At 62.6% G+C, this 57,671-nt stretch carries 47 protein-coding genes and 1 pseudogene; 23 read left to right on the top strand and 25 right to left on the bottom strand.

Annotated features, from left to right (window positions below):
• Positions 1-4: 4 nt before the first annotated feature.
• From glgB to PQQ96_RS03365, 4 genes are all read right to left on the bottom strand, one after another.
• On the bottom strand, positions 5-2,215 hold the full coding sequence (glgB, locus tag PQQ96_RS03380; protein WP_408288744.1) for a 1,4-alpha-glucan branching protein GlgB: 2,211 nt from the start codon (positions 2,213-2,215) through the stop codon (positions 5-7).
• Entirely contained in the window at positions 2,208-5,669 is a 3,462-nt protein-coding gene (gene treS / locus PQQ96_RS03375; RefSeq protein WP_408288741.1) for a maltose alpha-D-glucosyltransferase, read from the bottom strand. Before treS ends, glgB begins: the two co-directional genes overlap by 8 nt.
• Positions 5,666-9,109, bottom strand: a complete 3,444-nt coding sequence (locus PQQ96_RS03370; protein WP_408288738.1) for an alpha-1,4-glucan--maltose-1-phosphate maltosyltransferase — start codon at positions 9,107-9,109, stop codon at positions 5,666-5,668. The genes treS and PQQ96_RS03370 overlap by 4 nt, the downstream gene beginning before the upstream one ends.
• Positions 9,110-9,575: 466 nt before the next feature.
• Positions 9,576-10,238: a DUF1345 domain-containing protein gene (locus tag PQQ96_RS03365; protein ID WP_408288735.1), complete on the bottom strand. Its 663-nt coding sequence runs from the start codon at positions 10,236-10,238 to the stop codon at positions 9,576-9,578.
• Between the two features lie 399 nt (positions 10,239-10,637).
• Here PQQ96_RS03365 and PQQ96_RS03360 point away from each other — a divergent pair, with 399 nt between their 5' ends.
• From PQQ96_RS03360 to PQQ96_RS03345, 4 genes are all read left to right on the top strand, one after another.
• The gene (locus PQQ96_RS03360) at positions 10,638-11,291 is read left to right on the top strand and encodes a sugar dehydrogenase complex small subunit (protein ID WP_408288733.1); all 654 of its coding nucleotides are present in this window, start codon (positions 10,638-10,640) and stop codon (positions 11,289-11,291) included.
• A 119-nt stretch (positions 11,292-11,410) separates the two neighbouring features.
• Entirely contained in the window at positions 11,411-13,012 is a 1,602-nt protein-coding gene (locus tag PQQ96_RS03355; RefSeq protein ID WP_408288730.1) for a GMC family oxidoreductase, read from the top strand.
• Between the two features lie 20 nt (positions 13,013-13,032).
• On the top strand, positions 13,033-14,460 hold the full coding sequence (locus PQQ96_RS03350; RefSeq protein WP_408288728.1) for a c-type cytochrome: 1,428 nt from the start codon (positions 13,033-13,035) through the stop codon (positions 14,458-14,460).
• A gap of 148 nt (positions 14,461-14,608) precedes the next feature.
• The gene (locus PQQ96_RS03345; protein ID WP_408288725.1) at positions 14,609-15,346 is read left to right on the top strand and encodes a metallophosphoesterase; all 738 of its coding nucleotides are present in this window, start codon (positions 14,609-14,611) and stop codon (positions 15,344-15,346) included.
• 14 nt (positions 15,347-15,360) lie between these two features.
• On the opposite strand, the gene PQQ96_RS03340 is transcribed toward PQQ96_RS03345, so the two are convergent.
• Together PQQ96_RS03340 and PQQ96_RS03335 are read right to left on the bottom strand one after the other, a co-directional pair.
• Complete coding sequence (locus tag PQQ96_RS03340; protein WP_408288723.1) at positions 15,361-16,062, bottom strand: RES family NAD+ phosphorylase; 702 nt, start codon at positions 16,060-16,062, stop codon at positions 15,361-15,363.
• Positions 16,059-16,496 (bottom strand): MbcA/ParS/Xre antitoxin family protein, encoded by a 438-nt coding sequence (locus PQQ96_RS03335; RefSeq protein ID WP_408288720.1) that lies wholly within the window; start codon positions 16,494-16,496, stop codon positions 16,059-16,061. Before PQQ96_RS03335 ends, PQQ96_RS03340 begins: the two co-directional genes overlap by 4 nt.
• 112 nt (positions 16,497-16,608) lie before the next feature.
• On the opposite strand from PQQ96_RS03335, the gene PQQ96_RS03330 reads away from it, so the two are divergent.
• A complete protein-coding gene (locus PQQ96_RS03330) occupies positions 16,609-17,256 on the top strand; it encodes a hypothetical protein (protein ID WP_408288717.1) in 648 nt (215 codons plus the stop codon).
• Between the two features lie 8 nt (positions 17,257-17,264).
• Here the strand turns inward: PQQ96_RS03330 and PQQ96_RS03325 are convergent, their stop codons facing one another.
• Both PQQ96_RS03325 and PQQ96_RS03320 read right to left on the bottom strand, forming a co-directional pair.
• Positions 17,265-18,188 carry an HTH-type transcriptional regulator ArgP gene (locus PQQ96_RS03325; protein WP_408288714.1) on the bottom strand — a complete coding sequence of 308 codons (924 nt, stop codon included), beginning with the start codon at positions 18,186-18,188 and terminating at the stop codon, positions 17,265-17,267.
• Between the two features lie 91 nt (positions 18,189-18,279).
• Positions 18,280-19,131, bottom strand: coding sequence for a LysR family transcriptional regulator (locus PQQ96_RS03320; RefSeq protein WP_408288711.1), 852 nt, complete (start codon positions 19,129-19,131; stop codon positions 18,280-18,282).
• 100 nt (positions 19,132-19,231) lie between these two features.
• Between PQQ96_RS03320 and PQQ96_RS03315 the strand changes: the two genes are divergently transcribed.
• Positions 19,232-19,615 (top strand): tautomerase family protein, encoded by a 384-nt coding sequence (locus PQQ96_RS03315; RefSeq protein ID WP_408288708.1) that lies wholly within the window; start codon positions 19,232-19,234, stop codon positions 19,613-19,615.
• A 122-nt stretch (positions 19,616-19,737) separates the two neighbouring features.
• On the opposite strand, the gene PQQ96_RS03310 is transcribed toward PQQ96_RS03315, so the two are convergent.
• Entirely contained in the window at positions 19,738-20,532 is a 795-nt protein-coding gene (locus tag PQQ96_RS03310) for an SDR family NAD(P)-dependent oxidoreductase (RefSeq protein WP_408288705.1), read from the bottom strand.
• Between the two features lie 227 nt (positions 20,533-20,759).
• Between PQQ96_RS03310 and PQQ96_RS03305 the strand changes: the two genes are divergently transcribed.
• Entirely contained in the window at positions 20,760-21,596 is an 837-nt protein-coding gene (locus PQQ96_RS03305; protein WP_408288702.1) for a TOBE domain-containing protein, read from the top strand.
• Between the two features lie 34 nt (positions 21,597-21,630).
• On the opposite strand, the gene PQQ96_RS03300 is transcribed toward PQQ96_RS03305, so the two are convergent.
• The 4 genes from PQQ96_RS03300 to PQQ96_RS03285 form a co-directional block, all read right to left on the bottom strand.
• On the bottom strand, positions 21,631-22,332 hold the full coding sequence (locus PQQ96_RS03300) for a sulfate/molybdate ABC transporter ATP-binding protein (protein ID WP_408288699.1): 702 nt from the start codon (positions 22,330-22,332) through the stop codon (positions 21,631-21,633).
• Position 22,333: 1 nt separating this feature from the next.
• Positions 22,334-23,008, bottom strand: coding sequence for a molybdate ABC transporter permease subunit (modB, locus tag PQQ96_RS03295; RefSeq protein ID WP_408288696.1), 675 nt, complete (start codon positions 23,006-23,008; stop codon positions 22,334-22,336).
• An 18-nt stretch (positions 23,009-23,026) separates the two neighbouring features.
• Complete coding sequence (gene modA / locus PQQ96_RS03290; protein WP_408288693.1) at positions 23,027-23,800, bottom strand: molybdate ABC transporter substrate-binding protein; 774 nt, start codon at positions 23,798-23,800, stop codon at positions 23,027-23,029.
• 164 nt (positions 23,801-23,964) lie between these two features.
• Positions 23,965-24,666 carry a phosphatase PAP2 family protein gene (locus PQQ96_RS03285; protein ID WP_408288691.1) on the bottom strand — a complete coding sequence of 234 codons (702 nt, stop codon included), beginning with the start codon at positions 24,664-24,666 and terminating at the stop codon, positions 23,965-23,967.
• A 357-nt stretch (positions 24,667-25,023) separates the two neighbouring features.
• Here PQQ96_RS03285 and PQQ96_RS03280 point away from each other — a divergent pair, with 357 nt between their 5' ends.
• A complete protein-coding gene (locus PQQ96_RS03280; RefSeq protein ID WP_408288688.1) occupies positions 25,024-26,220 on the top strand; it encodes an extracellular catalytic domain type 1 short-chain-length polyhydroxyalkanoate depolymerase in 1,197 nt (398 codons plus the stop codon).
• 107 nt (positions 26,221-26,327) lie between these two features.
• Positions 26,328-26,504, top strand: coding sequence for a DUF3563 family protein (locus PQQ96_RS03275; protein ID WP_120306126.1), 177 nt, complete (start codon positions 26,328-26,330; stop codon positions 26,502-26,504).
• Positions 26,505-26,661: 157 nt separating this feature from the next.
• On the opposite strand, the gene PQQ96_RS03270 is transcribed toward PQQ96_RS03275, so the two are convergent.
• The 6 genes from PQQ96_RS03270 to PQQ96_RS03245 form a co-directional block, all read right to left on the bottom strand.
• On the bottom strand, positions 26,662-28,161 hold the full coding sequence (locus tag PQQ96_RS03270; protein ID WP_408288685.1) for a cryptochrome/photolyase family protein: 1,500 nt from the start codon (positions 28,159-28,161) through the stop codon (positions 26,662-26,664).
• Between the two features lie 122 nt (positions 28,162-28,283).
• The gene (locus PQQ96_RS03265; protein ID WP_201077894.1) at positions 28,284-28,703 is read right to left on the bottom strand and encodes an organic hydroperoxide resistance protein; all 420 of its coding nucleotides are present in this window, start codon (positions 28,701-28,703) and stop codon (positions 28,284-28,286) included.
• 169 nt (positions 28,704-28,872) lie between these two features.
• Positions 28,873-29,325, bottom strand: coding sequence for a MarR family winged helix-turn-helix transcriptional regulator (locus tag PQQ96_RS03260; protein WP_408288683.1), 453 nt, complete (start codon positions 29,323-29,325; stop codon positions 28,873-28,875).
• Between the two features lie 296 nt (positions 29,326-29,621).
• On the bottom strand, positions 29,622-30,428 hold the full coding sequence (locus PQQ96_RS03255) for a BPSS1780 family membrane protein (RefSeq protein ID WP_408288680.1): 807 nt from the start codon (positions 30,426-30,428) through the stop codon (positions 29,622-29,624).
• Positions 30,419-31,414, bottom strand: coding sequence for a homoserine kinase (locus PQQ96_RS03250; RefSeq protein WP_408288677.1), 996 nt, complete (start codon positions 31,412-31,414; stop codon positions 30,419-30,421). The genes PQQ96_RS03255 and PQQ96_RS03250 overlap by 10 nt, the downstream gene beginning before the upstream one ends.
• Before the next feature lie 290 nt (positions 31,415-31,704).
• On the bottom strand, positions 31,705-32,100 hold the full coding sequence (locus PQQ96_RS03245) for a hypothetical protein (RefSeq protein ID WP_408288674.1): 396 nt from the start codon (positions 32,098-32,100) through the stop codon (positions 31,705-31,707).
• 200 nt (positions 32,101-32,300) lie between these two features.
• Here PQQ96_RS03245 and PQQ96_RS03240 point away from each other — a divergent pair, with 200 nt between their 5' ends.
• Positions 32,301-33,827: an AMP nucleosidase gene (locus tag PQQ96_RS03240; protein WP_408288671.1), complete on the top strand. Its 1,527-nt coding sequence runs from the start codon at positions 32,301-32,303 to the stop codon at positions 33,825-33,827.
• A 65-nt stretch (positions 33,828-33,892) separates the two neighbouring features.
• Here the strand turns inward: PQQ96_RS03240 and PQQ96_RS03235 are convergent.
• Positions 33,893-34,422: pseudogene (locus tag PQQ96_RS03235) on the bottom strand (chromate transporter).
• Positions 34,419-34,988: a chromate transporter gene (locus PQQ96_RS03230; protein WP_408288668.1), complete on the bottom strand. Its 570-nt coding sequence runs from the start codon at positions 34,986-34,988 to the stop codon at positions 34,419-34,421. The pseudogene PQQ96_RS03235 and the gene PQQ96_RS03230 overlap by 4 nt, the downstream one beginning before the upstream one ends.
• 96 nt (positions 34,989-35,084) lie before the next feature.
• On the opposite strand from PQQ96_RS03230, the gene PQQ96_RS03225 reads away from it, so the two are divergent.
• Entirely contained in the window at positions 35,085-36,002 is a 918-nt protein-coding gene (locus PQQ96_RS03225) for a transcriptional regulator GcvA (protein WP_408288665.1), read from the top strand.
• A gap of 86 nt (positions 36,003-36,088) precedes the next feature.
• Here PQQ96_RS03225 and PQQ96_RS03220 read toward each other — a convergent pair whose 3' ends face one another.
• On the bottom strand, positions 36,089-36,832 hold the full coding sequence (locus PQQ96_RS03220) for an LOG family protein (protein WP_074288973.1): 744 nt from the start codon (positions 36,830-36,832) through the stop codon (positions 36,089-36,091).
• A 1-nt stretch (position 36,833) separates the two neighbouring features.
• Here PQQ96_RS03220 and polA point away from each other — a divergent pair, with 1 nt between their 5' ends.
• The 3 genes from polA (at position 36,834) to PQQ96_RS03205 (ending at position 42,068) form a co-directional block, all read left to right on the top strand.
• Positions 36,834-39,575, top strand: a complete 2,742-nt coding sequence (gene polA, locus PQQ96_RS03215; RefSeq protein ID WP_408288662.1) for a DNA polymerase I — start codon at positions 36,834-36,836, stop codon at positions 39,573-39,575.
• Between the two features lie 180 nt (positions 39,576-39,755).
• Positions 39,756-41,105 carry an NAD(P)/FAD-dependent oxidoreductase gene (locus tag PQQ96_RS03210; protein WP_408288660.1) on the top strand — a complete coding sequence of 450 codons (1,350 nt, stop codon included), beginning with the start codon at positions 39,756-39,758 and terminating at the stop codon, positions 41,103-41,105.
• A 90-nt stretch (positions 41,106-41,195) separates the two neighbouring features.
• Positions 41,196-42,068 (top strand): dienelactone hydrolase family protein, encoded by an 873-nt coding sequence (locus tag PQQ96_RS03205; protein ID WP_408288657.1) that lies wholly within the window; start codon positions 41,196-41,198, stop codon positions 42,066-42,068.
• A gap of 23 nt (positions 42,069-42,091) precedes the next feature.
• Here the strand turns inward: PQQ96_RS03205 and PQQ96_RS03200 are convergent, their stop codons facing one another.
• Both PQQ96_RS03200 and PQQ96_RS03195 read right to left on the bottom strand, forming a co-directional pair.
• On the bottom strand, positions 42,092-42,961 hold the full coding sequence (locus PQQ96_RS03200) for a sulfurtransferase (protein WP_408288654.1): 870 nt from the start codon (positions 42,959-42,961) through the stop codon (positions 42,092-42,094).
• Between the two features lie 210 nt (positions 42,962-43,171).
• Entirely contained in the window at positions 43,172-44,278 is a 1,107-nt protein-coding gene (locus tag PQQ96_RS03195) for an aromatic ring-hydroxylating oxygenase subunit alpha (protein ID WP_408288651.1), read from the bottom strand.
• 286 nt (positions 44,279-44,564) lie between these two features.
• On the opposite strand from PQQ96_RS03195, the gene PQQ96_RS03190 reads away from it, so the two are divergent.
• From PQQ96_RS03190 to folE2, 4 genes are all read left to right on the top strand, one after another.
• Positions 44,565-44,873: an exodeoxyribonuclease VII small subunit gene (locus PQQ96_RS03190; protein ID WP_054034828.1), complete on the top strand. Its 309-nt coding sequence runs from the start codon at positions 44,565-44,567 to the stop codon at positions 44,871-44,873.
• Positions 44,870-45,751 (top strand): polyprenyl synthetase family protein, encoded by an 882-nt coding sequence (locus PQQ96_RS03185; protein ID WP_408288648.1) that lies wholly within the window; start codon positions 44,870-44,872, stop codon positions 45,749-45,751. Before PQQ96_RS03190 ends, PQQ96_RS03185 begins: the two co-directional genes overlap by 4 nt.
• Before the next feature lie 84 nt (positions 45,752-45,835).
• Positions 45,836-47,743, top strand: coding sequence for a 1-deoxy-D-xylulose-5-phosphate synthase (gene dxs, locus PQQ96_RS03180; protein WP_408288645.1), 1,908 nt, complete (start codon positions 45,836-45,838; stop codon positions 47,741-47,743).
• A gap of 317 nt (positions 47,744-48,060) precedes the next feature.
• Complete coding sequence (gene folE2, locus PQQ96_RS03175; RefSeq protein WP_408288642.1) at positions 48,061-48,867, top strand: GTP cyclohydrolase FolE2; 807 nt, start codon at positions 48,061-48,063, stop codon at positions 48,865-48,867.
• A gap of 74 nt (positions 48,868-48,941) precedes the next feature.
• On the opposite strand, the gene tsaD is transcribed toward folE2, so the two are convergent.
• Entirely contained in the window at positions 48,942-49,970 is a 1,029-nt protein-coding gene (gene tsaD, locus PQQ96_RS03170; RefSeq protein ID WP_408288639.1) for a tRNA (adenosine(37)-N6)-threonylcarbamoyltransferase complex transferase subunit TsaD, read from the bottom strand.
• A 123-nt stretch (positions 49,971-50,093) separates the two neighbouring features.
• On the opposite strand from tsaD, the gene PQQ96_RS03165 reads away from it, so the two are divergent.
• From PQQ96_RS03165 to rpoD, 5 genes are all read left to right on the top strand, one after another.
• Positions 50,094-51,311, top strand: coding sequence for a BaiN/RdsA family NAD(P)/FAD-dependent oxidoreductase (locus PQQ96_RS03165; RefSeq protein WP_408288636.1), 1,218 nt, complete (start codon positions 50,094-50,096; stop codon positions 51,309-51,311).
• Positions 51,312-51,379: 68 nt separating this feature from the next.
• Positions 51,380-51,592: a 30S ribosomal protein S21 gene (gene rpsU / locus PQQ96_RS03160; protein WP_054034832.1), complete on the top strand. Its 213-nt coding sequence runs from the start codon at positions 51,380-51,382 to the stop codon at positions 51,590-51,592.
• A gap of 248 nt (positions 51,593-51,840) precedes the next feature.
• A complete protein-coding gene (locus tag PQQ96_RS03155) occupies positions 51,841-52,287 on the top strand; it encodes a GatB/YqeY domain-containing protein (protein WP_408288634.1) in 447 nt (148 codons plus the stop codon).
• Between the two features lie 78 nt (positions 52,288-52,365).
• Positions 52,366-54,231: a DNA primase gene (dnaG, locus tag PQQ96_RS03150; RefSeq protein WP_408288631.1), complete on the top strand. Its 1,866-nt coding sequence runs from the start codon at positions 52,366-52,368 to the stop codon at positions 54,229-54,231.
• Between the two features lie 93 nt (positions 54,232-54,324).
• The gene (gene rpoD, locus PQQ96_RS03145) at positions 54,325-56,715 is read left to right on the top strand and encodes an RNA polymerase sigma factor RpoD (RefSeq protein WP_408288628.1); all 2,391 of its coding nucleotides are present in this window, start codon (positions 54,325-54,327) and stop codon (positions 56,713-56,715) included.
• Positions 56,716-57,671: the final 956 nt, after the last annotated feature.

The following is a 57,671-nucleotide window of genomic DNA, read 5'->3' as shown; positions in this document are numbered from 1 at the left end:
TCCTTTAATCCGCCCGCAAAACGATCGTCGCCAACGGCGGTAACGTCAGCGCAGCGGAATGCGGCCAGCCGTGGCTCGAGAGGTGGTCGGCATGGATCAACCCGCCGTTGCCCATGTTCGAGCCGCCGTACACGCTGGCATCCGTATTCAGCACTTCCACCCAGCGGCCGCCGCGCGGCATGCCGATCCGGTACCCGACCCGCGGCACCGGCGTCATATTGCACGCGACGACGAGTTCACGGCCCTCGCCATCGCTGCGGCGGTAGGCGTACACGCTGTTGCCGCTGTCGTCGCCCACCAGCCATTGGAAGCCGCCCGGCTCGCTGTCGAGCCGGTGCAGCGCAGGTTCCTCGCTGTACAGATGGTTCAGGTCGCGCACGAGCTTCTGCACGCCGTGATGATTCTGATCGTCAAGCAGATGCCAGTGTGGCGACGTGTCGTGGTTGAATTCCGCCATCTGGCCGAATTCGCCGCCCATGAACAGCAGCTTCTTGCCCGGATGCGTCCACATGAAGCCGAAGTACGCGCGCAGGTTGGCGAACTTCTGCCATCTGTCGCCGGGCATTTTGCCTAGCAGCGAGCCTTTGCCGTGCACCACTTCGTCGTGTGAGAGCGGCAGCACGAAGCGCTCGGAATACGCGTACACCATGCCGAACGTCATCATGTGATGATGGTATTGGCGGTAGACCGGATCTTCTTCCATGTAGTGCAACGTGTCGTGCATCCAGCCCATATTCCACTTGAACTGGAAGCCGAGGCCGCCGTCTTCGACGCGAGCCGTCACGCCCGGCCACGCGGTCGATTCTTCGGCAATCGTGATCGCGCCCGGCACGCCCGGCACATAGCCGACTTCGTGATTCAGCCGCTTCAGAAACGCGATCGATTCGAGATTTTCGCGTCCACCGTAGATGTTCGGCACCCACTCGCCGGGCTCGCGCGAGTAGTCGCGATACAGCATCGAGGCGACTGCATCCACGCGCAGGCCGTCGACGTGATAGCGCTTTAACCACGCAAGACCCGATGCCACCAGGAACGCGCTCACCTCGTTGCGGCCGAGGTTGTAGATCATCGTATTCCAGTCCTGGTGAAAGCCTTCGCGCGGATCGGCGTGCTCGTAGAGCGGCGTGCCGTCGAAGTCGATCAGGCCATGCGCGTCGTTCGGAAAGTGCGCGGGCACCCAGTCGAGAATCACGCCGAGGCCGGCCTCGTGCGCCTTGTCGACGAACCGGGCGAACTGCTCGGGTTTGCCGAAGCGTGCCGACGGCGCGAACTGTCCGAGCGGCTGATAGCCCCAAGACCCGCCGAACGGATGCTCGGCAATCGGCATGAACTCCACGTGCGTGAAGCCCATGCTTTTCACGTAAGGAATCAGCCGCTCGGCGAGTTCTTCCCAGGTGAGGCCGCGCTGACCTTCTTCGGCGACGCGCAGCCACGATTCGGCATGCACCTCGTAGATCGAGACCGGCGCGCGCGGGGTCTGTCTGGCGGCGCGCGACTGAATCCAGTCGTGATCGGTCCATTCAAACTGTTCGATCTCGTCGACATGCGCGACCACCGACGCGGTGCCCGGCGGCTTTTCCGTTTGCATCGCGCATGGATCGGCTTTCAGCGGCAACGGATGACCGTCGCGCGACAGCAACTCGTATTTGTAGCGCGTGCCGGGGCCCACGCGCGGCACGAACAATTCCCATACACCGGCCTGATGACGCAGCCGCATCGGATGACGGCGGCCATCCCACGCATTGAAGTCGCCGACCACCGACACGCGCCGCGCGTTCGGCGCCCATACGGCAAAGCGCACGCCCGGCACGCCGTCGATTTCCATCGGGCGTGCGCCGAGGCATTCGAGCACCGCGTACGGGTCGCCGCCGGCGAGACGGCCCAACGGCTCGTCGCCGAGAACGGGACCGAACGAATACGTGTCCTCGATTTCCTGCACGGTGCCGCGCCAGTCGATGCGCAAGCGATAGGGCGCCGCCGACGTGACGCGACCGGCGAACAGCCCTGGCCTCAGTGGCTCGAGCTCGCCGAGCGTTGTGCCGTCGGCGCGCGAAATCACGCTAACGTGCGTGGCATGCGGCAGCAACGCGCGTACCACTGGACCCGCGTCGGTCTGATGCATACCGAGCTGCGAGAATGGATCAGGATGACGCGCTTCAACGAGCGCGTCGATATCGAGCGGTTGGAGGCCTGCGGCCGGGTCATGCTCACTCATAGTCGCCCTCGGCCGGATTAGGCGGTGTGGCGGCGCCTGGCGCCTGGGTTGATGGATCGTGCGGTGAATGGCCGGTATCGCCGAGCAACCGGCTGGCCAGCGCCGCGAGGCCGCGTACCGGCAAACTGAGCCACGTCGGACGGTTGGCCGCTTCGTAACGGATTTCGTACGCGGCTTTCTCGATCAGGAACAGATCGAGCAAGGCCTGTTCAGCTTCGGGCGCCACCAGCGGGATCGGCGAATCCGCGACGGCGGCGCGGTATTCCTTCAGGAACGTTTCAGTCGCGTGCGCGCGGAAGCGGTCGAACAGCACGCGTTTGCGATCGGCCGTTTGTTGAGGCGCGCTTTCCATTGTGGATTGCGCCGCTGCGCTCGCATACGACAGTGAGCGTATCAAGCCGGCCACGTCGCGCAGCGGATTCGACTTCTGGCGCCGCTCCTCTAAGGTGCGCGCGGGCTCGCCTTCGAAGTCGATCAGATAGGCGTCGCCCTGCGCGACCAGCACCTGACCCAGATGGAAGTCGCCGTGAATGCGTGTACGCAGCGCACCCACATCGCCCGACACCAGCTTGCTGACGGCGTCGACCAATGCCGCGCGGCGGTCGATCAGGCTTTGCGCCAATGCTTTGGTATCGGGATCGCTCATCTGCGCGATGCGCGGCGCGAGCAGATCGAGCGCGCTGGCGAGCATGGACTGCGTGCCGTCGATCCACGCCTTCACCTGTTCGGTGCTGGCGGGTTCCGGCGCGAACGCCGGGTCGTCGGAAGGCGATGCGAGCACCACATGCAATTCACCCAGCCGCTTGCCGATGATGCCGGCCAGTGCGCTGTAGCCGTCCACGAGAATCGCTTCGTTGTCGCGATCCGGCGATTGCCCGTCCGTATCGACGGCGATGGCAAGTTCGTCCACCGAGCGGCGCAGGTAGTCGAGCGACCAGTTCCAGGCGTCGCCCTGATTGTCGATATAGCCTTGCAAGATAGCGAGTGTATGCGGCACGCCTTCGGGATCGACGCGCACCACTTCACCATACAGCGGCGCGGTGTTCGCGTAGCCGAGCTGGGTCAAATAGCGGCTGATTTCCGCTTCTGGATGAATGCCGCTGACCAGACGCCGCACCAGTTTCAGCACCGCGGCATCGGCAATGATGAGCGAGCTGTTGCTTTGCTCGGCTGCCAGCCAGCGGATGTCGGGCCGCTCGCCGAGATGATCGAGTTCGGCGAAACGCTCGGACGGCAGAAACCTGATCTCGCTCTTTTGCACGGTGGGCACGACGGCGCGTTCGCGCAGCTTGCGCAGCACGCCATGGGCGAAAATCGGCAGTGCGAACGCGTCCGTCAGATGGCCGACGTTGCGGCCACGGCGCACGCGCGCGAGCGCCAGTTGCATGAACAGCGGCGTGGTGGTTTCGCCGCCCCACGTGATGGCGATTGGCACGACGTAGCGTTCGGTGTGATTGCCCACGTCCGCTTCGATCTCGGTGAAAGCGAAGCCGCCGTTGGGGATCGTGGTCAACGCGGCGAGGCGCACGGCGTGCATCTTCTGATCCTTCGAGGCAAACCAGCGGCGCCGGCTCAACCACGACGGCAGCACTTCGGATTCGAGCAGACGCACGTTCTCCGGCGTCGGGCCGACCTGGCCCTCGCGGATCACGATGGTGACGAATTCCGGTAGCGGCTCCGAATGCGCCTGCGCCCACGTCGGACGCTGGCTACCCGCGCACAGCATGAACCAGAGGAAACCGTACGGCGGGAAGGTCAGCAGATAAGTAAGCTGGCCGATCGCCGGAAACACGGAATCGGCGGTCATTTCGATCGGTACCGAGCCGTTGAATTCGGACAGATCGAGTTCGACGGCTTGCGGTGCGCGCGACAGATTCGCCACGCACAGAATCGGTGGCTCGCCCGGCATCTCGCGCAGATACGCGAGAATCTTGCGGTTTTCCGGCTTAAGGAAACGGATCGTGCCGCGTCCGAAAGTTTGCTTCGCGCGGCGCGTGGCGAGCATGCGCCGGGTCCAGTTCAGCAGCGAATGCGGATCGCGGCTTTGCGCTTCGACGTTGACGGCGTCGAAGCCGTACAACGCACCCATCACCGGTGGCAGCACCAGTTGTTCAGGATCGGCGCGCGAGAACCCGCCGTTGCGATCCGACGACCATTGCATCGGTGTGCGCACGCCGTCGCGGTCGCCGAGGTGAATGTTGTCGCCCATGCCGAGCTCGTCGCCGTAATAGATCACGGGCGTGCCAGGCATCGACAGCAGCAACGAATTGATCAGCTCGATGCGGCGGCGGTCGCGCTCCATGAGCGGCGCGAGGCGGCGTCGAATGCCGAGGTTCAGCCGCGCGCGGCGATCACTCGCGTAGGTGTTCCACAGGTAGTCGCGCTCGGAGTCCGTCACCATTTCGAGCGTGAGTTCATCGTGATTGCGCAGAAAAATCGCCCACTGGTTCGTTTCCGCGAGATCCGGCGTCTGCCGCATGATGTCGGTGATCGGGAAGCGGTCTTCGCTCGCAATCGACATATAGATGCGCGGCATCAGCGGGAAGTGAAACGCCATGTGACATTCGTCTTCGTCGCCGAAATATTCCTTCACGTCTTCCGGCCACTGGTTCGCTTCGGCGAGCAGCATGCGGTTCGAATATTCGGCGTCGATGGTCGCGCGGATCTTCTTCAGCACCGCGTGCGTTTCCGGCAGGTTCTCGTTGTTGGTGCCCTCGCGTTCAACCAGATACGGCACCGCGTCGAGCCGCAGCCCGTCGATACCCATGTCGAGCCAGAAGCGCATGACCTGCAGCACTTCCTTCAGCACGGCCGGATTGTCGAAGTTCAGATCGGGCTGGTGCGAAAAGAAGCGGTGCCAGAAGTAAGCGCCCGCGACCGGATCATGTGTCCAGTTCGACGGCTCCGAATCGATGAAGATGATCCGCGTTTCCTGGTACTTCTGATCGGTATCGGACCACACGTAGTAGTTGCGATGATTCGACCCCGGCTTCGCGCGACGGGCGCGCTGAAACCATGGGTGCTGATCCGATGTGTGGTTGATCACCAGCTCGGTAATCACGCGGATGCCGCGTGCGTGTGCTTCCTGAATGAAGCGCTTCACGTCCGATAGCTGGCCGTAATCGGGATGCACGTTGCGGTAATCGGCGATGTCATAGCCGTCGTCGCGGCGCGGCGACGGATAGAACGGCAGCAGCCAGATCGCATTCACACCGAGCTCGGCGATGTAATCGAGCTTCGCGATCAGGCCCGGAAAATCGCCCACGCCGTCGTTATTCGCATCGAAGAACGACTTGATGTGTACCTGATAAATGATCGCGTCTTTGTACCAGAGTGGATCGTCGCTCAGGGCATCGGGCTTGCCGCGCCGATGCGAACGCGCCTTGGCAGCGCTACCGGCGGCTGTGCTCGCATGGGCCTGCAACGTGCGTTGGGCTGGATCGTCACGCTTCATGTCGCACCTTCCGTAAAGGTTGGGTTGCCAGCGTCGTCTGCGTGATAGTCGCTGTCGGCATCATCTGGGCGTTCGGCGGGCAAGCCGCCGAGCGGCGCGATGCACCAGATCGAAAATGGCTGGTTCGAACCGAGCTGGATGTGCTGCCAGCGGCCGTGCCATTCGAAACGCGCGCCGGTCATCTGATCGGTCACTTCCAGCGCGCCATGGTCGTGCAGATTCCAGTGCTGGAAAGTGTCCCACGACAATTCGATATCCGCGCCCTGTTCGTTGAACGGGTCGAGATTGATCGCCACCAGGATGACGTTGTCGCGTGCCTCGGTCGCTTTCTCGAAGAACAGCACGTGGTCATTGTGCGCCGGCAGGAACGTTAAGCCGAGATGTGTTTGCAATGCCGGGTTCGCGCGGCGAATCCGGTTCAGCGCCCTGATCTCGCCGACAATGTTGCCGGGCCGGTTCCAGTCCCACGCGCGCAGTTGATACTTCTCGGAGTCGAGATATTCCTCGCTGTTCGGCAGTGCTGCGGCCTCGCACAATTCGAAACCGCTATACACGCCCCACAATCCGGCGAGCGTGGAGGCCAACGCGGCCCGAATCAGAAAGCCCGAACGTCCGGACGACTGCAAATGCCGCGGGTTGATGTCCGGCGTATTGACGAAGAAATTCGGCCGGTAGAAATCACGCGCACTGGTTTGCGTGAGTTCGGTCAGGTACTCGATAAAGTCACGCTTCGACTCGCGCCACGTGAAATAGGTGTACGACTGCGAGAAGCCGATCTTGCCGAGCCGGTTCATCATGCGTGGGCGTGTGAAGGCTTCGGCGAGGAAGATCGTGTCGGGATGGCGCGAGCGCACATCGTCGATCACCCATTCCCAGAATGGCAGCGGCTTGGTGTGCGGATTGTCGACGCGGAAAATGTGCACACCCGCCTCGATCCAGAACAGGAATACGTCGCGCAAGGCGAGCCACAAATCGGGCTTGGCGTCGTGCGCATAGAAGTCGGGATTGACGATGTCCTGATATTTCTTCGGTGGATTTTCCGCGTAACGCAGCGTGCCGTCGGGGCGCCAGGCGAACCACGTGGGATGCGCCTTCAGCCAGGGGTGATCCGGCGAGCACTGGATCGCGAAGTCGAGCGCGATTTCGAGGCCGTGCGCGTGCGCGGCGGCCAGCATCTGCTTGAAGTCGTCGAGCGTGCCGAGTTCAGGATGCACGGCGGTGTGGCCGCCTTCAGCCCCGCCGATCGCGTAGGGGCTGCCTACATCTCCCGGTTGCGCATTCAGCGTGTTGTTGCGGCCCTTGCGATTCGCGACGCCGATCGGGTGGATCGGCGGGAAATACAGCACGTCGAAACCCATGTCGCGGATGCGCGGCAGTTTCGTGATGACATCGGCGAAGGTGCCGTGACGCGACTCGTCGTCGCTCATCGAGCGCGGGAAGATCTCGTACCAGCTTGCAAAGCGCGCGGCGGTCCGATCGGCATCGATCTTGTAGACGATCGGGTCGCGGCTCAGAAACGGGCGATGGCGTGCGGCGGTCATCGCCTCCGCGGTGGCCGGCGCAAGGATCAACGCGAGCTTCGTTTCGGCGTCCGCCTTGGTGAAGACCTTGACGAGTTGTTCGAGCGGCTCGGTCACCGCACCTTCCACCGTTTCCACTTCGGCGAGCACGAGCGCGAACAGATGCGTGGCTTCGTCGAGTTCCAGTTCGACAGTTTGGCCTGCCTTCAGCTTCTTCTGGATATGCTCGACTAGCGACGCGAAGTCGTCGCGCCAGGCGATAACGGTGAATTCGTGCCGGCCGAGGCGCTCCAGCGGGATGCGCGCTTTCCAGTTATCGAGGCCGGCCGGCGGTGCCGGGCGCATGGGTACTTCGTGCCAGGCGGTTTCGTCGGCGGCGCGCCAGACGACGGCGGCAGCGATCTTGTCGTGACCTTCGGCGAAGATCGCGGCGGTGATTTCGGCACGCTCGCCCACGGTGCGCTTGGCCGGAAAGCGTCCGTTATCGACCGAGGGTGTCACGCTCTCGATCGCCACGCGCGGCGCGCTGATCGCTTCGAGCACGGTCTTGTGGCCGCTGCGCTTGCTGGTCGCCTTGTCGATGGGCGGCGCGAGACGGACCGGTTTATCGGCGACCCCACGGAACAGGCGGACTGCGCCAGGTGCGAGCGTGAACGGCGCCAATGCGGCGGGCGTGGCATGCCCGGGCGCGTCGAGCGGGACGAAGCGCGTGAAGTTGCCCGGTACGCCCGCGAGGAAGCGGGCCGGATCGACGCGCACAGGCGCACCGAGTTCGGGATTGATGGCGATCAGGATCGCTTCGCTGGCGTTGCGCAGATCGGGGGTGTCGCCACGCAGCAACACCGCCGCGGGCGCGCCGGGCCCGCTTAGCGGGCGCAATTCGCCGTTGGCGTGCAGCGTCTTCGTCGTGCGCACCACCTCGTTCGCATGGCTAATCCGTTCCGTGAGATCGAATGGCTTCGACCGGCAGGCGAGGGCGAACTGCGCAGCGTCGCCGCGTGTCTGCGACATCGGCTCGGTGATGCCGTATTCGAAGCCCATCGGCATCATCCAGCCGGTGCCGGTCGAGGCCGACGCGAACAGCGCGCGCCGGTAGGCCCGCTCGACGATGGCGGCGTCGTGCGCGTCGCTGAGATCGGCGGCGAGGCGGGTGCCGTAAGGCGCTTCGGGAAAGGCGATGGGGGCGGCGATGCGGGCGAGCGCGGCATGCTCTTCCACCATCCAGCTGGCGCGGAAGTCCCACCAGCGCACCGACGAGAACACGCTGTCGAAGCCTGCGCCTTCGAGGCCGAGCAGATCGCTGCGCGCGAGACCCGGCGTGGCGGCGAGGAAGCGCACCTCGGGATGCTTCGCGCGCACCGCGTCGCCGAGTTGCCGCCAAACCGCGGCCGGCACCCGATGTGGCGAATCAAACCGGAAGCCGCCGACCCCGGCATCGGCCAGCGCCAGCAATTGCTGGGTCCACCAGCCGACTAGCGCGGCACGGCTGGCGGCGTCGTTGAAGTTGGCATACGCGACGTTGTCTTCGTGATGCACGTGGCGCGGATCGAGACGCGCCTCGTCAGACTCGAATGCGTGGAACCAGCCGGCATGTTCGGCGTACAGCGCGCCATCGGCAGCCATCCGGTCGATCACCAGATCGATCTGCAAGGTCAAACCGTTCTGGCGGGCGGCGTGCGCGAGCGTGCGGATCGCCTCCGTGGCCGCTTGCTGAGTCTCGAACAGCGGATGCAGGCGGCCGTGATTGCCGACCACCTGGCCGTGGCCCGCCCGGCCGGGCTCGAAGAGTCCGCCGATCAGCGCGTGATCGAAGCCCAGTCCGGCTGCGTGAGCGAACTGCGCAGGCCATGCATCGAGCGGCCCGACGAGAAGTGAATGGAAAAAGTAGATCCGTGGCGCGTACCCGTTCGGAGATTCCATCGGTCGTTTCCAGATTCGTCCTGCTGCGGTGTGGATGCAATTGGCATGCGATCACAACGCTCATTGGGCTTCCAGAGCCGGATACCGCGCGATGCGTGAAGCGAGGGCGCGTACTGGTCAATGTAGTGCAAAGATCGTCACGCCGCTGGCCAGTAGCGGGTGCTTTGACGCCAGGCGTCAATGGCACGGGGCTGGCCAGCACTATTCGCAAGACGCAGCAAACGTTGTGCCAGTGTGCTTTGGAATGAAACGAAGGGGCGGGTGAGCGCGCGCCCTAGGGGAAGGCGCGACGGGTGGCCAGAAGAGGCGGGGGTGCGGCGGGGGACGCCCCCCGTGTAAAACGGACGGGCGTCGCCCGGGTTTTACACGGGGTGGAGCGAGGCGGGTGCCAGGGTCGCAAAAGGCGATGTGGCGCCCGGCGGGGCAAGCGTTATGAGGGGGAAAACGTTTGGAGAAACACGGCGGGTCAGGAGCCGACCAGGCCAGCGGCAATGTTCACGCACAAGCCGAGCACGGCCACGTTGAAGTAGAACGACAGGATCGATTGCGCGAGCGTTGCGCGGCGAATCGTGCGGGAGCGCAGCACCACGTCCGAGGTTTGCGAGGCCACGGCAATGGTGAACGAGAAATACATGAAGTCCCAGTAGTCCGGCTGTAGCTTGTGGTCGGGAAACAGCAGCGCGGTCTCTGTTGCATCGGTATCGTAGTAAAGCCGCGCGTAGTGCATGGTGAAAATGGTCGGAATCAGGAACCACGCGCCGATCATCGTCAAGCCGGTCAACAGGTAGTGCCACGCGGTCGAGGCGCCGCCCGCGCCCTTCGCCGAGGCCAGTTCAAGCACGATCGCGGCAATGCTGGCGATCGTCGCGACGCAGATCACCAGCAGCACGATGCCCGCATTTTCATCGTCGCGTCTTGCGAATTCCCGGACGCGACCTTCGTCGGCGGCGGCCATATGCACCCAGATCAGCAGGAGATAGCTCCATATGGCGGCGTCCCAACCCGCCAGCATGCGCATTAATGGACGCGTGTGCTCGGGCGCGGCCAGAGCAGCCACGACGCCGAGGGCGAGGCCGATCAGCATGCGGGGGCGATTGCGAAGAACCTGCGGATAATATTTCGTGAGCATGGGATCAAGAGTGGTGGGTCATCTGTGTCGCGAATTCTACTCGTGCCTCAGGCACCATTTGTCGAATGGGCGAATCACAGGCTATAGTCTTTTGCAACAGCCCTGCGCGCCGCTTTCAGTTGAAAGGCGCCTGGCAGGCGGCACGCTTTTGCCTTACGTGCCTTACGTGCCTTACGTGCCATGCGTGCCGTGCGCCATGCAGTGAAGCTGTTTCACAAGGCTGTCATCAGCACGACGCAATGCGGCTCGCATCCGCATCATGCGGCCACACAAGATCGCTTAGGCGGCGCTGGACCAGGTTTGGGGTAGAGAAATCGACGCAACGCGCGAGCGGCATTACCTCATCGCCGCGTTGCCAGTTGAGAATGACTCACGATCGACTCACCATCTGGAGTCCCCATGACAGATGTTCCTGAGAATAACGATGCGCACCACGAAGTGACGCGTTCTGCCGGGTTTTCGTCGTCAACATCGTCGTCGCTGCCTTCCTCGCTGAGATCTTCGCAGTCGCCCTCGCTTCAAGCCTCGCGTTCGTTTTCAGCCTCGCGCAGGGCGTGGGTGCTGGGCGCATGCGCCACGGCTGTCGCGCTCGCGTTTGCCGGCGCGGGCCGCTCGCTTTCGTGGATCGCCCCGGCGTTTGCCGATGCGCCCGCAGGTGGCGGACTCGATGCCTTCCTTGCGCTCTCACAACGTCTCACTGGCCACACGGGTTTCGACGCCGTGCTCGGTAAACGTGTCTACGACGCCCTCGCTAAATCCGACAGTCAGTTCTCCCAGAACGTCGCCGCGCTCAACACGTGGCTGCAAGCGCATGGCGGCGTGCCGTCCGATACCGTCACGCAGGCATTGCAGGCCGATCAGCCGGCGCTAGCGAAATCCGTGAGCGCGATCATGCGCGCGTGGTATCTCGGTCTCGTGGGCGACATGCCGCATGTGGATGTCGTCGCTTATGAAAAAGCGCTGATGTTCGAACCGGTCAAGGACGTGCTGACGATTCCGTCCTATTGCCGTGACGTGCCGTTCTACTGGACGCAGAAGCCGGTGAGCGCCTGAAAGACGTTCCTCTCGCGCGTGCCGTAGTGTCGTATCGCCTGATTGGGTCGTTCGACGAAACGGCGGCGCGCGAAGCCAGCAAGCAACGATAAGCCAGTAGAAGAGAGAAGAGGGCAACAATGGCAAACTCAAATTCCGCCGACATCGTCGTGGTCGGGTCGGGCGTGGCAGGTGGGCTGGTTGCGCATCAGATGGCGTTGGCCGGGGCATCGGTGATTCTGCTCGAAGCCGGGCCGCGTATTCCGCGCTGGCAGATCGTCGAGAACTTCCGCAATTCGCCGGTCAAGTCCGACTTCGCGACGCCGTATCCCTCCACGCCTTACGCGCCGCATCCCGAGTACGCACCCGCCAACAATTATCTGATCCAGAAGGGCGACTATCCGTACAACTCACAATATGTGCGGCTGGTCGGCGGCACGACATGGCACTGGGCGGCCGCCGCGTGGCGGCTCTTGCCGTCGGACTTCCAGTTGCACAAACTGTATGGCGTGGGACGTGATTGGCCTTATCCGTATGAAACACTGGAGCCGTGGTATCTGTCGGCTGAAGTGCAATTGGGCGTTTCCGGGCCGGACAGCACGATCGATCTCGGTTCGCCGCGCTCGAAGCCTTATCCAATGAGCGCGTTGCCGCTGTCGTACATGGATCAGCGCTTTAGCGACGTGCTCAACGCGCAGGGCTTCAAGGTGGTGCCCGAGCCGGTCGCGCGCAACAGCCGTCCGTACGATGCGCGACCCACCTGCTGCGGCAACAACAACTGCATGCCGATCTGCCCGATCGCCGCCATGTACAACGGCGTGGTGCATGCTGAGAAGGCCGAGCAGGCCGGCGCGAAGCTGATTGCCCAGGCGGTCGTGTACCGCGTCGAAGCGGACAACAAAGGGCTCATCACGGCAGTCCACTACAAGGACCCGAACGGCAACAGCACCCGCGTGACGGGCAAGCTGTTCGTGCTCGCCGCGAACGGCATTGAAACGCCGAAGCTGATGCTGATGTCGACCTCCGACAAATTCCCGCACGGCGTCGGCAATAGCTCCGACCAGGTGGGCCGCAATTTGATGGACCATCCGGGCACGGGGGTCACCTTCCTCGCCAATGAACCGCTGTGGCCCGGACGCGGGCCGATGGAGATGACCTCGATCGTCAATTTCCGCGACGGCGCGTTCCGCTCCGACTACGCGGCGAAAAAGCTGCATCTGTCGAACGGCGTGCCGACCATGAGCGTGACCGCCGATCTGCTGAAAAAAGGCCTCACCGGCGCCGAGCTCGACCGGCAGATTCGCGACCGTGCGGCGCGCACGCTGAACATCAACAGTTTTCACGAGCATCTCCCGGAGCCGCAGAACCGAGTGGTGCCTTCGGCGGATCACAAGGACGCGCTCGGCATCCCGCAGCCCGAGATCTACTACTCGATCAACGATTACGTGAAGAAGAGCGCGGCGAATACGCATGAACTGTATGCGCAGATCGCCTCGCTGTTCGGCGGCGCCGAGGTCTCGTTCGACGATACGTTCGCGCCGAACAATCACATCATGGGTACCACCATCATGGGCAGCGATCCTGGGGATTCGGTCGTCGACACGGACTGTCGCACGCACGATCACTCGAATCTGTTCATCGCCAGCAGCGGCGTGATGCCGACTGCTGCCTCCGTGAATTGCACGCTGACGATCGCGGCTTTGTCGCTGAAGCTGGCCGACAAGCTCAAGCGTGAAATCTGAGCCCTGAACGGAGAGCCACAATGACGAAGAACACCTCTCGCGTGCAGCCGGCCGATACGCTTGTTCAGCGCACGCATCGTCGCCGCTTCCGGGTGGCGACGCTGGCGGCCGCCTTTTCGCTGTTCGCGCTGTATGCCGCCTGGCACGAGGCGCATGGACCTGGCGCGCGACATCACGACGAGTTGCCGATCACGCAAGCCCGCGCGGACGATGCTGCACAACCCGCCGTCGCGGGCGCCGCGCCAACGGCAGTGGCCAGCAGCGATCTGGTGAAACGCGGTGAATATCTCGCACGCGCCGGCGACTGCGTCGCTTGCCACACCGCTGACAAAGCACGCCCGTTCGCGGGCGGCCTGCCGATCAACACGCCGTTCGGCACGATCGTGACACCCAACATCACGCCCGACCCGGACACCGGCATCGGCCAATGGAGCGACGCCGATTTTCTACGCGCGATGCATGAAGGCGTCGGCAAGAGCGGCGAGCGGCTTTATCCGGCCTTCCCGTACGCGGAGTACACCAAGGTCACCGATCAGGACGTGCTGGCCATTCGCGCGTATCTGAACACGCTCACACCGATCCACTACGCGCCGCCGAGCAATAGCCTGAAATTTCCGTTCAACCAGCGCTGGCTGATGGTGTTCTGGAATCTGTTCAATTTCGACGAAGGCCGCTTCGTACCCGATCCGAAGCAAAGCGCCGAGTGGAACCGCGGCGCGTATCTGGTCCAGGGCCTCGCGCATTGCGAGGAATGCCATACGCCGCGCAATTTCATGCAGGGGTTGAAGACGAGTTCGCGCTTCTCTGGCGCGGTGCAGGCCGGCTGGCATGCGTACAACATCACGCCTGACAAAAACAGCGGTGTGGGCAACTGGAGCGACGACGAACTGGCGGCGTATCTGTCGACTGGCGCGGCGCCGGGCCGCGCCAATGCGGCGGGCCCAATGGCCGAAGTGGTGACCGACAGCACGCAATTTCTGACGCAGGAGGACGTCGGCTCGATCGTCACGTATCTGCGCTCGGTACCGCCGATCAACGGCGGGGAATCGCGTCCGCGCGATCAGTGGGGCAATCCCGCCGTCGACGACGTCACCGCGTTGCGCGGCACCACGATCAATGCAGTGAACGGTGCGCAACTGTTCATCGCCAATTGTGCGACGTGCCATAACTGGACCGGTCAGGGCGTCGGTGCAAGCGCGCCCGGCGCGTATCCGTCGCTGATTCACAACTCGGCGGTCGGCGCGAGTGACGCCAATAATCTGGCGATGGTCATCCTGCACGGCGTCAGTCGTACGACGAAACAGGCTGATGTGTTGATGCCCGCGTTCGCCACCCAACTCACCGACGATCAGGTGGCGGCCATCACCAACTATGTGACCAAACAATTCGGTAATCCGCAGTCCACTGTGACGGTGGATCAGGTCGCTACGTTGCGCGCACAGCAATAACCACTGCGCGGCCGGCGCGTTTTCCGGTAAGTCCTGCCGGAGACGCGCCGTTTTCGCGTCATTTCTACATCATTCGCGCGGCTCGGGAGACCAGGAAAAGCGAGGGACCGCGCATACGCACTTGTGGCTATCGATCTATCATGAGCGAATGGCTTCCGTACTTTTCGACCCTGTTCAGCATCATTCGGCCAATCGGAGCGGCCGCGACTTTGTCGTAGGCGATTTGCATGGCTGTGTCGATGCATTGCGCTATCTGCTGCGCGACGTCGCGTTTGACCCGGCGCGCGACCGGCTCTTTTCGGTCGGCGATCTGGTGGACCGCGGCGAACATTCCGAGCAGGCTCTGGCCCTGCTCGACAAACCGTGGTTTCACGCTGTACTCGGCAATCACGAAGACACCTTGTGTGCCGTCGCGGATGGACGCATGCGGCGCCAGTGGTGGTATGGAATCGGCGGCACATGGGCGGAGAATGTGTCCGACGAATGCTTGCAGCTCTACGCCGAACGTCTGCGCACGCTGCCGCTCGTGCGTGTGGTCGGCAGCGGCAAGGAGCGCTTCAATATTCTGCATGCCGAATTCTTTGGCACCGACGCCGAGCTCGACGCCGGGAATTTTTCCGCGGAAACGCGCCAGCAATTGCTGTGGGGGCGCGATCTGGCCTTGGGCAACGGCGATCCGCTGCGGCAGCGTGGCCTTTCGCTGACCTATTGCGGCCATACGCCGGTGCGCGACATTCAGCAGATCGGCTCGCAGATTTTCATCGACACCGGCGCATTCGGGCCCGGCGGCAAGCTGACGATCGTGGAGCCGCAGGCGTTGCGGCGCTGGTCGATCTCGGTTGATGCGGCGCGGGAGAAGGGGGCGGCGGCGTTGGCCCTGCCTTGATTCCTGCGAGTCGCTTAGCCTACCTGATTGAGCTCGAACACGATATCGATGCTCGTGCCATTCCAGTTGTATTCCAGATACGCCGCGTGATGGCAGTCGCGCAGCAGTGTCGTTCTGAACGCGGCAAGGCACTCGCCTTCGTCGTCCCGCACTGAGGGATACACGATGCCCGGCGCACCGGCCTCGCGCACGGCACGGCCGAGCGATTGTCCGGCGACATAGTCGTCGGGCGACAGCACCGCGAGATCGAGCGATGCGTCACCGCGGATATCGACCACGTTGCCTTGTGCCGCCACGGTGTAGAGCCGCATCTGTTGCCGCATGGGCGGCTCGGAGGTCGCTTCCAGAAATTTCCCGGTGTGGTAGCGCGTCTCCGCGATCGCCGTGGCACGCGAGCGGGCGCAATAGAACACGCCATACGTGCCGTCGGAGAAGCGGCTGCCGAGCGGGTTCAGGTGCGTCAACGCGGCCATGATCGGTCCGTATCCGGGGCCGAAACGGCGCTCTTCGCGCGGCACGAGATCGAGTTCGCCGACTTCGGTTCGCAGGCGGTCGTTGGTCATCGCTTCGAGCGCGTAGAGGGCGTCGAAATCTTCCGGCGATGCGACCCGGTCGAACAGATTGACGGCCGGAAACCGCGTCGGAATCACGCGATACGCGGGCGACCAGTCGAGCGGCGCGGCGCGCCAGCGGTGCTGCCAATGCGGTCCCGTCACGCCCAGCCGCCTCGCATCGCGTCGAGATACTGGCGCACGGCCACGAGATCGCTGATATTGCCGGCCAGCATGCGGTCTAGCGCGCGGCGGCCGCCGAACGGCGGCGCGCTGTTGGGACGCTTGATCCAGGTGTCGGCGGCGCTGGGCTGCGGCAGCAGGATTTGCAGCGCCTTATAGATGCCGAGCAGGAGTGACAGGCGTTCCAGCGTGTCGCGCCCCAGACGGGCTGTCTGCGGCGCGGATTTCCATTTGAAGTAGGTGGAGCGGCCCGGGGAGCCGAGCAACACGATCTGCTCTTCGGCGCTCAGGTCCCAGTCTCGCGCGATGTTGAAGAACGCGCGCAGACCCGCGGCCGACATTTCCGTGAGCGAGGGTTCCGAAACCGGCCGGCGGATCGGCGGTTCGGGCTGGGTGGCGCGGGCAGCGTGAGCCATGGTCAAATTAGTCCTTATCTGTACTTTTGATTTATATTAGTCTAAAAATGGATTTTTGCAAGAGAATATAATCCCGGCTCGTTATGAAGTCGAAGATCAGGAGAAGCAGGAGATGTGGGTTCGAGCAGTAGCAACAGCAGTTGCAGTGTGGTGTGTGTCCGGTGCGGCAATGGCAGCAGGTTATGCGGAAGTGTGGAATCCGCCCGAGTCGACCGGGCATGCGGCGAAGCACATAAAGAAAACGACGGGTGCCACCAAGGTCAAGTCTACCGCTGGCGTGAAGGGGGAGTCGAAGCACGCGGCGAAAGGTCAACATGGCGCGCAGCGGGTCGCGTCGGCGCCGAAGAGCGGCGTCAAGCCGGCGGCGCATGGCAGCGTGAAGAAGGTCGCGGCCAAGAATGGTAGCCACGGCGGCGTAAAGAAGGTCGCGGCTAAGAATGCGGATCACGGTGGCGTGGTCAAGCTTGCGGGCAAGCCTAAATCGAAGGCAGCCGTGGTGGTGCAGGGTAAAAAGCCGCATGCGCAGCTCGCTCAGGCGAAATCGGGTCAAGGCAGGATCATGCGTGCCAACCTGATTCAAGGCCATACAGCCCATGCCCACGTGGTCAAGGTGGCGGCGAAAACCGGTCCGGCCAAACCGGCTGTGGTCCACACGAACGCCCCGGCCAAGGCGGCAAACGTAACAGCGAGTCCCGCCGCGGACACAACCGCTAATCCTGCAACCGCCAGCAGTGGCTCGTTGCCGCCGATCCTCCACTGACCTCCGGTTCAGGCAGCGCGTTTACGTTTGACCTTTGCACCCGGCGGACCCAGGGCAGTGCGGCCGAGTTCGACGATGCGCGCCGAGAGCTTTTCGAGGCGTGGCGACTGGACCTTCCAGGCGTGCCAGTACAACTCGACATCGGTGGGCTGCTTCGGCGCGAGGTCGACCAGTTCGCCGCGCTCGACGGCATCGCCGAATTCCAGTTCGGGCACCATGCCATAAGCCAGGCCACGCTGGATCGCCATGTAGCGCGGCACCGGCGCGGGCACGTAATGGCACGGATAAGCTTCCGGCGGCAGACCGAAGCGCGTCTCGAGAAAGCGCGCCTGCAACGCGTCCTTGCGTGAGGACAGGATCACCGGCGCGCGCCGCGCGCTTTCACGCGTCAATCCATTCGGAAACCATCGCTCGACGAACGCGGCCGACGCCACCAGCCGGTAGCGCATGGCGCCCAGCCGTTCGGCGAAACAGCCGCGCATGGGCGCCGGTTCGGTTGTGATACAGCCGATTGCGAGGCCTGAGGCGAGCAGCGCATGGGTATGGTCCTGGTCGTCGACGGTCAGATCGAGCAGCACGTTTTCTTGCAGCAGGATCTCGGAGAGTGCAGGGAAAAACCATGTGGATAGCGTGTCTGCATTCACAGCGGCGGCGACGTTCAGCAACGCTTCGTTGGCGCCCGCGAGATCGCTGGCAAAGTCGTCTTCGAGCAGGGCGGCGCGCCGGAGATACTGCAATAGACGCTGGCCCATCTGCGTCGCGCGACAGGGCCGTGTGCGCACGATCAGCGGATTGCCCAGGCGCGTTTCGAGCGCCCGCACTCGCTGCGATACCGCCGACGAGGTGATGTTCAGGCGCACGGCGGCCTGCTCGAAGCTGCCGGTTTCGATGACCGCGCGGACGGCGGCGGTTTGTCGGGGGTCGAGGTCCACTGATCTACTTTTAAAAATGAAATGGTTAGCTTTCCAGCTTAAGCGAAAGTCGGCGAACTTTATTCATGGCTTAGCGCGAGAAGTCGTTTCGTTATTGCGTTGCCAAGCCACTCGTCATTAACCGCAACGTCTCCACCGACCGCTTATCTCTCACTCGTGAATGCAAGGTCACGCGTGATTCCGGCAGTGGCGGCAAACCCAAACGCGCGCCGACATCGATCAATCCACGCGGCGCCACCCGGCGCGCCAGCGGTGACACCGCCAGACCGGCGGCAACCGCGGCGCCGACCGCCGCCACACCGCCGCCGATGAACACTTCCTGCCATGCAACCCCCGCCGCATTCAGCGTGTGCAGCGCAACCTCGCGCACATTGCACGGCGGACTCAGCAACGCGAGTGCCAATGGCTCGCTGACGCGCGGTAGCCACTGTGGTGTAGCGAGCCAGCCAAGCGGCTCGCTGAACAGCACCTGGGCGTCGTCACGCGGCGGCTCATCGACGCCATAGCGAATGATTACCGCGTCGAGGCGCCGTTCGTCGAATTGCGCGAGCAGCGCTGCCGACCTGCCCAGATGCAATTCGACCACCAGACCCGGATCGTGCGCGTTGAGCCGCGCGAGCAATTGCGGCAGGTTCGTTCCCGCGACATGCTCGCTCAGCCCCAGCGTGAGCCGCCGGCGCTCCACCGACAGCGAACCCAGCGCCCGCTCATGCGCACTCAGCAGATCGCGGGCCGCGCCAAGGAACGCGTTGCCGTCCGCGGAAAGGCGCACGACACGCGGCGTGCGCTCCACTAACTGCTTGCCGAGGTGTGCCTCCAGCCGCTTGAGCTTCAGACTGACGGCCGATTGCGTGGTGTCGAGCGCGTCGGCAGCCCGCGTGAAACTGTGCAGATCGGCAACCAGCACGAAGGCACGCACCGCATCGAGATCGAGGACTTTCATTTCGGTTGAATATGGATGAAATAGCTGATGATGGCTGTTTATTATGACTGAGCGCGCCTAAGCTGTGTTTACCCAATCAAGGCAACCAAGGAGTTTCATCATGCCGCTCACACGAATCGCTTTGCGCGCCGGCAAGCCGGCGGAATACCGGAAGGCGCTGACGGACAGTATTCAGCGTTCGCTGGTGGACACGTGCAATGTGCCGAAGGACGACATCTTCATGCTCATTACCGAGCACGAAGCCGGCAATTTTGTGTACGACAAGCAGTATCTGAACATTAAACGCAGCGACGATCTCGTGGTGATTCAGATCACGTTTAACAACACGCGCACGCTCGAACAAAAGAAGGCGTTATACAAGCGCATGGCGGAAGAACTGGCGGAGTCGCCGGGGCTGCGACGAGAGGATGTGTTCATCAATCTCGTCGAGGTGCTGAAGGAGAACTGGTCGTTCGGGAATGGGATCGCGCAGTACGCGGTTTGAGCGACTACGGAACTCGACGGCCTGCGCCTATTGACGTTGTCTGGAGGCACCTGCGTGTCACGCAAAAACGGGCGACACAGCCAATCGGCTCTGTCGCCCGTGGTTCTAACGTGCGGTGGTGGTCACGCGATCGTATCGATCACGCCGCCATCCACGCGCAGCGCCGCGCCGGTGGTCGCCGAAGCCTGCGGCGAGCAGACGTAGACGACCATGTTCGCGATCTCCTCAGTGGAGGCCGCGCGCTGGATGATCGAAGTGCTGCGATGCTCACGCACGAACTCAGTGGCAACCTGCTCGATGGTTTTACCTTGCTTCTTCGCGGTGTCTTCCACCATCGAGCGGAATCCGTCCGACAAGGTCGGTCCAGGCAGTACGGAGTTCACTGTCACACCGCTGCCGGCCGCGTATTTGGCAATGCCGCGCGCGATGCTCAACTGCGCGGTCTTCGAGAAACCGTAGGCGAGCATATCCGCCGGGATATTCAGCCCTGACTCTGACGAGATGAACACCACGCGGCCCCATTTGCGTTCCATCATTCCTTTGAGGTAGCTGCGCGTGAGCCGCACGCCCGACATGACATTGACCTGGAAATAGCGCTCCCAGTCGTCGTCTTCGGTGGTGAAGATGTCGCCGGGACCGAAGATGCCGAGATTGTTCACGAGAATGTCGGCCTGGGGCACAGCCTTCGCCAATGCGTCGCAGCCCTCGGGGCTGCCGAGGTCGCCCGCGAAGCCGCGCAGTTTCGCTTGTGGCGCCGTTTTGCGAATGGTGTCGATGGCGCGGTCCACCGCTTCCTGTTTGCGTCCGTTGACGATGGTTTCCGCACCCGATGCGGCGATGCCGGTCGCGATGGCCAGGCCAATACCCGCCGTGGATGCGCTGACGATGGCGGTCTTGCCCGTTAGATCGATGTTCACTGTCTTGCTCCTTGTTGAGGTTGCAGCGGACGGTCCACGACTCGCGGCTGGCCTTGCCGAACAATGGAAAGGACGGGGTGTTCAGACCTTCGCGTTGAATCGGGTTGAAGTATCCCACCTATCCGTTTTCGGGGTCGAAAACGTGCCTTATGCCCATCCGCCGACGGACGCCTGCGTCGCTATAATGATTCGCGGTCCTTTTCTAACCCACCGATCCTCCTGCCGCCATGACATCCGACCGCATCGATCCGTCCCACGAAACCCTTGAAATTGGCGGCTCCGTCTGGTTTCAGGCGGGCGCGCAAACGCTCGGCGGCGCGTCGCGAATTGGGCTGCTCGCGGCGATCGGCGAGACCGGCTCGATCACCAGCGCGGCGAAAGCCGTCGGCATGAGCTACAAAGGCGCGTGGGACGCCGTCGACACGATGAACAACCTCGCCGGCGAGCCGCTCGTCGTGCGCTCAACCGGCGGCAAAGGCGGTGGCGGCACGACGCTCACGCCGCGCGCGCTGAAGCTGATCGAAACGTTTCGGGCGGTTGAACGCGAGCATCGGCGTTTTCTCGAACGCGCGGGCGCGGCGATCGAAGGTTTTGCGACGGATTGGGATCTGATCGGCCGCATCGGCGTGAAAACGAGCGCGCGCAATCAGCTTTATGGAACGGTGTCGGCGATCACGCGCGGGACGGTCAACGATGAAGTGTGCCTGGCGCTGCCGGGCGGCCATACGATCGTCGCGGTCGTCACGCATGAAAGTACCGAGACCTTGGGGCTTGCAGTGGGGGCGGCGGCGTTCGCGCTGATCAAGGCGTCGTGGGTGGTGCTGCTCGTCGAGGATGAAAGTGGCGCGCCGCTGAAACTCTCGGCGCGCAATCAGTTGCGCGGTACGGTGCAGAGCGTGAAGCGCGGGGCGGTCAACGCGGAGGTGTCGTTGGCGCTGGAAGGCGGCGCGGTGATTACCGCGGTCGTCACGAATCAAAGCGTCGATACGCTCGGCCTTGTGGAAGGCGGGACCGCGGTCGCGGTATTCAAAGCGTCGAGCGTGATTCTTGGGGTGAAGGACTGAGTGGCTCCAAGCCATCCGGCGGCGCGCGCTGACGTTATGGCACGCTGCGCTCGTACCCAGCAAACGGATGATTCTCGCGCACACACCCATCGCTGACCTGCACGACCTGATCGCCGAAGGCGGCAACATCGTCGGGATCGTGCGTGATCAACACCATCGGAATATCGAGCCGCGTTTGCAGGTCCGACAGTTCGCGCCGCATGCGCTGACGCAACGCGCTATCGAGCGCGGAAAACGGCTCGTCCAGCAACAGCAGGCGAGGCTCAGCGACCAGCGCCCGCGCCAGCGCCACGCGCTGCTTCTGTCCACCCGAAAGCTGCGCCGGATGATTACCTGCCACGCTTTTTAATTCGAGCGCATCGAGCCAGTAATCGACTTGCGGGTGCGAGATCCGCGCGCGCGGATTGAGCCAACCCTGCTGCAATCCGAAGCCGATGTTCTGCCGCACGTTCAGATGCGGAAACAGCGCGTAGTCCTGAAACAGATAGGCAATCTTGCGTGCCTGCGGTTTCTGATCGACGCCACGCGCGCTATCGAATAAAGCGGTGCCGTGCAGCGTAATCGCCCCTTCGTCGGGGCGTAGCAAGCCGGCAATGGCCTGTAGCGTCAAACTCTTGCCCGCTCCCGACGGCCCGAATAGCGCGACGCGCTGCGTGATCGCCTTGAACGAGACGTCGAGCGTGAAACGGCGCTCGGCGCTCTCGAAGGTCTTGCGGATGTCAACGGCGAGCGGCATATCAGCGGGACGACAAAAGCGTGTGCTGCGGCACCAGACGGCCCGCGAGCAACAGGATCACGACACACGTCACCGACGTCACGAGCACGAGGAAGGTGGCCGTGCTGTCGTCGCCGGCCTGCACGGCTGAATAGACCGCAACCGAAAGCGTCTGCGTGCGTCCCGGCAAGTTGCCCGCGATCATCAGCGTCGCGCCGAATTCGCCGAGCGCTCGCGCAAACGCCAGCAATCCGCCAGCGAGAATGCCGCGGGCGGCGAGCGGCAGCGTCACGCGAAAGAAGAGGGCTGTTTCGCTGACGCCCAGCGTGCGCGCGGCCCGCTCGAGCTGCGGATCGACCGCTTCGAAAGCGGCGCGCGCCGACTTCAGCACGAGCGGAAACGCCACCACCGTCGAGGCGATCACCGCGCCCTGCCAGGTGAACACCAACTGGATATCGAAGCGGTCGAGCCACGCGCCGATCACGCCGCGTCGGCCGAGCACCACGAGCAGGTAGTAGCCGAGCACGGTGGGCGGCATCACGAGGGGCAACATGAGCAGCGAATCGATCACGTCGCGCGCGCCTGAGCGCCAGCGCGCCAAACCGAAACCGGCCGCGACGCCGAACACCAGATTGAGCGCGGTGGCCCAGCCCGCCACTTTCAGCGACAGCAGGAGCGGAATCCAGACCTGTTGCATGAGCGTGCCGTGCCTACGTTAATGCGCGGGCTTGAAGCCGTACTTCGCGAGCACGGCCTGGCCGGCCGGCGAGAGCACGAAATTCATGAAGGCCTGCGCGTCGGCGGTGTGACGGCTGCTTTCGACCTGCGCGATCGGATAGGTGATCGGTGTTTGCGTCGGCACGTTCATCGCGACCTTGACCTTGTCCGGCATGATCGCGGCGTCGGTGCTGAACACAAAGCCCGCGTCGACTTCGCCACGCGACACGTAGTCCAGGCTCTGGCGCACGTTCGATGCCAGCACGGCCTTCGCGCTGACCGCGTCCCACACGCCCGCGGCTTGCAGCGCACCCTGCGCATAGCGGCCGATCGGCACCGAGGCCGGATCACCGTAAGCCACACGCTTCACATTCGCCGACGCCAGATCGTTCAGTGAAGCCGGCGCGAAATGGCTGTCGGTCGGCACGATCAGCACCAGCGAATTGGCGGCGAAGTCGCGGCGCGTGGCCGGAACGATCACTTTCTCCGCGGCAGCCTTGTCCATTGCTTTCTGATCCGCGGAGGCGAACACGTCGGCGGGCGCGCCTTTGACGATTTGCTGCATCAACACGTCGGACGCGCCGAAGTTCAGCAGGACCTTGGTGCCGGGATGCTGCTGTTCGAAGACTTCGCTCACCGCTTTGAATGCGTTGGTCAGGCTGGCGGCGGCGGAAACCACCAGTTCGTCGGCACGCGCGTTGGCGCTGACGGCAACGGCGACGGCGCTGGCGATGAACAGCGCGTGTTTCACAAGGCGGCGGGACAGTGTCATGAAGGTTTGGATGTCCGGCATGGGCCGGAACAGGCGGGTTAAAACGCTATCGTAATATATGAAAGGTTATAACGATACCCATGACGATTATTCAGTTGCGCACATAGAGTTGGGCCCGGATCGGCGGGCTTCGGCTGCCGGATTAACAACAGGTTGAACCTGCTTCAGACGTCCGGCGAGTGTGGCGGCGTAAGCGTGTTGAGCGTCTGCGACAGCGGTGCCGTGGCGGGGCGGACATCGCGCACGGCCCGCCACTTGGCGCGGATGAACGGCCTCTCGTGACCGGAGACCTTCAGCGCGATATGCGTGACCCAGCGTTGCGTCGGCACGTGCACGCCGTGCATCAGCACCGCGAGGATCATCAGACTCGCGGTCACGGGCAGCGCCGACAACCGGCCCGGCTGGAGATTCCATGCCATGCGCACGAAGAACAATGCCGCCAGCGCGCCGACCAGGCAGCCAGTGACGGCTTCAGACGGCGAGTGGGCGCTCAGCACGACGCGCGACAAGCCGACAGCGATGCCCGCTGCCAGACCGAGCACGACGCCAAGCAGACGAATGGCCGGACGCGCCGGCAGTAACATCAGGAACAGCGCGACCGGATAGACGGCGGTCGACAGCATGGCGTGACCGCTGACGCCGGTGAAATCCAGCTCGCGTATGCCGACGCCCCAACCCAGGAAGGCCAGCTTGGTGACGGTCACCACGCCGATGGCTGCGCCAAGCAGCAGCAACCAGCCTGCTGCCATGCGCCACGTGTAGCCGACTGCCAGCCAAAGCGCGATGGCGAACGCGAGCGGCAGCGTCATGCCGGCGCCGCCGAGGCTGGTGATCGAGTACCACAGGTGGACAGGTAAATCGGGCATGGCAAAAACGCGACCCAGGCCGCGTAGAATCGGGTTGGTAATGGTTTAACGCGCGAACGGCGTGAATCGCCGACGCCGTAAAGGCGTGTACCGAAACTATTTACCCGCCAGTATAGACGGGTGCCTCGGGCGAGGCTTGCCGCGCGCCAGGCTTTTTGTGGCGGGACGTTGGCTGGCGAACAAGCCTTGCCATGGTTTGACGTTGATGTTGCTGCAAGGTTCGCCCGGCGGAAAATTCGCTGCTCGACAGGGGTTCTGGCCTCCAGCATTGCATGAGGATTGGTGTTATTGTGCATTGCACAACAAAGCGTCGTTCTATCGAGCGGCACCTGTCCCTTTTTGCGAGGTTACCCGCCGATGGCAAAAAGTCTATCGAAAATCTGGCTGCGCGGTCTCAAGCGGCTGCTCGCCATTCAAACCGAGCACGCCCACGCAACGACCAAGCGCGCCCCCACGCGGCCGGCACGTGCGGCCACCAGCAAGACTTCGGCCAAGGTCCGTCCTATCAAGCCCGTGGCCGCGCTGCGCGTACCCGCGAAACGCGAGGCGCCGCGCGCTGCCCCACGGGAATCGCGGGTTCGCCCGCGTGCCTCGGCATGGGCGAGCGGTTCATGGACGCGCTCGTTCCATTCGGCGCCTGTTGCGCCTGGGCGGCTCGTCAATCACCTTCATTACGGTTTGTACATTCCGTCCGGCCACGCGGGCGAGTCGATGCCGCTGGTGGTGATGCTGCACGGTTGCACGCAGTCGATTGATGAATTCGCGGAAGGTACGCGGATGAACGTGCTCGCGGACCGGTTCGGCTTCGCCGTGGTTTATCCGGAACAGTCGAAGCACGTGCATTCACATCGCTGCTGGCATTGGTATGACGCTAGCGACAGCGCCGGTGGCGCTGAGGCGCGTGCGGTCGTCTCGCTGGTGGATTCGCTGGTTGCCGAGCATGGCTTTGACAGCGAGCGCGTGTATGTCGCTGGAATCTCCGCGGGAGCCGGCCTCACGGCGCTTCTGGCCGCCAAGTATCCGGAACATTTCGCGGCGGTCGCGCTGCACTCTGGCCCCGCTTTCGGCGAGGCCCGTTCCGGCATTACGGCGATGGACGTGATGCGGCGCGGCGCGCGCCGCGAGCCGGCCGAACTCGTCGACGAACACGTCAATGTGGCTGAATACCCCGGCATGCCCGCCATCATCCTGCACGGCGACGCTGACCACGTGGTCGCGCCGGTCAATGCGGACCAGTTGGCGGAGCAGTTTCTCCGTCTGAACCGGATCGTCGACGAGAAAGGCGCGCGCAAATCCGGCGAAGTCAAGGAAGAGCGCAAGGGTGGCGTGGTGATGCGCGACTACGTGCGCGGCGGGCGGCGCGTCGTGCGGCTGTGTCGCGTGCAAGGGCTCGCGCACGCCTGGAGCGGCGGCGACGACGCCGTGCCGTTCCATTCCGCCAAAGGTCCGGACGCAAGCGCCATGGTGTGGGAATTCTTCAAGCATCAGCGCCGCACGGCTACCGGCCGTACCGCTGAAAGCACCGTCGTAGAAGCCTCGGCGGGCGCACGGTGACGGTGGAGCAACACTTCGAAATGAGTATTAGCGTAATCCTAGGGTTTTCCCTATAATACGGGTTATCCCTTAGGCGTTAACGCCTGAACTCATTGTCGAGGTTGACCATGTATCTGCTTAGCCGCCTGTTTCTGTTTCTGACCAAATCGCCCGATCAACTCGCGAAAGAACGCGCTGACGCCTTCCTCGCAGAAGCAACCGATCTGTACGATCTGGAATTCCGTATGCGCAAGCTGGACCGTGAGGCGACTACCCGCCAACCGTCGTGGATGAGCCAGCACTAAGCTGGGCGAGTTTGAAGCATCGGCGCGTGTTGAAGAACGCCGATGTTTGGGGTCAGGTGCCCCAGTTGTCACGCGTCGCTAGCAGTGCAGCGACGACACAAGACGCATCGCTCAGTCTCCTCCAGAGATTTCCGAGCAAAACAATGTGAGCGAGTACTTACTTGCCAAAACGGGCAAGTGTGCGTTGCCGCGCCTCGGCATGATCGACGATCGGTGCAGGATAATCCTTGCCCAATATCACGCCGAACTCCGCGAGCCGTTCCGCACCCGCCAGCCACGGTGCGTGAATCCATTTAGCCGGCAGTTTCGCAAGCTGCGGCAGGTAGCGTTTGATAAAGCGCCCGTCGGCGTCGAATTTTTCGGATTGCGTGATCGGGTTGAAAATCCGGAAATACGGTTGCGCGTCGCATCCCGTGGATGCCGCCCATTGCCAGCCGCCGTTATTCGCCGAGAAATCGAAGTCGTTCAGTTGTTCGGCGAAGTAGCGCTCGCCGAGCCGCCAGTCGACACCCAGATCCTTCACCAGAAAACTCGCCGTGACCATCCGCAGGCGGTTGTGCATGTAGCCGGTGCGGTTCAATTGCAGCATCGCGGCGTCGACCAGCGGATAGCCGGTGCGGCCGTCGCACCACGCGGCAAACGCCTCGTCCGCTTCCGGGCCCTGCTCCCAGCGCAGCCGATCGTACTCTTCCTTGAACGACGCGCCGTCCGCCAACCTCGGATGATGCGCGAGGATCATGAAGTAAAAGTCCCGCCAGATCAGCTCCGAAAGCCACGTGGCTGAGCCTTGCCCGTCAGGCTGCAGTGACATCTCGTGCGCGAGCCGCGCGAGCGTGCGGATCGAGACAGTGCCGAAGCGCAAATGCATCGACAGGTAGCTCGGGCCTTTGACGGCGGGAAAGTCGCGCCGCTCCTGATAGCTGTCGATGCGCGTCATGAAGTCGTCGAGCAGACGTTGTGCGCCGCTCATACCGGTGGGCAAATTGAGCTCCGCAAGATTGCTCGACGCGAAGCCGAGCTGATCCAGCGTCGGCAACTGGCGGTCCAGCCTGGGCGGCAGTGCCGCCAGATGCTTCGCGTAAGTCTCGACCGCATACGGCTTCAGATCGAAGGCCGTCAACTGCTTGAGCCAAGCGTTCTTGTAGGGCGTGAACACCGTGAACGGTTTGTTCTGGCCCGTCAACACCTCATCGCGCTCGAAAATCACCTGGTCTTTGAACGTCAGCCACTGGCGCCCGGCAACGGCCAGCCCCTCCCGCACGGTCTCATCACGCCCGATCGCGACCGGCTCGTAATCGTGATTTGTGAATACCGCATCCACGCCGAGTTCGTCGGCGAGCCTCGGCACAAGATCGGCCGGATCGCCGTACAGCACGACGAGGCCCCCGCCTTTGGCGCGCAATGCTTCGTCCAACTCGCCCAACGCAGCGAGATTGAACTCGACGCGGCGGTCCTGCGGTTGCGTACCCGGATGGCGCGTTTGCCAGGCGTCGGTTAGCGGTTGCAGGATCGTCGTGTCGAATACGAACACGCACCAGACGCGCTTGCAATGCTTGAGCGCGTAGTAGAGCGCGGCGTTGTCCGTGCTGCGCAGGTCGCGGCGAAACCAGACCAGACCGGTATCGAACGTATCGTTCAGGCGTCGGACACGTGTCATTGGAATCTCTGCAAAGCGGCGCAGCGCCCACCCCTGTTTTGCAGGGTGTGGGCGCTGTGCCTGATGGCGCGGTTTTACCGCGCGGCGTCAACTATTCATTCGCTAGCCGTTAAGACCGAGGCTTAGGCGACTTGCAGACGCACCGCCACGTTGTTGCGCGTAGCGTTCGAGTACGGGCAGACCTGATGCGCTGCGTCGACCAGTTCCTTGGCTGCGTCTGCAGCGAGGCCCGGCAACGAGACGCGCAGATCGATGTCCAGCGCGAAGCCGCCGTTGTCGTTCGGGCCGATCCCCACTTCTGCCGTGACTTGTGTGTCAGCCGGCAAAGTCTGCTTCTTCTGGCCGGCGACGAACTTCATCGCGCTCAGGAAACACGCCGAGTAGCCGGCTGCAAACAGTTGTTCCGGGTTTGTGCCCGCTGCGCCGTTGCCGCCCAGTTCACGCGGTGCTGCCAGCTTTACGTCCAGCGCGTTGTCCGACGATACTGCACGGCCGTCACGGCCACCGGTGCTCGTTGCGCTTGCCTTGTAGAGGATGTTCATTGTGCTGCTCCTATATCTGGGTTATCAGGATTTGCCTGCTTGCCGCTGCTCGCCCGCCTTTCTGACGGAGCCCTATCGAAGCGGCATGTGATAAAGATAGTACACAAATCGTTTGTGTGCAAATGAATTTTTGCATCGTACCGATAGCATGCTTTTTGAAGCAGGCCTGCTAGTGGTCCATGTAATCGTTGAGCGTGGCGCGCAGGCGCGTCAGATCGTCGCGCAGACGGAGCAGGAATTCCGGCGTCTGCTGGGTCGCGCAGAAGATTTCTGCCGGTACTTCGCGCGCCTGACGCTTCAATGCGGTGCCCGCTTTGGTGAGGCGGATATAGACGAGCCGCTCATCTTCGACGCCGCGTACCCGTTCCAGGAAGCCTTGCGCTTCGAGACGTTTGAGCAGCGGCGTGACCGTTGCAGAGTCGAGATTCAGGCGCGCAGCCATGTCTTTGACCGTGACATCGTCGGCTTCCCAGAGCACCAGCATCGCCAGATATTGTGGATACGTGAGGCCGAGCTTGTCGAGCAACGGCTTGTACGCTTTTGTCATCGCAAGCGAGGTCGAATAGAGCGCAAAGCAGAGTTGCTCGTCGAGCGTGAAGGGCAAAGTGGGGCGCTGGGTCATGATGCATCTCGGCTAAAAAGAGCGTGCAAATCGATTGCGCGCAAACCATTGTGCCGCAAATCGAGGCACATTGACGAGTGGGGCGGAGACTCAGCGAAGCGGCGGAGGCGGACGGCGCCCTGTGGGTGGGAACGCCGAGGGCGCCAAGGCGGAGGGGCGTATGCCACTGAGGCCGGCGCATGGGCCGCTCCGGGGCGGGACTGCAGAGGGTACTAAGCCAGGCGGGCAATGTTCCGGATTGAGGCCGCGCGGGCGCCGAAAAAGCGCCCGCGCGTGAACGGCAAGCTAGCCGGTGCTCAGGCTGCCGGTGTGGTGGGCAAATCCGGCGCTTCGGGCGTTTGCACGCCGAAGCAGCCGCGATAGGTCGCGTAGAACGAGCAATACAGCATGGTCGTGACGATCATCGTGGCGGGCATCAGGACCGCGAACGCGAAGTCGCCCGCGCCCAGCGCCTGCATCAGCGCGGTCAGACCGAACGAGACCGTCGTCGCCACCGCGAACCACAAAGCGCCGAACACGATGAACGCACCGCGATTGCGCCAGCAACTGACAACGCTGAAGAACATCGCCTTGACGGGCGGCACGTCGTGCCACGCGGTAAGAATCGGCGAGAACCAGAAAATCATCGCGACCGGAATGTAGAACGCGAACGCGGCGATCACCGCCAGCGGGATATTGCTGTTGGCGATCGCGTCCTGGTCCATCGTGGCCATGCCGAGCATGACCTTCAGCAGCATGCCGCCGTCGGCAAGGGCCGAGCCGGCCAGCACGAGCGCCATCGCGGCCACGTACAGCACGCCCAGCACCAGCAGACGTTTGGCGACCCCGGGGCCGTACGAGTGAAAGCCGTCTACCAGAATGGTCGGGAACACCGGCTTGCCCGCGATCGTGTTGCGGCACGCCGCCATGAAGCCCACCGCGACCCCTGGAATGAAGACCAGCGGCAGCACGCCGCCGATGACCGGAATCTGCGACGCCAGCGTCATGACCAGCAGATAGGTGAAGAACAGCGTCAGAAACGCGAGCGGGTTCTTGCGGAACAGCCAGATACCCTGCCGGAACCAGACATAGCCGGTTTTCGCGGGGACTTCGATCAGTTGCATGAGATATGAATGCCTGGAAGTGCAACGCCGGACAGGCGTTCGCGCAAAATGCGCTCGAAATGGCCGGGGTCGTGCGGTTTGAGCAGCTCGGCCGCGCGCGGCAAATGAAAATCATACAGGCGCGAGACCCAGAAGCGGTAAGCGCCCGCGCGCAGCATATCGCCCCAGTGGCGGTTTTCTTCAGCGGTGAACGGGCGCACGGTCTGGTAGGCGCGCAGCATGGCTTCGGTGCGCGCGTCGTCGAGCTTGCCGGTGGCGAGGTCGACGCACCAGTCGTTGACCGTGACCGCGACGTCGAACAGCCACTTGTCGCAGCCGGCGAAATAGAAGTCGAAGAAGCCGCCCAGCCGCACCTCGTGGCCGGTGTCCGGCGCGGCATGCGCGAACAGCGCGTTGTCGCGGAACAGGTCGGCGTGGCAGGGGCCTTCGGGCAACGCGGCGTAATCCGCCGATGCGAAGAAAGCCTCCTGATGCGCCAGTTCGGACGACAGCAAGTCGCGCTGCGCACCCTCCAGGAAAGGCAGGATGGTCGGCACGGTTTCCTTCCACCACGGCAGGCTGCGCAGATTCGGCTGGTAGCGCGCGTAATCGCGCCCCGCCAGATGCATGCGCGCGAGCATGTGCCCGACTTCGACGCAGTGCTCGACTTGCGGCGCCAGCTCCGGCGCGCCTTCGAGCTTGGTCACGATCGCGGCGGGTTTGCCATGCAGCGTGCCGAACAGCGCGCCGTCTTCGCGCGGCATGGGATCCGGCACCGGCACGCGGTGCGCGGCCAGATGCTGCATCAGATCGAGATAGAACGGCAGTTGTTCGGCCGTCAGCTTTTCGAAAATCGTGAGGACGTATTCGCCGCGCGTCGTCGTCAGAAAGAAGTTGCTGTTCTCAATGCCGGACGGGATGCCGCGAAACTCGACGACGTCGCCGAGATCGTAATGACGCATCCATTCTGCTAGTTGGGGTTCGGTGACAGCGGTGAAGACAGCCATGCGGGAAACGTCGGATCAGGTTAGTCGGGCTGGCGCGATGCGGCCAGTGCGAGGTGTGGCAAATGCGTTGCAGAAAGCGCGATCAAGGTCAATCAGGGTAGCAAATCCGGGCCGCCAATCCTGGTTGCCAGTCAGGGGCACCCGTCAGGGCCGCAAAGCGCTGCGACAATTCAACGCGGTATCGCCGTGCTGCAGGCGGTGCTTAGAACGACCACGCAGGCTGAAAGCCCGAGGCGACGCCCGCGGGCCGCACAGTTCGAGAGGAGCGGCTCACGCCGCCCCGGAATGTATCAATAAGTCAGATGCACCGACGGCAAGCGCGTGCTTGCGCGGCCGTTGTCGCGCACGGTGGGCGACGTGTCGAGCGGCGCGCTCATCTGATAGCGTGTGCCGAGATTCGAATGCACGTTGATCTCAACGGGCTTGCCTTTGTCGCGATATTCGGTGATTTCGGTGCCGTTAGCGCTGCGTTCGTAGAAGCTTGGCGTGCGCGGGACGTTGATTTCGACCTTCGAGCTGACCTCGGCGGCCGGACGATTGATCTTCGCCAGGTCAGGCAGGCCGGCCCGTTCATTGGCCGACTGGGCCACGTCGGCCGGCGGAGTCTCGTCGACAGGCTGGGCAGCCATCGCGGTGTTGCCAAAGGCGAGGGCCAGTGCAACGGCGACGGGAAGGAGCGGCTTCATGGTGATTCTCCAATATGGTGCCCCGATTCTAGCAAATCCAGCCTTGCCTACGGGCGCAATCGCCTTATTTTGCGCCGCTTTCGCGCGACGTGCGCGCAATCTTGTGACCACGGTTGCCGCGGCTGTGGTAGGCGCCGCGCGGTCATTTGGCGATCACGGGTTCCGTGGTAATGTCATCTCATCAATCGAGGCGAATGAAGATGAACAACGATACCAATCAACGCGCGGTGCAAACTCCCGCCAACAGCTTCCCAACCGAATCCTTCGACGACGCGACCGAGGCCGTCACGCGTTTGTCGGCGATTTACGAAGCGAACACCTCGTTCCTGCGCGACGCCTTCGCGCGCTACCGCCGCAACGAATTGTTCGAGCGCCGGGTGCGCGCCTGCTACCCGTTCGTCCGGGTGCGCACCGAAGTCAACACGCATATCGACTCGCGCCGCTCGTACGGTTTTGTCGCGGGTCCGGGCGTGTTCGAAACCACGGTCACGCGGCCGGATCTGTTTGGCGACTACTATCGCGAGCAATTGCGCCTGCTGGCCAAGAACCATCACGTGCAGATCGAAGTCGGGGTGTCCGATCAGCCGATTCCGATTCACTTCGCCTTCGCTGAGGGCATTCACCTCGAGGGCGATCTGGATCGCGAGCGCCTGTTCCTGATGCGCGACGTGTTCGACACGCCGGACCTCGCGTTGCTCGACGACCGCATCGTCAACGGCACGTATGAGCCGCCGCCGGGCGAACCGCATCCGTTGGCGCTGTTCACGGCGGCGCGGGTGGATTTCTCGCTGCACCGGCTGAAGCACTACACGGCGACCTCGCCCACGCATTGCCAGAACTACGTGCTGTACACGAACTACCAGTTCTATATCGACGAGTTCGTCAAACTCGGCCGCACAATGATGGCCCATACCGACGACGAAGAATTGCGCGCCTATCGTAGCGAATACACGTCGTTTGTCGAACCGGGCGACGTGATCACGTACAACGAAAATCTTGGTGAGCAGGCGCAGGAAGGCACGGCGCCGCCGCGTCTGCCGCAGATGCCTGCGTATCACCTGAAGCGTGCCGACGGCAGCGGCATCACGATGGTCAACATCGGTGTTGGACCGTCGAATGCGAAGACGATCACCGATCACATTGCCGTGCTGCGTCCGCATGCGTGGATCATGCTCGGCCACTGCGCGGGTCTGCGTAACACGCAGCGTCTGGGCGATTACGTGCTGGCGCACGGCTATGTGCGCGAAGATCACGTGCTCGACGACGACTTGCCGCTGTGGGTGCCGATTCCTGCACTGGCCGAAGTGCAGGTGGCGTTGGAACGCGCGGTCGCGCAGGTCACGCAACTGGATGGCGTCGAATTGAAGCGCGTGATGCGCACGGGCACGGTGGCGAGCGTGGATAACCGTAACTGGGAGCTGCGCGATCATCGCGAGCCGGTGCAGCGGTTGTCGCAAAGCCGCGCGGTCGCGCTCGACATGGAAAGCGCGACGATCGCCGCCAACGGGTTCCGCTTCCGCGTGCCTTACGGCACCTTGCTATGCGTGTCGGACAAGCCCTTGCATGGCGAATTGAAACTGCCCGGCATGGCGGATCAGTTCTATCGCGCGCAGGTCGATCAGCATCTGCAGATCGGTGTGAAGGCGATGGAGTTGTTGCGGATGAATGGTCTGCATCGTTTGCATAGCCGCAAGTTGCGTAGCTTCGCGGAAGTGGCGTTTCAGTAAGCGCTTATGCTTGCGGGTGAGCGTTGTTTGCGCTCGCCTGCAAGCCTTATCTCTGGCTTTCTGGCTTAGAACTGCCCAAACCCCGTCAGCCCGATCAAGCTTCCAGCCGCCAGCAGCCACAGCGGATGAATGCGCGTTTTCAATGCCAGCACGGCGGTAACAGCGCAGATTGCCCATGCAATCGCCATCGGGTTTGACGCTTCGGCGATCAGCGCCGCGCTCGCCGCGACGATGCCGGCTGTCACCGGCACCAGCCCCATTTGCGCGTAACGCCGCCACGGACGGTCCTTGAATCTGTCCCACGCATGCAGCGCAAGAATCGTCACGAGCGAAGAGGGTCCGAACTTCGCCACTGACGTCACCAGCATCCCTGCCCAACCCGCCACATGCCAGCCGACAGCGTCACGATCATCAGGTTCGGCCCCGGCGCCGCTTGTGCGAGCGCGAACAGCGCGCTGAATTCGCTGGCCGGCATCCAGTGATGGACATCCACCACCTGACGCTGCATCTCCGGAAGAATCGTATTGCCGCCACCGAACGCCAGTAGCGAAAGCTGACTGAAAATAATGGCAAGAGAAATGAGCGTGTCGTTCATCGTGCGGCCCTCGACGCAATGTAGATGCTGAGCGGCGTGAGCACCAGCATCGTAGGCAGAAGCGGCAGGCGCATGATCGCGATCGCGATGAAGCCGAGCGCCGCGATCAGCGCGGCCATCGGTTTATTCCGCAATGGCAGCAGGATTTTCACGGCCATCGAGATCAGCAGGCCGGACGCTGCGGCCGCAAGACCGGCAAACAGATGACGAACGTACGGGTTGTTTTGCGTGTGTTCGTACAGCACGCCAAGGCCGATCACGATCAGCGAAGGCCCCGCGATCAAACCGAGCAAACCGGCTAGCGCACCCGGCACGCCGCGAAAGCGCATCCCGATTGCGACCGAAAGATTGATCACGTTGCCGCCAGGCAAGAATTGGCACAGGCCCAGCAAGTCGGTGAATTCCGCGCCGGTCAGCCAGCGCCTCTGGTCGACTACGGCGCGCCGCGCCAGCGGCAGCGCGCCGCCGAACGAGATCAGCCCGAGGCCGAGAAAGCCGCCAAAAATTTCCCGCAATGTGGGTGCGGGCGCCAGTGCGGCCTCGTTCGAGGTGAGATCGTGATCCATATCGCCAAGCTTCCAGGTCAAGCTTTGGAGGTTAGCGCCGAACCGGCTCTGGGCAAACGATTTTTGAGCGCGGCTTTGTGATCTAGAATCACAAGCATGGCCCGTAATCTTCCTCCTTTTCCGGCGCTGCGTGCCTTCGAGGCTGCCGCGCGGCATGAAAGCTTCACCGCCGCGGCAAACGAATTGCATGTGACGCACGGTGCAATTAGCCGGCAAGTCGCGGCTTTTGAAGCATGGCTCGGCGTGCAGGTGTTCCATCGCCGCGGCAAGCGCGTGCGTCTGACCGACGACGGCCGCCGCTATCTGGCCACGGTGCAGGCCGCGTTCGACAGCATCGCGCTGGCTACGGACCAGCTGCGCGACACCGGCGTTGTTCACGTTTTAAGGGTGAATGCGCTGCCGACTTTCGCAATGAAATGGCTGCTGCCGCGGCTTCATCAGTTCCAGCGCAAGGTGCCGAATGTGGAGCTGCGCTTATCAACTTCAAACGCACCGGTCGAAACATTGGACAGCTTCGACGTCGCGGTGCGGCGCGGTCCGGCACATTGGCCGAACTGCGTGAGCGGCCATTTTCTCGGCGAAAGCGAGATTCCGGTCTGCAGACCCTCGCTCCTGCAACGCTCGCCGATCAAGGCGGCCGACGATCTCGCGAAGCACGTGCTGCTGCATTCGGACACACGGCCCGATGCGTGGGGCAACTGGTTATCGGCAGCAGGGGTTACGGCGAAATGCCGGAAGAAGCAGTCGTTCGATCACTTCTATCTGGCCTTGCAGGCTGCGGTGGATGGCCTTGGCGTGGCGCTCGGTCCGTTGCCCTTGCTGGCGGACGAGCTGGCATCGGGACGGCTCGTCGTGCCGTTGGCCGGTCCGCGTATCGATGCGCGCGGCTATTGGTGGGTAGCGAGGCGGGAGGTCGCGCAGGCGCCGCTCGTGGCGCAGTTCTGCGAATGGCTGCAAGCGCAGGGTGATCAGACCGATGTAGCGGAAGCGAGCGACCTGGAGGCCGCCCGCTAGAACCTGAGTGCGTTGTTCAATACTCATCGAACACCGCACGCTTATTTCGAGCATTTACTTCGCGCACAGGGCGCGAAGCTTCAGCATTACAGATAGAACATCCGGTCGTCATCCGACTTGGCCGGATGCGGTTCAACTTCTTCACGGTCCTCGTAGAACTTCAACACCGCTTCGAGCACCTGATCCGGGTCGTCGATCACCTGCATCAGGTCCATATCCGTCGGATTGATCAGGCCCATCGGCGTGAGCGAGTTCTTGAACCACGCAAGCAGGCCTTCCCAGAACTCGCCGCCCACCAGAATGATCGGCACATGGCGCGACTTCTTGGTCTGGATCAGCGTGAGGACTTCGGCGAGTTCATCCAGCGTGCCGAAGCCGCCCGGCATGACGATCACCGCATCCGAGTTCTTCACGAACGTGACTTTGCGCGTGAAGAAATGGCGGAAGCGCAGCGAGATGTCCTGCCATTGATTGCCTGATTGCTCGTGCGGCAGCTCGATGTTCAGGCCGACTGAGGGGGCCTTGCCGGCATGAGCGCCCTTGTTGGCCGCTTCCATGATGCCGGGGCCGCCGCCCGAGATGACCGCGAAGCCTGCGTCCGACAGCTTGCGCGCGATCTGCGTGGCGAGTTTGTAATACGGCGAGTTCGGTTTCAGGCGCGCTGAACCATAGATGCTGACAGCCGGACGAATCTCCGAGAGGTACTCGGTCGCCTCGATAAACTCTGCCATAATCGTGAACATCTGCCACGATGCGCGGGCCTTCTTAGCCGTTGCGCGCTCTTGATCTGCGAGTGATCGCAGACTCGGAATCACTTTTCTCTTAGTCATAATGCCTGAAGAACGAAGCCTTGAAGGTAAGACCCTGCTATTGGTCGACGGTTCGAGTTATCTGTACCGGGCCTACCATGCGATGCCTGATCTGCGCGGACCCGAAGGTGGCCCGACGGGTGCGCTCTACGGAATGATCAACATGCTGCGGCGCATGCGCAAGGAAGTCACAGCAGAGTATAGCGCCTGCGTGTTCGACGCCAAGGGCAAAACGTTCCGCGATGACTGGTATGCCGACTATAAGGCGAACCGCCCGTCGATGCCGGACGATCTCTCGCGCCAGATCGAGCCGATTCACGTCGCCGTGCGCGCGCTCGGCTGGCCGCTGCTGATGATCGAAGGCGTCGAGGCTGACGACGTGATCGGCACGCTCAGCACCGAGGCGGAAAAGCGTGGCATGAATGTGATCGTGTCGACTGGGGACAAGGATCTGGCGCAGCTCGTGTCGGATCATGTCACCCTCATCAATACGATGACTAACGAGAAGCTCGACCGCGCCGGCGTGATCGCCAAGTTCGGCGTGCCGCCGGAGCGCATCATCGACTACCTGTCGTTGATCGGCGATACCGTCGACAACGTGCCCGGCGTCGAGAAATGCGGGCCGAAAACGGCGATCAAATGGCTGACGCAGTACGAAACCCTCGATGGCATCGTCGCACATGCGGACGAGATCAAAGGTGCGGTAGGAGACAATCTGCGGCGTGCGCTCGATTTTCTGCCGATGGCGAAGAAGCTCGTCACCGTCGAGCGCCAATGCGATCTGACCGGCCATATCGTGTCGATCGAAGAAAGCCTGCAAAGCCGGCCCGAATTGCGCGAGGAGCTGCGCGACGTGTTCACGCGCAACGGTTTCAAGACCTGGCTGCGTGAGGTGGAAGTCGCGGAAGCCGTGGAAGGTCCCGAGACCGATGTGCCGCCGGCGCTCACCGTGGATCACGAGCGTCACTATGACACCGTGCAGACCTGGGAACAGTTCGACGCCTGGCTTGAGAAAATCAACGCCGCCGAGTTGACTGCGTTCGATACCGAAACCACCTCGCTCGATCCGATGATCGCGCAGATCGTGGGCCTGTCGTTCTCGGTCGAACCCGGCTATGCCGCTTATGTGCCGGTCGCGCATCGCGGTCCGGACGCACCCGTGCAACTGCCGCGCGATGAAGTGTTGGCGAAGCTCAAGCCGTGGCTGGAAAGCGCCGAGCATAAGAAGGTCGGCCAGCACATGAAGTACGACGAACAGGTGCTGGCGAACTACGGCATCGAAATGCGCGGCGTCGAACACGACACGCTGCTGGAATCGTACGTGCTCGAATCGCACCGTACGCACGACATGGACAGCCTTGCGCTGCGTCATCTCGGCATCAAGACGATCAAGTACGAAGAGGTCGCGGGCAAGGGCGCGTCGCAAATCGGCTTCGACGAAGTCGCGCTGGAAACGGCCGCGGAGTATGCGGCGGAAGACGCCGACATCACCTTGCGTCTGCACCAGGCCTTGTATCCGCAAGTGGCCGCGGAGAAGACGCTCGACTACGTGTATCGCGACATCGAGGTGCCGACCTCGCGCGTCTTGCGCAAGATGGAGCGTACCGGCGTGCTGATCGACGCCGAGAAGTTGCGCGCGCAAAGCAGCGAAATCGCCACGCGTCTGATTCAACTGGAAAGCGAAGCGTACGTGCTGGCCGGCGGCGAATTCAATCTGGGTTCACCGAAGCAGATTGGTCAGATCTTCTTTGAGAAGCTTGAATTGCCGGTGGTCAAGAAGACCCCGAGCGGCGCGCCGTCCACTGACGAAGAAGTCCTGCAGAAGCTTGCCGAAGACTATCCGCTGCCGAAAATCCTGCTCGAACACCGCGGCTTGTCGAAACTGAAATCGACCTATACGGACAAGCTGCCGCGCATGGTCAACGCTCAGACCGGCCGTGTGCATACGAACTATGCACAGGCGGTGGCGGTCACGGGGCGTCTGGCGTCGAACGATCCGAACCTGCAGAACATTCCCGTGCGCACCGGCGAAGGCCGCCGCATTCGCGAGGCGTTTATCGCCCCGCCGGGCCACAAGCTCGTCTCTGCCGACTACTCGCAGATCGAATTGCGCATCATGGCGCACATTTCCGGCGACGAATCCCTGCTGCGCGCATTCTCGCAAGGCGAGGACATTCACCGCGCCACGGCGGCGGAAATTTTCAGCGTGACGCCGCTCGAAGTGTCGAACGATCAGCGTCGTGTAGCGAAGGTCATCAACTTCGGTCTGATCTACGGCATGAGCGCGTTCGGTCTTGCCGCGAACCTCGGCATTACGCGCGACGCGGCCAAGCTGTATATCGACCGCTACTTCGCGCGCTATCCGGGCGTCGCGCGGTATATGGACGAAACGCGTCTGAGCGCGAAGGCCAAGGGCTACGTGGAAACGGCGTTCGGCCGCCGCCTGTGGCTGCCGGAGATCAACGGTGGCAACGGTCCGCGCCGTCAGGCAGCCGAGCGCGCGGCCATTAACGCGCCGATGCAGGGCACGGCCGCCGACCTGATCAAGCTGTCGATGATCGCGGTGCAGAAGTGGATCGAAGAGTCGAAGGTCGGTACGCGCATGATCATGCAGGTGCACGACGAACTGATTCTCGAAGTGCCGGACGCTGAATTGTCCGACGTACGCAAGCGCTTGCCGGAACTGATGTGCGGCGTGGCCGCGTTGAAAGTGCCGCTGGTCGCAGAAGTCGGTGCGGGCCTGAACTGGGAAGAAGCGCATTGACGTGCGTGTGACGGGGCGCGTGATAGGCGATAACGTCGTGCGCATGTCACATATGCGTATTGATAGCTTGTGACAACCCGTGCCGCTCGCGGACAATCGTTAAAACAGACAGCGCGCGCGTTTCATGTTTCACGACGCGCCGTCGCGACGCATAACCCATCGGCAAATACGGAGAGTTCAATGCATCGTTTTATCGTCGTTGGCGGGGGCGCGGGGGGGCTGGAACTGGCGACACGCTTAGGCGACCGCTACGCGCCCCACAAGAACAAAGGCGGTATGCACGCGCAAGTGACGCTCGTCGACCGTAATCCAACCCATATCTGGAAGCCGCTGCTGCATGAAGTGGCAGCCGGCAGCATGGACCCGTTCACCCAGGAACTCGAATACGCGGCGCAAGCGCGCTGGCACGGCTTTGAGTTTCAGCAGGGCGATCTGACCGGTCTGGACCGTGCGAACAAGCGCCTCACGCTCGGTACGGTACTCGACGACGATGGCGCAGAACTGTTGCCCGAACGCCAACTCGAATACGACACGCTGATCATCGCGATTGGCAGCACCACCGCGTTCTTCGGCGTGAAGGGCGCGCCTGAGTTTTCTCTCGCACTCGATACGGTCAGCCAGGCGGAGCGTTTCCGCAAACGGCTGATCGCGGCCTGTATGCGCGCGGAGCATCAGGTGCATGAACCGGTCGAACCGGCCTCGGGCACGTCGCCTTCCTCTGAGCCGCGCATCCAGGTGGCGATTGTGGGCGGCGGCGCGACGGGTGTCGAACTTTCGGCTGAGTTGCGCAATACGGCCCAGGTGTTGTCCGCGTACGGCTTGCATAAGCTCGATCCGCGGCACGACGTCGGTATCGTGCTGATCGAGGCGGGGCCGCGCATTTTGCCGGCCTTGCAGGAGCGCGTATCGACAGCCACCGCCGAATTGCTCACCAAGCTTGGCGTGAAGCTGATGATCGGCGAGACCGTGGCCGAGGTCGCGCCGGGCATGATCCGCACGGCTAGCGGTAAAACCGTGCGCGCCGATCTGACGGTGTGGGCAGCGGGCATCAAGGCGCCCGCCATTCTGAGTGAGCTCGACGGCCTGCCGGTCAACCGTCTGGGGCAACTCATCGTGCGCCGCACACTGCAAACCGAAGTCGACGACAACATCTTCGCGCTCGGCGATTGCGCGGCTTGCCCATGGCCGGGCAACGAGCGCAACGTGCCGCCGCGTGCACAAGCGGCTCACCAGCAGGCAAGCTTCCTGATGAAGGCGCTTGCGGCCCGGCTCGAGAACAAGCCGCTGCCCGAATTTACCTATCGCGACTTCGGCTCGCTGGTGTCGCTCGGGCACTTCAGCGCGGTCGGCAATCTGATGGGCGGGGTGATCGGCGGCAATATGCTGATCGAAGGGCTGTTCGCGCGCTTCATGTACATGTCGCTGTACCGGCTGCATATCGCCGCGCTGCACGGCTATGCGCGGATGGTGCTCGATACCTTCGCGCACTGGTTGCGGCGCACCACGCTGCCGCGGGTCAAGCTGCACTGACGGCCGGCCGCGTTCGATAAGGTTGCATGTGCAACAGGATGCGTGCGAGGCGTATTCTGTTGCATCCAACCTTCATCCGAGGAGCGCCACATGCTGAAACCTGAGATCGACAGCCTGGTCCCGCACGTTCCTTTCAATCGCCGTACTTTCATCAAGGCCGCACTCGGCACCGGTTTCGCCGCGGCTGTTCTGCCGGTGTCGGCGCAAACCATCCATACCGATAGCGATGGCCTCGAAGCCGGCGAGGTAGCGGTGCATTCAGGCGACACGCTGGTGCCGGCTTATCGCGCGCAGCCCAAGGGCAAGACGCATCTGCCGGTGATCATCGTGATCCATGAGGCGTTCGGTGTGCACGAGCATATTGCGGACGTGTGCCGACGCTTTGCCAAGCTGGGCTATCTCGCGATCGCGCCGGATCTGTTCGTCCGCGAGGGCGATCCGTCGGTGCTGCCGACCATTCAGCAGATCAGCGATCAGATTCTCAGCAAGGTGCCGGACGAGCAGGCGCTGGGCGACCTCGACGCTACCGTCGCATGGGCGGGTGAGCATGGCGGCGATCTGAACCGACTTGGCGTGAACGGTTTTTGCTGGGGAGGACGTATCGCCTGGCTGTATGCGGAGCACAATCCGCGGCTCAAGGCTGCGGTAGCGTGGTATGGGCGCGTGGTCGGAGATCACAGCGCGACCACGCCCGCGAACCCGCTCGATGGTGTCGGCGATCTGCATGCGCCGGTGTTGGGCCTATACGGGCGCCAGGATAAAAGTATCCCGCAAGACACGCTCGAGCAGATGAAGCAGGCCATCGCGCAGGGTCCGCAGGCGGGGCGCGGCTCGCAATTCGTCGTGTATGACGACGCGGGCCACGCGTTTTTCGCTGACTACCGGCCGAGCTACAAGAAGGCCGATGCGGAAGATGGCTGGCGACGTGCGCTGCTGTGGTTCAAGCAGCACGGCGTCGCATAAACGCACGCGCTTGGCTGGGACGCTTAAGGATTCGGACCCGTTGCAACCGGCCGCTTCGGGTCAGAACTCCATTCGCTCCACGATCCTGCATACAGCGCCGCGCCATGCATGCCGGCGATCTCCATTGCGAGCGCGTTCACGCATGCCGTCACACCCGAACCACATTGCAGCACGACGTGCTCCGGCGACGTGTCGCCGAGCAACGCATGGAATTCCTCGCGCAACGTGTGGGCCGGTTTGTAGCGGCCGTCGGCGGTGAGGTTGTCCTTGAAGAACCGGTTGAGCGCGCCAGGAATATGGCCGCCGACGCGATCCAGCGTTTCGTTCTCGCCGCGATAGCGATCGTTCGCGCGCGCATCGACCACAACGCGTTCTTTCGTGCCGAGATTGCGTTCGACGGTTTGCGCATCGACGGTGACGGAAAGCGGCGCGCCCGCTTTGAAGTCGCCGGTGTTCTGCGCCGGCGCGTCTTGCGTCAGCGGGTGGCCGGCGGCCTGCCAGGCTTGCAATCCACCATCGAGCAACGCAACCGCATCATGGCCAAGCCAGCGCAGCAGCCACCATGCGCGCGCGGCGTACATGCCACCCTGTGAGTCATAGGCAACCACCTGTTGACCCTGCTTGAGCCCGCGGGATTCCAGCGTCTCCACCAGCCGGGCGCGATCCGGCAGCGGATGGCGGCCATTGGTGCCCGTCTTCGGCCCCGACAGATCGCGATCGAGGTGCAGATAATGCGCGCCCGGCAAATGCCCGGCCAGATAGGCTTTCTCGCCCGCCTCGGTGTCGGCCAGATCGAAACGGCAATCGATGACGAACACGCTACCCGGCGCGGCGGCTAGCCGTTCCGCGAGATTGGTCGCGGAGATGAGTGTGGTGTAGTGAGTGTGGGGCATGACGTCTCCAGTCCCATGCAATATGGTTGCGAAGCGGGCGATTGCGGCGCTCGCCTGGCGGCTTGGCGCCGTTAGCGAATGGCCGAACGATACTGATAGTCTAAACAAAAAAAGACGGGCCGAAGCCCGTCTTTCCATGCTTTGATGCGGTTCGCGCGAGGATCGGCTCAAACGCCGACGCATGCGGAGCACGCGCGGACCGTGCGCGGATCAGATCGCGCCGAGTTCGCGCCGCAAGAACTCGTGGAAGTGCTGCATGCCGTCTTCCATCGGGCTCTGATACGGGCCGACCTGCGATTCGCCGCGTTCCATCAGTGCGCGGCGGCCGGCATCCATGCGTTCGGCGATCTCGTCGTCTTCCCGGGCCGTTTCCATATAGGCGGCGCGCTCGGCTTCGACGAACTCGCGTTCGAACAGCGCGATTTCCTCAGGGTAATAGAACTCCACCACATTGGTGGTTTTCTGCGGACCACGCGGAATCAGCCATGACACCACCAGTACGTGCGGATACCACTCGATCATGATGCCCGGGTAGTACACCATCCAGATCGCACCGAACTCCGGCGGATTGCCGCCGCGGAAGCGCAGCACTTCGTCGTGCCATTTACGGTAGGTTGGGCTGCCCGGCTGCTCCAGATCCTTGTGAACGCCGACCGTCTGCACGCTGTACCACTCGCCGAACTCCCACGTCAGATCGTCGCAATTGACGAAGCTGCCGAGGCCCGGATGGAACGGCGCGACGTGGTAGTCCTCCAGATAGACCTCGATAAAGGTCTTCCAGTTGTAATTGCACTCGTGCACTTCGACGTGATCGAACATGAAGCCCGAAAAATCGAAGTGTTGCTTGGTGCCAAGCCGTGCCAGATCGCGCGCGACGTCGCGCCCCTGCGCTTCGAACAGCAGGCCTTGCCAGTTCTGCAGCGGCGTGGCGCCGAGATTCAGGCAGGGGTTATCAGCAAAATGAGGTGCGCCGAGGAGCTGGCCGTTCAGATCGTACGTCCAGCGGTGCAGGGGGCAGACGATGTTCTCCGTCTGGCCGCGGCCGTTGAGCATGATGGCTTGCCGGTGGCGGCACACGTTCGACAGCAGTTCGACTTGCGACTGCTGGTTACGGACGAGCACACGCCCTTCGCTCTCGCTGGGCAAAGCAAAATAATTTCCCGCTTCGGGCACCATGAGATCGTGGCCGATGTAGCGAGGACCTTTCTTGAAAAGGGTGTCGATTTCGCGCGTTAGAAGCGCTTCGTCAAAGTAAGCCGTGACTGGCAGCTGGCTGTGGACAGACCGCAACTGCAATGCATTGCTCAGATTGGACATTCCCACTCCCGTGAAGACGTGAAAGCAGTGAACAACCCAACCATCGAAGATTCGATTTAGGGAGCCCGAGATTATACCTGTTTCCCCCGTCCAAGGGTACTTAAGTGACTGATTTGGGTCAAAAATGTCAAGTAAGTTCACGGTTTACGCCGCAGACCAATCGTTTTTTTTCTGCGAGACTGAGGGTCGGACGCGGAGGGCAAAGGCGGGGCGCGGGCTGGCGATGGGATCGGAAAAGTCGCTTTTGCCGTAGAATGTCCGACTTGTTTTAATTTTGCGACTATTCATGGCGAAGACCGCGTCGAAAGATACTGCTGCTGCGCCTGCTGAAGGCGTCGATACCACGCCGTTGCCGGAGAACTACGAGGCCGCCCAGGCTGAGCTGGAAGGGTTGGTGGCGCGCATGGAAGGCGGCAATCTCAGCCTCGAGGAGTCGCTCACCGCCTACCGGCGCGGTGCGGCTCTCGTGGCGTTTTGCCAGCAGCAGCTCGAGAAGGTCGAGCAGCAGGTGCGCGTGCTCGATGGCGAGACGCTCAAGCCGCTGCCTATGAATAGCGCAGGCACAGCCGCTACTGAAAGCGGGGACGACCTATGACATTCGAACAATGGACACGCTCGGTACTCGAGCGCGTCGAAACGGCACTAGAACACTACCTGCCCACGGAAGCGACCGAACCGGCCAAACTGCATGAAGCCATGCGCTATGCCGTGCTGGGCGGCGGCAAGCGGGTGCGCCCGCTGCTGTGCCACGCGGCTGGCGAGCTGACCGGCGCGCGCGCCGAATGCCTGGATGCGGCAGCGGCGGCGCTGGAAATGATCCATGTGTACTCGCTCGTGCACGACGACATGCCCTGCATGGACGACGACGCGCTGCGTCGCGGCAAACCCACGGTACACGTCAAATATGACGAGGCCACGGCGTTGCTGGTCGGCGACGCCCTGCAGTCGCAGGCGTTCGTCGCGCTGACGTCCGATGTTCTGGCCCCGGCTCAGCAGGCTTCGCTGGTCCGCGAGCTGGCGTTGGCAAGTGGCTCGATCGGCATGTGCGGCGGTCAGGCGATCGATCTGGCGAGCGTCGGCCATACGCTGACGCGCACGCAACTGGAAACCATGCACCGGATGAAGACCGGCGCGTTGCTGCGTGCGGCAGTGCGCATGGGCGCGCTGGCCGGCGAAACGCCGGATGCGGAGGCGATGCGCTCGCTCGACGCTTATTCGGCCGCTGTCGGCCTCGCGTTTCAGGTCGTCGACGATATTCTCGACGTCACGACCGATTCCGCGACGCTTGGCAAGACCGCAGGGAAAGACGCGAAGGACGGCAAGCCGACCTACGTGTCGATTATTGGGCTAGAGGCGTCGCGTGCACTTGCAGCGCAACTGCGCAGTGACGCTCACGCTGCGATTGCGCCATTTGGCGCGCGTGCGCAGCGTCTTGCCGAATTGGCCGACCTGGTGGTGAACCGGGTTAGCTGAACGCGAAAGCCCGCCGCCGCGCACCTTTGCTAACGGTGCGTGTATGAAGTGCGGGCGCGTAAGTTTTCCTACAATGGAACGACGATGTACGACTTGCTGAAAACCATCGACGACCCGGCAGCCTTGCGCCGCCTCGATCGCCGCCAATTGCAACCGCTTGCAGACGAGTTGCGTGCTTTTGTGCTCGACAGCGTATCGCAGACGGGCGGCCATCTTTCGTCCAACCTCGGCACGGTCGAGTTGACCATTGCTCTGCACTATGTGTTCGACACGCCACGTGACCGGATCGTCTGGGACGTCGGCCATCAAACGTATCCGCACAAGATCCTGACGGGCCGCCGCGACCAGATGCACACGCTGCGTCAGCTCGGTGGCATCTCGGGCTTCCCGAAGCGTGACGAGTCGGAATACGACACCTTCGGCACCGCGCACTCCAGCACCTCGATCTCGGCCGCGCTCGGCATGGCGATCGCGAGCAAGCTGCAGGGCGAGAACCGCACGGGCATCGCCGTGATCGGCGACGGCGCGATGACGGCCGGCATGGCCTTCGAGGCGATGAACAACGCCGGCGTCGAAGACGACGTGCCGCTGCTGGTTATCCTCAACGACAACGACATGTCGATTTCGCCGCCGGTCGGCGCGCTGAATCGCCATCTGGCGCGCCTGATGTCGGGCCGCTTCTACGCGGCCGCGCGTGCGGGCGTCGAACGTGTGCTGCGCGTCGCGCCGCCTATGCTCGATCTGGCCCGCAAACTCGAAGAGCACGCGAAGGGCATGATCGTGCCGGCCACGCTGTTCGAAGAGTTCGGTTTTAACTACATCGGCCCGATCGACGGTCATGACCTCGATTCACTGATCCCGACGCTGCAGAACATCAAGGAGCTGCGCGGTCCGCAATTCCTGCACGTCGTCACGAAGAAGGGACAGGGCTACAAGCTGGCCGAAGCCGATCCGGTGCTGTACCACGGCCCGGGCAAGTTCAATCCGGCTGAGGGCATCAAGCCTGCCAGCACGCCGTCGAAGAAGACGTACACGCAAGTGTTCGGCGAATGGCTGTGCGACGCGGCCGAGCTGGACGCGCGCGTGGTCGGCATTACGCCGGCCATGCGTGAAGGCTCGGGCATGGTCGAGTTCGAGAAGCGCTTCCCGGATCGTTACTTCGACGTCGGCATCGCCGAGCAGCACGCGGTGACGTTCGCCGGCGGTCTGGCGGCGGACGGCATGAAGCCGGTGGTCGCGATCTACTCGACCTTCCTGCAACGTGCTTACGACCAATTGATTCATGACGTCGCGCTGCAAAACCTGCCGGTGGTGTTCGCCATCGACCGCGCGGGTCTGGTCGGCGCTGACGGCGCGACGCACGCGGGTGCTTACGATCTGGCGTTCATGCGCTGCATCCCGAACATGACCGTGATGGCTGCATCGGACGAAAACGAATGCCGTCAGATGCTGTACACCGCATTGCAACAGCCGAACCCAACGGCGGTGCGCTATCCGCGCGGTGCCGGCACGGGCGTGGCAACGGTCAAGCAAATGACGGCGCTGCCGCTCGGCAAGGGCGAGATCCGTCGCGAAACGTCGCAGCCGGCCGGTAAGCGGATTGCGATTCTGGCATTCGGCACGATGGTGGCGCCCTCGCTGGCGGCCGCTGAGCAACTGGACGCCACGGTGGCGAACATGCGCTTTGTGAAGCCGCTGGACGCCGAGCTGGTTCGCCACCTGGCCGAAACGCACGACGCCATCGTCACGGTCGAAGAAGGCTGCGTGATGGGCGGCGCGGGTTCGGCGTGCGTCGAAGCCCTGCTTGAAAGTGGGGTTATGCGACCCGTACTACAATTGGGCCTCCCGGATCGCTTCATCGATCATGGGGATCCGGCCAAGCTGCTCGCCGCGTGCGGTCTGGACGCAACGGGCATCGCCAAGTCGATTCGCGAACGCTTTCTTTCCAGCGGCGCAGTCGCCGGTCAATCCTCGGTGAAGCGCGTCGCTTAGTTGCGTCGCTGAGTTGAGTCGATTGGCTGGTCGTTCAGCTGCCTGGCCGTGCGCTATGCCGCGGCTATGGCGGCCATAGCAATCTCCAACTTGAATCGATGGACCTTCGGGTCCATCATCCAACGCCGGCAAGGGCCGGCGTTTGCCATTGCGCGCCTTGGTCCGCACGGCTGCTGAGAACGCCCAAACCTGTCGGTTCGCGACAGCCCCTGAAGGGGCAATCCTCCAATCCCCAAGGGGGCTTCCTTCGGGGCGGGGGACTTCCTGCGGAGCGGAAAACCTGGGGTGGCCCGGCGCTTTCTTGAAAGGACAAGAATATGAACCAGATGAACCCCGCCTTTGTGATGCCCGACGTGCAGAGCACGCCTGATACGCGTCAGATTCCGATTCAACGCGTCGGCGTCAAGGCAGTGCGCCATCCGTTGACGGTGCGCACGCAAGGCGGCGAAGTGCAACCTTCTGTGGGTACGTGGAATCTCGACGTGCATCTGCCAGCCGACCAGAAGGGCACGCACATGTCGCGCTTCGTCGCGCTGCTTGAAGAGAACAAGGCGCCGCTCGAGGCGGCCACATTCCGCACCATGCTCGCCGCGATGCTTGAAAAGCTCGAGGCCGAGGCCGGTCGCATCGAAGTGTCGTTCCCGTACTTCGTGAATAAGACCGCGCCAGTGTCGGGCGTGCAAAGTCTGCTCGACTACGAAGTGACCTTGACGGGCGAGACGCGCAACGGCGCGACGCGCCTGTTCCTGAAGGTACTGGTGCCGGTCACGAGCCTGTGCCCGTGCTCGAAGAAGATTTCGCAGTACGGCGCGCACAACCAGCGCTCGCACGTCACGATCAACGCCGAGCTGGCGGGCGATGTGGCGGTGGAAGAGCTGGTTCGTATTGCTGAAGAAGAAGCCTCGTGCGAACTGTGGGGCATGCTGAAGCGTCCGGACGAGAAGTTCGTCACTGAGCGCGCCTACGAAAATCCGAAGTTCGTGGAGGATCTGGTGCGCGATGTCGCGCAACGTCTGAACGCGGACGAGCGCATCGTTGCGTATGTGCTCGAAGCTGAGAACTTCGAATCGATTCACAATCACAGCGCGTATGCGGTGATCGAACGGGATAAGCGGGCGGCCTGATTCGCGCGGTCCGTTGCTGGAATAAGAAAGTCGCTCTTTGAGCGGCTTTTTTTACACCCTTAGGTTGCTGAGGTTCAGCGTGCCAGGGAAGTCAGGTCCCAACGCGGCTTCACCGTGAACGCGTAGTCTTTGGCCGATTGATCGGGCCAGCGTTGCAATCGCAGTGCGCCGGCCAAGGCGATCATCGCGCCGTTGTCCGTACACAGCGACAGGTCCGGGTAGTGGACGAAGAAATTGCGTTTCTTCGCCGCGGCGGAAAGGGCCTCGCGCAGTTGCCGGTTCGCGCCGACCCCGCCTGCTACCACCAGCCGATTGAGCTTCGTCTGTTTGAGCGCGGCCAGCGATTTCGCCGCCAGCACGTCTACGGCAGCATCGACGAAACCGCGCGCCAGATCCGCTTTCGCCTGCTCGCAGATATTCGCGCCGCCGAGCTTCTTCGCGTGCGTGAGGACAGCCGTCTTCAGCCCGCTGAAACTGAAATCGAGGTCGCCGGAATGCAGCATCGGGCGCGGCAGGATCACTGCGCCCGGCGTGCCGAATTCCGCCATTCGCGACACTTCCGGGCCGCCCGGATAACCGAGGCCCAGCAGCTTAGCGGTTTTGTCGAAGGCTTCGCCGGCGGCGTCGTCCAGCGTTTCGCCCAGCGTCTCGTAGACGCCCACGTCCGTCACACGCATCAACTGCGTATGGCCGCCTGACACCAGTAACGCGACGAACGGAAACGGCGGCGGCTCATCCACCAGCAGCGGCGACAGCAAATGCCCTTCGAGATGGTGGATGCCGATGGTGGGTTTGTCCCACGCCATGGCCAGCGAATTCGCAACGCTCGCGCCGACCAGCAGCGCGCCCGCGAGGCCCGGGCCCTGCGTATAGGCGATCGCGTCGATGTCGCTGCGCACCGCGCCGGCCCGTTCCATCACCTCTTCGAGCAGCGGCAGCGCGCGCCGAATATGGTCGCGCGACGCCAACTCCGGCACCACGCCGCCGTACTCCCGGTGCATCGCAATTTGCGAATGCAGCGCGTGCGCGAGCAGGCCGCGCTCTGTGTCGTAGAGCGCGAGACCGGTTTCGTCGCAGGAGCTTTCGATGCCGAGAACGAGCATGATGGGGGCTTTGAGCGGGCGCGTGAGAGTGAAGCCACTCGGGCACCCAAAAGTGAAAAGGCAAGCCTCAAAGTATAGCAGCGCGGGCACGGGGCCGCAGGCGCGCGGGTACAATGCGGCCCCATGGAATCCTTCGATATCGCAGTGATCGGCGCAGGCGCGGCCGGCATGATGTGCGCGGCCGTGGCCGGGCAGCTCGGCCGCCGCGTGGTGCTGATCGACCACTCGCAGCGTCTCGCGGAGAAAATCCGCATTTCCGGCGGCGGCCGGTGCAACTTCACGAATCTGTACGCCGGGCCGGCCAATTACCTCTCGGCCAACCCCCATTTCTGCCGTTCGGCGCTGGCGCGCTATACGCCGCGTGACTTCATGGCGCTGCTCAAGCGTCACCACGTGACGTGGCACGAGAAGCACAAGGGTCAGTTGTTCTGCGACCAGTCGAGTGACGCGGTCATCGACGTGCTGAAGAGCGAGTGCGACGCGGGCCGCGTTGCGTGGCGCACGCCGCTCGCGGTCGAGCAGGTACGGCATGACGCCGAAGGCCGGTTCACGCTGGACACCCACTCGGGCCCGATCACGGCCCGCGCGCTCGTGGTGGCCACCGGCGGCCTGTCGATCCCCAAGATCGGCGCCACCGATTTCGCCTACCGTCTCGCCAAGCAATTCGGTCACAAGCTGATCGACACCCGCCCTGCCCTGGTTCCGCTGACGTTCGCCCCGGCCGACTGGGAGCCGTTCTCGGCGCTCTCCGGCGTGTCGCTCGAGGTGCAACTGGCGACCGGCAACAAGAAGACCGGCGGCGAGTTCAATGAAGACCTGCTGCTCACCCACCGCGGACTGTCGGGCCCGGGCGTTCTGCAGATTTCGAGCTACTGGCAGCCCGGCGAGCCGATTCACATCAATCTGCTGCCCGAGCAGGACGCCACGAGCGCTTTGCTGGAAGCCAAAACCGGCACGAAGCGCCAGATCGCCAATCTGCTTTCGGAGTGGGTGCCGCAACGGCTCGCCCACGTCTGGCTGGAAACCCACCAGATTCCCGCCGAAGCCCGCGTGGCTGATCTGCCGGACAAGACCCTGCGCCGCGTCGGTGAGGCTTTGTCGCGCTGGACGCTCACCCCGAACGGCACCGAAGGCTACCGCAAGGCCGAGGTCACGCGCGGTGGCATCGACACGCGCGACCTGTCGTCGGCGACGATGATGAGTGCCCGCACGCCGGGTTTGTACTTCATCGGCGAGGCGGTCGACGTGACCGGCTGGCTCGGCGGCTACAATTTCCAATGGGCGTGGGCCTCCGGCGTGGCAGCCGGTCAGGCGTGCGCAGAGTACGTTCTGGGGGCTTGACGGCGCATTAGCTTTGTGAGAAAGCTCTGCTATACTCCTGAACCTTTACAAAGTTTCGTTATTGAAAAATGACGACCATCCACGTAAAAGACAACGAGCCGTTTGAAGTTGCCATGCGCCGCTTCAAGCGCACGATGGAGAAAAACGGGCTGCTAACGGAACTTCGCGCTCGTGAGTTTTACGAAAAGCCTACGGCTGAGCGCAAGCGCAAGAAGGCGGCTGCGGTTAAGCGTCATTTCAAGCGTCTGCGTGGCCAGATGCTGCCAAAGAAGTTCTACTGATTCTGGCGTTGCCGCGGTTCCCCTTGAACGGAGCGGCGACATCCAACGGTGACGGCACAGCAGGTGCCATCGCGGAAAACACGGCCCTTCGGGCCAGCCGGCAGGGTCGCATCCACTACGCAAAATTGCGCCAACCCGCTTGAGGAAGCAGTCCCAAGCGGGCGTTTGTGTTGGATGCAGCGTATTGGTACGGCGTATTGGTACCGTAAGCGGCCGGTTTTTAAATTTTCAACGCATTCAGGTGAGTAATGAGCCTCAAGGACCAGATCAACGACGACATGAAAGCTGCCATGCGGGCGCGTGAGACCGAGCGTCTCGGCACGATCCGCTTGCTGCTCGCCGCGGTCAAGCAACGCGAAGTCGACGAACGCGTCACCCTTGACGACGCGGCGATCACGGCCGTCATCGACAAGATGATCAAGCAGCGCAAAGACTCGATCAGCCAGTTCGAAGCCGCTGGCCGCACGGATCTCGCCGACAAGGAAAAGGCCGAACTGGCCATCCTGTCCGCCTATATGCCGGCGCAGATGTCCGAAGCGGAGATCGTTGCCGAAGTTCAGGCCGCGGTCGCGCAAACCGGCGCTGCCGGCCCGCAGGACATGGGCAAGGTGATGGGCGTACTCAAGCCGAAGCTGGCCGGCCGCGCCGACATGACCGCTGTCTCGGCGCAAGTCAAAGCCACACTCGCGAAGTAATTCCTGTATTTCCGGTCTGCGCGCGCCGTGGTTCGATGGCGCGCGCAGCCTTGAGCTTTTTAGGTAGCGTCATTCACTGTGATTCCACCGTCATTCCTGCAGGACCTGCTCAACCGCGTCGATATCGTCGACGTGGTCGGTCGGTATGTGCAGTTGAAAAAGGGCGGCGCGAACTTCATGGGGCTGTGCCCGTTTCACAACGAGAAGAGCCCCTCGTTTACGGTTAGTCCGACTAAACAGTTTTATCACTGCTTCGGCTGTGGCGCGCATGGCACGGCCATCGGTTTCCTGATGGAGCATGTCGGCTCCACGTTCCCGGAAGCGGTCAACGAACTCGCTCAATCGGTCGGTTTGACCGTGCCGAACGAGCCTTCGCCGGGATATGGCGGGGGTTCCGGCGGGTATTCGCCGGCTGCCTCCAAGGCGGTCACCACCGCGCTGTCCGACGTCATGCAGACCGCGTGCGACTTTTACCGCAAGCAGCTGCGCGGCGCGCCGGTCGCGATCCAGTATCTGAAGAAACGCGGCCTGACCGGCGAGATCGCCGCCCGTTTCGGCCTCGGCTACGCGCCGGATGGCTGGCAAAACCTCGAGCCTGCTTTCCCCAACTATCGGGATGATTCGCTGGTCGAATCGGGGCTTGTGATCGTCAGCGAAAAGTCGGATGCGCAAGGCCAGAATCGCCGATACGACCGCTTTCGCGAGCGGATCATGTTCCCGATACGCAATGTGAAAGGGCAGGTGATCGGCTTCGGCGGCCGCGTGCTGGACGGCGGTGAACCGAAGTATTTGAATTCGCCGGAAACGCCTCTATTTAACAAAGGCAGCGAGTTGTACGGGCTGTTCGAGGCACGTCTGGCCATTCGCGAGCAGCACTATGTGCTGGTGGTCGAGGGCTACATGGACGTGGTCGCGCTGGCCCAATTGGGGTTCCAGAACGCGGTGGCCACGCTCGGCACGGCCTGCACGCCGATTCATGTGCAGAAACTGATGCGTCAGACCGATACGGTCATTTTCAGTTTCGACGGCGATTCGGCGGGGCGCCGTGCCGCGCGCCGAGCGCTGGATGCCTGTCTGCCGCACGCGGCGGACAACCGGACCATCCGGTTCCTGTTTCTGCCGTCCGAGCACGATCCGGACAGTTACGTGCGCGAATTTGGCACGGAAGCGTTCGCCGACCAGGTGGAGCGCGCCATGCCGCTGTCGCAGTTCATGCTGAACGAGGTGCTGACCGGCAAGGAGCTGGATCAGCCGGAAGGCCGCGCCCGCGCGCTGTTCGACGCGAAGCCGCTGCTGCAGCAACTGCCCGCCAACGCGCTGCGCGCGCAGATCATGCATATGTTCGCCGACCGGCTCGATGTGCCGTTCGACGAGGTGGCGGCGTTATGCGAAGTTGACGCCCGGATTGCGGCGGCCGCCCGATCGGCGCCGGCCCGCAAAGACCGGCGCAGCGTGACAGGGATTGAGGAAAAAACGCTGCGCAATCTGGTGATGTATCCGCGGACGGTGGCCGTGCTCGACGAGGAGGCCGAGCAGGCGCTTCTGAGCGTCACCCGGCATGGCGAGCTGTTCGAAGAAGTGACGACGCACGCGCGTGCGCTGGGCGATTCGGCGGAGTTCCAGTTGCTGTCCGACCTATTGCGAAACGGCGCCAATGCCCCAACTTTCGAGGAAATCTTTCGCAAAATTCTAGACTATGATGAAAACGTCCGGGATTTGCTGCTGAAGGACCCGGAGGATGCGACCGTCATCGAGGAACGGCGCGAGCAGGAACGGATCGTCGGCGAGGAGCTGAAAGCGGCGATTCTGAAGATGCGGTATGACGCTTACTGCGATCGTCTCGAGCAGCTTTCGCGGCAATCCCGGCACACGCCGGAGGAGTTTGCGGAGCTGACCAGCCTGAATCAGAAGCGGGCTGAGATGAAGCGCCAGCTTGGGCTGTAAGCGGGATGGCGGAAGGCTGAGTGCTATAATAAAAGGTTTCTAGCGGTTTGTTTTTTCAATGGTTTTCCTAGCAAAGGCGAAAAGGCGATTGCGATGGCAAAGACACCAGGCGGAAAAAAAGCTACAGGCACAGGTTCGAATGAGCCGACCGGAAAGGTCACCGAGGCCAAGTTAGCTTCTTCCCCCAGAAAAACGTCTGCCGCAAGCGTCACACCTGCTGCCGGGAAGAAATCCTCGACCAGTTCCGCTGCGCGAGCGGAGCCGGTCAGGGCGGTGAAAGCTGTACCACCACCGGCCACAAAACGGCCGGATGTGAGAAGCGCAAGGGAAGCGCCTGCCGCGCAGGACGATGCGGTAGAGCGTCAGACTCCAGTATCCACGGTTCAACCGGCTGTTGTCCAACAGCCGCGAGTCGAGACTACAGCCGGTACGACGAACTCCATGACGAAAAAGCTGAACGAAACACCCGTCGATGACGACGCAACCCAGAGCGAAGAAACCCCTGCGGCCGTTCCAGGCAAGGTGGAAAAGGTCAAGGCTCGCGATCGTCGTGCAAAGGAAAAAGCGCTGCTGAAAGACGCGTTTGCGTCGTCTCAGCCGGGCACCGTCGAGGAACTCGAAGAGCGCCGTTCCAAACTGCGCGCGCTGATCAAGCTCGGCAAGGAGCGCGGCTTCCTCACGTACGCGGAAATCAACGACCACCTCCCGGACAACTTCACCGAGACCGAGGCGATCGAAGGCATCATCAGCACGTTCAACGACATGGGCGTGGCGGTGTACGAACAGGCGCCGGATGCTGAAACGCTGCTGTTGAACGACAACGCGCCCGCGGCTTCGTCTGACGACGAAGTGGAAGAGGAAGCGGAAGTCGCGCTCTCCACCGTCGACTCCGAATTCGGCCGCACGACCGACCCGGTCCGCATGTACATGCGCGAAATGGGTACGGTCGAGCTGCTCACGCGCGAAGGCGAAATCGAAATCGCCAAGCGGATCGAAGACGGTCTCAAGCACATGGTGATGGCGATCTCCGCGTGCCCGACCACGATCGCCGACATTCTGGCGATGGCTGAGCGTGTCGCGAACGAGGAAATCCGTATCGACGAGCTGGTCGACGGCCTGATCGACGCCAACGCGGAAGACGTGGACGGTTTCTCGGCGCAGGAAGCGGAAGCGATCGAGAGCGAAGACGAGGAAGCAGAGGAAGAGGAAACGGACGACGAGGAAGAAGACGACGGCACCGCGCAGGCTACGGCCAACGCAGCGCAGATGGAAGCGCTCAAGCGTGCCTCGCTCGAAAAGTTCGCCATGATCAGCGAATGGTTCGACAAGATGCGCCGCGCGTTCGAGAAGGAAGGCTACAAGTCCAAGTCGTATCTGAAGGCGCAGGAAACGATCCAGAACGAACTGATGACGATCCGCTTTACCGCGCGTACCGTTGAGCGTCTGTGCGACACGTTGCGTGCGCAAGTGGACGAAGTGCGCCAGGTTGAGCGTCAGATCCTGCATACGGTGGTCGACAAGTGCGGCATGCCGCGTGCGGAATTCATCGCGCGTTTCCCAGGCAGCGAAACGGATCTCGAATGGGCCGAGAAGATCGTCGGCGAAGGCCACGCGTATAGCGCGATCCTCACGCGCAACATTCCGGCTATTCAGGAACAGCAGCAACGCCTGCTCGATTTGCAGGCGCGCGTCGTGCTGCCGCTGAAGGATCTGAAGGAAACCAACCGTCAGATGGCGGCCGGTGAACTGAAGGCGCGCCAGGCGAAACGCGAAATGACCGAGGCGAACTTGCGTCTCGTGATCTCGATTGCGAAGAAGTACACGAACCGTGGTCTGCAGTTCCTCGACCTGATTCAGGAAGGCAATATCGGCCTGATGAAGGCGGTGGACAAGTTCGAATATCGTCGTGGCTACAAGTTCTCCACGTATGCCACGTGGTGGATTCGTCAGGCCATCACGCGTTCGATCGCTGACCAGGCACGTACGATCCGGATCCCGGTTCACATGATCGAAACGATCAACAAAATGAACCGCATCTCGCGCCAGATTTTGCAGGAAACCGGTCTCGAGCCGGATCCGGCAACGCTGGCTGAGAAGATGGAAATGCCGGAAGACAAGATCCGCAAGATCATGAAGATCGCGAAGGAGCCGATCTCGATGGAAACGCCGATCGGTGACGACGACGATTCGCATCTGGGCGACTTCATCGAGGACAACAACACGGTCGCGCCGGCCGACGCTGCCTTGCACGCCAGCATGCGTGATGTCGTGAAGGACGTGCTCGACTCGCTGACGCCGCGCGAAGCGAAGGTGCTGCGCATGCGTTTCGGTATCGAGATGAGTACCGATCACACGCTCGAAGAAGTCGGTAAGCAGTTCGACGTGACGCGTGAACGGATCCGTCAGATCGAAGCGAAGGCGTTGCGCAAGCTGCGTCACCCGAGCCGTTCTGACAAGCTGAAGTCCTTCCTCGAAGGGAATTGATCGACGTTGGTGGATCGTCGCAAATGACGTGGTGGTTTGAAGGGGTCTTCCGGCTGTTTCGCTTGGGCGTTGCGGTCGCGAAGACCCCTTTTTCGTGTAGTATGTCGGCCAATCTGCGAAATGGCCCGTGAGGCTCTACAAGATCCTTGCGTGGATAGCCAGTAGATACGATAAAATCTTCAGGTTTTCAGGGCCTCTAGCTCATGCTTGGTTAGAGCAGCGGACTTAGCAAGGACCCACCTAACCCATGCAGCACGGCATGGTGGGTCGTGAATGGGTTGCCGTGGAGTAAGTTAGCTCTGCTCCTCAGTAGAATCGCTCAAAGTCGGGGAACGCTTCTGTGCGAGTCACAATGCCAATCCCGAGCCAAGCCCAATGATGTTGATTGGGAAGGTGTAGAGACTGTACGGGCGAGTCGTAATGACAAGAGACAGTCCAGACCACAAACCCGAAAGGGGCGGTGAAAACCGTAGCTGGTAAGCATAATCCGTTGGTGCCGTGTTCGACTCACGGGAGGCCCACCAAATAAACAGAAAGCCACTCTCCGGAGTGGCTTTCTGCTTTCTGGAATGTACTGAAGAATCGTGAGTGGAGATGCCGGCAGTGAGATGTCGACAAGAATCATTCGACGTCCTGCCGCCGGCACAACGCTCCTTTGATACCGGTTGCTCGACTACGCGCAGAACAGTGCGTGGCTGCGGACATTGTGCACGATGGTGGGCATGGCATCTCGGTGGGATGCTTAGGCATCCTGTATGAACGAGTGCGATGCTCAGGCCCCCCTCATCGAGTGGCGCCAGCACGCTGAACTATCGGTTTGCACCAGCGCTACTGGCGCACGCTGAGAGGCCTTGGAAAAATATTTTGCGAATAGGGTTGACCGATGGGTTTTCGGTCTGCATAATTCGCCTCCCGTTAGACGACGGACGCGAAGAAAGCAGAGCTTCTAAGCGAGT

It is taken from the genome of Paraburkholderia sediminicola, from assembly GCF_046027825.1.
Classification (GTDB): Bacteria; Pseudomonadota; Gammaproteobacteria; order Burkholderiales; family Burkholderiaceae; genus Paraburkholderia; species Paraburkholderia sediminicola_D.
Note: the sequence above shows the minus strand (reverse complement) of the source record. Positions and strands in the feature narration are given on the sequence as shown.

Coding starts and splice junctions, on each gene's coding strand:
- glgB (WP_408288744.1), bottom strand. CDS start 2,215: ATGAGTGAGCATGACCCGGCCGCAGGCCTCCAACCGCTCGATATCGAC.
- treS (WP_408288741.1), bottom strand. CDS start 5,669: ATGAAGCGTGACGATCCAGCCCAACGCACGTTGCAGGCCCATGCGAGC.
- PQQ96_RS03370 (WP_408288738.1), bottom strand. CDS start 9,109: ATGGAATCTCCGAACGGGTACGCGCCACGGATCTACTTTTTCCATTCA.
- PQQ96_RS03365 (WP_408288735.1), bottom strand. CDS start 10,238: ATGCTCACGAAATATTATCCGCAGGTTCTTCGCAATCGCCCCCGCATG.
- PQQ96_RS03360 (WP_408288733.1), top strand. CDS start 10,638: ATGACAGATGTTCCTGAGAATAACGATGCGCACCACGAAGTGACGCGT.
- PQQ96_RS03355 (WP_408288730.1), top strand. CDS start 11,411: ATGGCAAACTCAAATTCCGCCGACATCGTCGTGGTCGGGTCGGGCGTG.
- PQQ96_RS03350 (WP_408288728.1), top strand. CDS start 13,033: ATGACGAAGAACACCTCTCGCGTGCAGCCGGCCGATACGCTTGTTCAG.
- PQQ96_RS03345 (WP_408288725.1), top strand. CDS start 14,609: ATGGCTTCCGTACTTTTCGACCCTGTTCAGCATCATTCGGCCAATCGG.
- PQQ96_RS03335 (WP_408288720.1), bottom strand. CDS start 16,496: ATGGCTCACGCTGCCCGCGCCACCCAGCCCGAACCGCCGATCCGCCGG.
- PQQ96_RS03330 (WP_408288717.1), top strand. CDS start 16,609: ATGTGGGTTCGAGCAGTAGCAACAGCAGTTGCAGTGTGGTGTGTGTCC.
- PQQ96_RS03320 (WP_408288711.1), bottom strand. CDS start 19,131: ATGAAAGTCCTCGATCTCGATGCGGTGCGTGCCTTCGTGCTGGTTGCC.
- PQQ96_RS03315 (WP_408288708.1), top strand. CDS start 19,232: ATGCCGCTCACACGAATCGCTTTGCGCGCCGGCAAGCCGGCGGAATAC.
- PQQ96_RS03305 (WP_408288702.1), top strand. CDS start 20,760: ATGACATCCGACCGCATCGATCCGTCCCACGAAACCCTTGAAATTGGC.
- PQQ96_RS03300 (WP_408288699.1), bottom strand. CDS start 22,332: ATGCCGCTCGCCGTTGACATCCGCAAGACCTTCGAGAGCGCCGAGCGC.
- modB (WP_408288696.1), bottom strand. CDS start 23,008: ATGCAACAGGTCTGGATTCCGCTCCTGCTGTCGCTGAAAGTGGCGGGC.
- modA (WP_408288693.1), bottom strand. CDS start 23,800: ATGACACTGTCCCGCCGCCTTGTGAAACACGCGCTGTTCATCGCCAGC.
- PQQ96_RS03285 (WP_408288691.1), bottom strand. CDS start 24,666: ATGCCCGATTTACCTGTCCACCTGTGGTACTCGATCACCAGCCTCGGC.
- PQQ96_RS03280 (WP_408288688.1), top strand. CDS start 25,024: ATGGCAAAAAGTCTATCGAAAATCTGGCTGCGCGGTCTCAAGCGGCTG.
- PQQ96_RS03275 (WP_120306126.1), top strand. CDS start 26,328: ATGTATCTGCTTAGCCGCCTGTTTCTGTTTCTGACCAAATCGCCCGAT.
- PQQ96_RS03270 (WP_408288685.1), bottom strand. CDS start 28,161: ATGACACGTGTCCGACGCCTGAACGATACGTTCGATACCGGTCTGGTC.
- PQQ96_RS03265 (WP_201077894.1), bottom strand. CDS start 28,703: ATGAACATCCTCTACAAGGCAAGCGCAACGAGCACCGGTGGCCGTGAC.
- PQQ96_RS03260 (WP_408288683.1), bottom strand. CDS start 29,325: ATGACCCAGCGCCCCACTTTGCCCTTCACGCTCGACGAGCAACTCTGC.
- PQQ96_RS03255 (WP_408288680.1), bottom strand. CDS start 30,428: ATGCAACTGATCGAAGTCCCCGCGAAAACCGGCTATGTCTGGTTCCGG.
- PQQ96_RS03250 (WP_408288677.1), bottom strand. CDS start 31,414: ATGGCTGTCTTCACCGCTGTCACCGAACCCCAACTAGCAGAATGGATG.
- PQQ96_RS03245 (WP_408288674.1), bottom strand. CDS start 32,100: ATGAAGCCGCTCCTTCCCGTCGCCGTTGCACTGGCCCTCGCCTTTGGC.
- PQQ96_RS03240 (WP_408288671.1), top strand. CDS start 32,301: ATGAACAACGATACCAATCAACGCGCGGTGCAAACTCCCGCCAACAGC.
- PQQ96_RS03230 (WP_408288668.1), bottom strand. CDS start 34,988: ATGGATCACGATCTCACCTCGAACGAGGCCGCACTGGCGCCCGCACCC.
- PQQ96_RS03225 (WP_408288665.1), top strand. CDS start 35,085: ATGGCCCGTAATCTTCCTCCTTTTCCGGCGCTGCGTGCCTTCGAGGCT.
- PQQ96_RS03220 (WP_074288973.1), bottom strand. CDS start 36,832: ATGACTAAGAGAAAAGTGATTCCGAGTCTGCGATCACTCGCAGATCAA.
- polA (WP_408288662.1), top strand. CDS start 36,834: ATGCCTGAAGAACGAAGCCTTGAAGGTAAGACCCTGCTATTGGTCGAC.
- PQQ96_RS03210 (WP_408288660.1), top strand. CDS start 39,756: ATGCATCGTTTTATCGTCGTTGGCGGGGGCGCGGGGGGGCTGGAACTG.
- PQQ96_RS03205 (WP_408288657.1), top strand. CDS start 41,196: ATGCTGAAACCTGAGATCGACAGCCTGGTCCCGCACGTTCCTTTCAAT.
- PQQ96_RS03200 (WP_408288654.1), bottom strand. CDS start 42,961: ATGCCCCACACTCACTACACCACACTCATCTCCGCGACCAATCTCGCG.
- PQQ96_RS03195 (WP_408288651.1), bottom strand. CDS start 44,278: ATGTCCAATCTGAGCAATGCATTGCAGTTGCGGTCTGTCCACAGCCAG.
- PQQ96_RS03190 (WP_054034828.1), top strand. CDS start 44,565: ATGGCGAAGACCGCGTCGAAAGATACTGCTGCTGCGCCTGCTGAAGGC.
- PQQ96_RS03185 (WP_408288648.1), top strand. CDS start 44,870: ATGACATTCGAACAATGGACACGCTCGGTACTCGAGCGCGTCGAAACG.
- dxs (WP_408288645.1), top strand. CDS start 45,836: ATGTACGACTTGCTGAAAACCATCGACGACCCGGCAGCCTTGCGCCGC.
- folE2 (WP_408288642.1), top strand. CDS start 48,061: ATGAACCAGATGAACCCCGCCTTTGTGATGCCCGACGTGCAGAGCACG.
- tsaD (WP_408288639.1), bottom strand. CDS start 49,970: ATGCTCGTTCTCGGCATCGAAAGCTCCTGCGACGAAACCGGTCTCGCG.
- PQQ96_RS03165 (WP_408288636.1), top strand. CDS start 50,094: ATGGAATCCTTCGATATCGCAGTGATCGGCGCAGGCGCGGCCGGCATG.
- rpsU (WP_054034832.1), top strand. CDS start 51,380: ATGACGACCATCCACGTAAAAGACAACGAGCCGTTTGAAGTTGCCATG.
- PQQ96_RS03155 (WP_408288634.1), top strand. CDS start 51,841: ATGAGCCTCAAGGACCAGATCAACGACGACATGAAAGCTGCCATGCGG.
- rpoD (WP_408288628.1), top strand. CDS start 54,325: ATGGCAAAGACACCAGGCGGAAAAAAAGCTACAGGCACAGGTTCGAAT.